Source organism: Polaribacter glomeratus, assembly GCF_002954665.1.
Taxonomy (GTDB): Bacteria; Bacteroidota; Bacteroidia; order Flavobacteriales; family Flavobacteriaceae; genus Polaribacter; species Polaribacter glomeratus.
The window spans coordinates 376,243-433,913 of sequence record NZ_MSCM01000001.1 but is presented as its reverse complement, the minus strand read 5'-3'; the positions used below and the strand labels follow the sequence as shown (position 1 = coordinate 433,913).

Here is a 57,671-nt window from a genome sequence, read left to right as displayed (position 1 = left end):
TCTATTGGTGCTTTTGAAAAGAAACTTATTGCACCATTTTTTGTTAAATATTGTTCTTGCCCATTACTTATTGCTATAAATAAAAAGAAGCAAAAAAGTGTTGTAAAAATTTTCATAATTGATTAATTTTAATCGTTAATAATTTCGCACTTTACAAGAATCACATCCATTAAATAGCCTGTGCAAATTCCTTTTAAAGTAACGGTTTGCCCAACTTTTAATGAGCTTATATCTTTTGTTGCTTCGTCTGATAAATTACTTAAAACACTACCAAAATCATCATTTGTTTTTAGAGTGATAATGCCTTTTTGTCTTTCTACTTTAATGTCAGAAATAACACCAGTAACCTCAATAATTTTTTCTAAATAAATTGCGTTTGCACTTGTTTCATCCGCAGTAAAATCATTTAAGATTTCTGCCGCTGTAATTGTAATATCCGACGAAGTTTCGCTAACATTTACATGAGGTTTATTGTACATATTATAGGCTACAAATGCTACAATAAGTAGTAAAATTAAAACTGCAATACCAATTTTCTTAGTCTTCATGATTTTTAATTTTAATTATTTAATGCACCGCTGTTTACCCAGCATTTAATTGCTGCAATTTCATCGGTTGTTAAAGTACCACCAATTGGCATTCTTCTGCTTTGTACCTCTGACAACACTGAATTTGCTTTTGAACTTAAAGCAGCATATGAATTTAAATTTGGAAATTGACCGCCATTTGTGCTGTGACATTGAATACAGTTTGCATCAATAATGGGTTTTATGGTTAAAGAATAGGAAACAGTTTCGCAAAGATCATTATTAATTGGTTTTTCATCCAACGGTTCTTCTACATTTGTTAAGCATGCTGTAAAAAGGATAGTAACTAAAAGTAGTAAAAAATGATTTCTAAATCTAAAATTGTTTTTCATGGGATAGTGTTTTTATTTAGGATGTAAAATAACAAAAATTAAAGAATTTTCAAACAATCTAAATGTATGAAAAGGAAAAAAACTGTTTGAAAAGGAAATAAAACTGTTAAAGAGAGTTTTCTTTTGTTGGATTATTGTGAGATTACGATTTACATATTTAACCATTGTTTAAATTCGGCTGCTTTATTTTTACTGATAATAATTTCTTCGGATGTTTTAGATTGTAATAAAATTTTAAGTTGACTCTTACCATATTTTATAATTTTATCGATCGCATTTATGCTGATAATAAATTGTCTGTTTGCTCTAAAAAATAAAGCTGCATTTAAATTTGTAAAAAGATCGTCTAAACTCATGTTTGTAGTTGATTTTTTACCATCAAAACAAACCACATAAGTAATGGTGTTTTCTGTATAGATATAAGCAATTTCTTCTATAGAAATAGGTACTAACTCGTTTCTTATATAGGTAAGAATTCTTTTTTTCTCATTTTCGGCAATCTCTTCTGTTGTTGTTATTTCTGGTATTTCTGCAACTTTTTCTTTGTAAGAAACCAAAGCTGTGTTTAATTTAGATAGGTTTACAACTTCGGATGTTAAAGTGGTATTCTTTAATTCTAATTGTTTTTCATACGAGCTACCAATTACTCTAACAGCCAAAAATGAAAGTAAAATAACCAAAATACCCATAATTAAAAATATAAGATAAAAACTGGTTTTTAAAGTATTCATTTGCGCAGAAATACTTTTAATATTCACATTCGCTGCAACAATTAAATCTGAGTTTTTAATAGGTGAAATATGTATTATTTCCGATACAGATTGATTGTTTTTATGCAGTAACAAATCAAATAAATCATCCGAAGTATTTTTTTCTTTTAGAGAAGACACTAATGCTTCATTAGAATTTACTTGTTGACCAACTTTGGTTTTATCTGGATGAGAAATCTCTTTTCCGCCCCAATTAAAAACACTGATAAACCAACTATCGGTATTTGAATTCTCTATAATTGTTTGAAAACTTGAAATAACATCTTCCTTTGCTATTCCAGATGAAAGTTGAAATTCTATTAGTTTTGAAACCTCATTTGCTTCTCTTTTGCTAGATTCTACTTGAACTTCTATTAATTGATTTGCACTTACTTTTATAAAATAATGTGAGGCAATTACTGCCAAAAATAAAAATATGACTGCAATTGATAAAAAAGTTAAAAAATAAAGTTTGTCTTTTTTCATGGTTTTTTTAAAGAGTTGAAATATACCAAATATTCTTTTCTTTCTAAAAGATAAATTTCCGCTTTAGCACTATTTTTTTCCTTTTCGTGCAGATTTCTATCGGTTAAAAAGATAAAATTCGTTTTCTTTGATAAAGAATCATGAAAAATAAAAAAATTACATTTTTAAGTATTCTCGTTTTACTCCTTTTAATGAGCGGGTACTTTTATAATATTCCACTGTTTAGTTCATCAGAAAAAAACTTGCAAAATGAACTTGCAGAACTCGCTGTTAGTTCTAATGATTTGATAAATGCATATAGCATAAACGAAGAAAAATCTGATCGTTTATATGCAGGCAAAATTATAGAAGTTACGGGTTTTATAAAAGAAATTTCGTTTTTAAACAACAGAAATACTATCATTTTAAATAGCAATACCGAAACTTTTGGAGTAATTTGCGATGTAAACCCAAATCAAGAAGAAAAGATTAAGCTGCTAAAAAAACATCAAAAAATTCGCGTAAAAGGAATTTGTAAAGGTTTTCTAAAAGATGTTATTTTACTTAATTGCTCCATAGATTTAATACCAAATGAATAAATTATTTCCATTATTTTTCCTACTCATTTCTTTTGCAGATTTTGATGTAAAACAAAGTCAATTTATTGCAAGACAGGGTCAAGTTTCCTTTTTTTCTTATACGTCTGTAGAAAATATTGAAGCTAAAAACAATCAAGTTTTAAGTCTTTTAGATATTGATAAAAAAGAAATTGCAATAAGTATGTTAATGCGTGCTTTTGTGTTTAAAAAGGATTTAATGTACGAGCATTTTAACGAAAGTTATATTGAGTCAGACATGTATCCAAAGGCAAATTTTATCGGAAAAATAATTGATTTTGATGCATCAAACAAAGAAACACAAACTAGAATTGTTCGCGGTAAACTTACCATTCACGGAATTACAAAAGAAATAGAGATTAAAACAGCGATTGAAAATACAAAAGGAAACTACAGCATCTCAGGCGATTTTGATATTTCTATAAAAGATTTTCAGATAAAAGTTCCGCCTATTTTATCAAGCAATATTGCCAAAACGATTTCTATAAAATTTACATTTCAATACCAACCTTATGAAGAATAAAAAAATATATCAGCTACTTACAATAGCATTTATGGTTTTCAGTTCTTCTATAAATGCGCAAGATTTATTAGACAAATTGAACGAAGAATTTCCTGACAAACCTGTTTATGAAATCGCCACGTTTAAAACTACCCGAATTGGTTTAGGCCATTCTATAGAAACTAGAAAAAAAGGAGCTTTAGAAATTTCGTTGTATAACCGATATTGGAACATTCCTAATTTTGAAGGACAGCGATTTTTAGCGGATGTTGTAAGTACCCGTTATGGTTTGGATTATTCTTTTTCGGATAATTTCACCTTTGGTTTAGGTTACACAAATCATGATAAAATTACAGACGGATTTGTAAAATACAAACTTTTAAAACAACGCGCAGATTCTAGAAAAGCCTATGTGAGTATTGCATTGCTGCAAACATTTTCTCATAGAAAATTTGAAACTACAGACGGTGGTATTTACGAACCCGTAACTACTTCTTCAAATAATTATGCATTTACAAGTCAGGTTTTAGTGGCTAGAAAAATAAACTCAGAATTATCTTTGCAAATTACGCCTACATTTATCCATAGAAAAGCAAACCCTTTAAACGACGATGCCAACAATCAATTTGCTGTTGGTTTTGGTGGACGACATAAAATTGGCGGCCATGCTTCGATCGTTTCAGAATATTTTTATGTGGCAAATCCTTTAGAATCCGTGGAAACTTATAACGCTTTTATGGTTGGTGTAAATTGGGAACTGAGCCATTTACTGTTACAATTTCAAGTTACCAATGCACGAAATTTTGTAGAAGATACGTTTATCACACAAACAACAAATAACTTTAACGCCAAAGACGGCAATTTTCACTTTGGCTTTAATGCCACTTTTGTACTACACACAAAAAAGAAAAAAATAAAATAAATTTAATTATGATTAAAACAATTCAACTTTTAGGATTTCTATGCTTTATAATTACATTTAGCAATTGTACTTCTGATGATGAACAAATCGATGGAGTTCTTAAATTGGTTACAGATGTTGATGGCAATATATATAACACCCTAAAATTAGGAAATCAAACTTGGATGTTAGAAAACTTAAAAACAACTAAGTACAACGATGGAACAGCGATTACAAAATATACGTTTCAAACATTTGGCAATAATTGGGGAAATTTAGATAACCAAGAAGGACTGTATCAATGGTCTAACACTTCCGATTTAAATAATGTAATTGATCAAGAACTAACTTTTGATTTCTATGGTGCAATGTATAATCATTGGGCAATAGAATCTGGAAAATTAGCGCCCAAAGGATGGAAAATACCTTCGGTTGAAGATTTTAAAGAATTAGAAAGTTATTTAGCCGAAAACGGATATGCAGGTAAAGAAGCCGAAACCTTAAAAACAACTTCTGGCTGGTTACCTTCCTCTGGAAACGGAACAAATGCTGTAGGTTTTAATGCGTTACCAAACGGATATATAAATGCTATTGGAGGCGCAACGTTAGCAGAAGGCATAACCACTTGGGCAACCAGTAGTTTTAATTCGACCAATAAAAAAAGAACCATGATTAACTTATTTAACAAAAAAACGATCTCTTACGAAGAAAACGCTTATCAAATTGGCGCCGGAATTAGATGCATTAAAGAGTAGTTTTTTAAAATGAGTTTTCCTGATGGTGTTTTTGATTAGAAATGTTTAGCCTTGTAGACTCTATATATGAGCTATTATAACGGAGTTTTTATCAATGTTAAGTTCGCTAAAAACTGTTGAAAAAGTTAATCGAAAAGCTATCATTCTTTAAATATTTTTTTTACTTTTAAAGTTAGAAATACAAAAAGAGCAGAAATAAATGGAAAAATTTTAAGTTTTCAAAACCTTAAAAAATCTTCATCCAATAAATAGTTATCGGAATTTAGTAAGTTTATGTATTTTAAAAGACTGAATAAAAGTGGGATTTAATAATAAATAAAACACCCATTTTCTAGCACCTTTTATGGAAAATTGCGGTTTTACCTAAACTAAAGATGTAAACAGAAGTATTCAATAAAAATAGATACGTAAAATGATATGAAAAAAGTAGTATTCTTTGACATGAACGAAACCTTATTAAACCTAAGTTTACTTCAGCAACAGTTTGATAAGCACTTTGATGATGCATATATTCTAAAATATTGGTTCACAAAATTATTACACACTTCAACTATAATGGGAATTATGGACGAATACAGAAATTTTGGAGAATTAGCGGATATGGCTTTAGAAAACCTATTTTTCGAAAATAATAAACCTTTAAGCAGCAAAATAAAAGCTGAAATACTTGGGGAATTTAGAAAGCTACCTGCTTATAAAGATGTTAGACCCGCTCTTAGCATTTTAAGAAATAATAATATGCGTGTTATTGCTGTTTCTAATTCATCTACAGAAATGATAAAAGAACAGCTAACTAATGCAGGAATTATTGACCTTTTTGATTCTTATTACTCTGCAGACAATGTTGAGAAGTACAAACCTTTCAATAACATTTATCATTTTGCAGCAAAACAAGAAGGATTACAACTAGAAAACATTGTAATGGTTGCAGCACATGATTGGGATTTGTTTGGAGCAAAAAAAGCAGGACTTAGCACAGCTTACGTACAACGAAAAGAAGAAATCTACAACCCCTATTATTTACAACCAGATTTTATTGCATCAAATTTATCCGACTTAATCCAACAACTAATTAAAGATAGCCATTAATAGGTTATAAATTGAAGCTCGTAAAGTGATTCCCTAAGATTCTTTATCCATAGAAATTAAAAAAACCAGCATTATAACACAGTTTATAAAAATAATAGTTAGACATTGATAAATTCGAAGATTGTAGTTTTTTAGAACCTTCTGCAACTTAATAAAAAACTGCAAATCATGCCAATACATATTCTTACGCGAACCATTAACTAGAACCTTAAAAAAAAATCTAGATGCCAATAGAAAACATACCTGAAATATACATTAATGACAAAAAAGAAAGTAGCGATTTATTTGTCTATGATTTTAAAATGACCAATGATGTTGTGAAAAGCAAGGTTAATTTAGGCATGAATATGTTTAGCTTTTTACAAGTTGGTAAAAAGCAAGTTCACTTTGCAGGAACATCCGTTGCTGTAAATAAAGATCAATCTCTATTGCTTAAAAAAGGAAATTGGCTTTGGACGGAATTACTTGATACCGAAGCTATTTATTACTGTAAACTCTTCTTCTTTTCTGAAAAGAAACTCACCGATTTTTTAAGTAAGTATACGAACAATATAAAACCATATAAGGAAGATGTGCCCTATTTCGTTATTGAAAATGACGATTATATTGCCTCATTCATAAACTCCTTATCTTCAAACACATTTACAAATCATAATTTTAGCAACGCTTTATTATCTTTAAAATTTGAAGAGATCATGCTGTATATGCTTACTAAATATGATAATAAATTTGAGTTTTATTTGCATTCTTTAATATCAAAAGAGATGTCTCCGTTTAAAAAAGTAGTAGAAAGTAATGTAAATTCCAATTTAAAAGTGGAAGAAATTGCCTTTCTCTGTAATATGAGTCTTTCTACCTTTAAGCGTCATTTTACAAATGAGTACAATGAGCCTCCTGGAAAATGGTTTCAAGACAAGCGCTTACAAAAAGCAAAAGAACTATTGCAAGGAGGTAATTTAAAACCTTCGGATATCTATTTAGATATTGGTTATAACAACCTATCTAACTTTAGCACAGCCTTTAAAAATAAGTTCGGAATAAGTCCAACAGATATTTAAAAATGGGAGCAAAAAACCTAAAATGCTCTTTATTAAGTATTTAATTAATTAAACATAATTTAATTTTTTAAAAAAATAGCACATTGACCTTTTTTCATAAGTTATTGAACTGTATCAGTAAATAAGAAGGTACTAACCCAATATACATTTGCATCATAATTAAACAACGCTTGTTTTGTAAGCGTAATTTAAAAATCAAATTAAAATTTATAATTATGGCAAATGTAACTAAACCTGTATTCAAAGAAAGATACGGAAACTTTATTGGTGGTAAATTCGTAGCTCCTGTAAAAGGTGAGTATTTCGATAACATATCTCCAGTAGACGGTAAAGTATTTACGCAAGCTGCACGCTCAACGCAAGAAGATATCGATCTTGCTTTAGACGCAGCACACGATGCGTTTCCTTCTTGGAGCACAACTTCTGCAACAGAACGTAGTAATACGTTGTTAAAAATTGCACAAGTAATGGAAGATAATCTTGAATACTTAGCAACTTTAGAGACGATCGATAATGGGAAACCAATTCGTGAAGCTCGTGCAGCAGATATCCCTTACTGTGTAGATCACTTCCGTTATTTCGCAGGTGTAATTCGTGCAGACGAAGGAAGTATTTCTGAGCATGACAAAAACACACTAAGCATTGTATTAAACGAACCTATTGGTGTTGTTGGTGAAATTATTCCTTGGAATTTCCCAATGTTAATGTTGGCTTGGAAAATTGCTCCAGCTTTAGCAGCAGGTTGCACAGCGGTTGTAAAACCAGCAGAACAAACGCCTACTAGTGTTATCGCATTAATGGAACTTATTGGCGATATTTTACCAGCAGGTGTATTAAACATTGTAACTGGTTTTGGTGCAGAAGCAGGTGCAGCTTTAGCAACATCTAAACGTATTGCAAAACTTTCATTTACTGGTTCTACGGAAACAGGTCGTAAAGTTTTACACAATGCAGCTGAAAACATTATTCCTGTAACAATGGAGTTAGGTGGGAAATCTCCAAACATTTTTTTCCCTTCGGTAGCAGATCATGACGACGAATTCTTTAGCAAAGCTGTTGAAGGTGCATTAATGTTCGCATTGAATCAAGGGGAAATTTGTACAACTCCATCACGTATTTTAGTTCACGAAGATATTGCTGATCTTTTTATCGAAAGAATGCAAGAACGTTTAAAGTTAGTTGTAAAAGGAAATCCATTAAATCCTGAAACGATGATCGGTTCTCAAGTATCTAAAGCACAATACGACAAAATTTTAGGATATATCAACATCGGGAAAGAAGAAGGAGCTACCGTATTATCTGGTGGAGATGCTGGAAATTACGAAGGCGATATTTCTGAAGGATATTACATCCAACCTACAGTATTGAAAGGAAATAACAAAATGCGTGTATTTCAAGAAGAAATTTTTGGTCCAGTTGCAGCGTTAACAACATTCAGTTCTACTGAAGAAGCTATTGCTATTGCAAACGATACACCTTACGGTTTAGGTGCCGGTGTTTGGTCTCGTGATGCGCACGAATTATACCAAGTACCACGTGCTATTAAAGCGGGTAGAGTTTGGGTAAACCAATACAACACATATCCTGCTCACGCTCCTTTTGGTGGTGTTAAAGAATCAGGATTTGGTCGTGAAAACCATAAAATGGCTTTAGATCATTACCGTGTTGTAAAAAACATGTTAATCTCCTATGACAAGAAACCTGTTGGATTCTTTTAATTCAAAACAATAATTAAATTTCAAGTAAAACCTCAGATTATTCTGGGGTTTTGCTTTTTTAAACTGCTATTATAATACACTACTGTCCGACAAAAGAATCAGGATCGTTTCACTTTTAGAATCAAGAAACAAGACTTGATTCTATCTATTTAAAAAACAGCTGTATTCTAAATAGCAATTGCATTTATTTATCTTTTTAGAAAGAACTCTAAATTCAAGCTAATATTTAAAAACGATGTTAAACTTTACTATTTATTGATATTCCTTAAATTAAAATAGTTCTAACCGCACAACAATGGTTATAATAATAATAATAATAATAACTTTTAACGCTTTATAAGTATAAAAGACATTTCAACTATTTCGATACTTCTGTTGAACTGCCATTATTTGTTCGCTTCTGAATCACTAGCACTTTTGATTGTTGCCGCACTAAACACCTTTAATGCTTTTAAAATTGTTCTTTTCAATTACATTCCAAAAGATAAAGCACATTTGAACAGCGCAAATATAACAACCACGTATCCCATTAAATCGTTGAGAACCTATTTTTACTATAAGTTTATTTACTAGATCTATATATTTAAACATATTACAAACCAAAAAAAAAGCCCTCAATTTCTTGAAGACTTTTATATGATTTAAATTCTTAACACTAATTATTTAGGCATCACAACACTATCAATTGCGTGAATTACTCCGTTAGAAGCTGCTACATCTGCAATTACTACTGTAGACATGTTTCCTTTTTCGTCTTTCAACATTACTTTTCCATCCATTAAAGAGGCTACTAATTTGCCTCCTTGAACTGTAGTAACAGTAAATGCGCCATTGTTTGCTTTTATTGCCACTACAACTGCAGCTGCATCAAATTTTCCTGCAACAACATGGTATGTTAAAATACTTGTTAAGGTTGCTTTATTTTCTGGTTGTAACAAAGTTGCTACTGTACCTTCTGGTAATTTATCAAAAGCAGCGTTTGTTGGTGCAAAAACTGTAAATGGACCAGCTGAACTTAATGTTTCTACTAAACCTGCCGCTTTAACCGCTGCAACTAAAGTTGTAAAATTTTCGTTACTAGCAGCAACACCTACAATATTAGGAGTTTGAACTGTTTCTACAACATCAGCAACCATAGCTACAGTTTCTTCCTTTGCTTCTTCAGTTTTTGATGTTTTACATGACGTAGTTGCAAAAAGTCCGATAATCGCAACAGCCATAAATAAGTTTCTTGTTTTCATTTTTTTTTAAATTTGTGAATTAATATGATACAAAGATAAAAGTAAAGTGTGGTTACTTTTAAAATTATTGTTTAAAGTTTTGTTAAAATTGTTAAACAAAATTACAGTGTTTCAAAAAAGGGTACTTTTTAAAAAGAAAAAACATCCAATTCTAAGTTTAGAATTGGATGTTTATAATATATCAAAATTTGAATTATTACTTATTCAAATACATTTTACGTCTTGCATATAAGTTGTAAAACTCGTCATCTTTTAAACTATCTATAAACAAAATGCTTTCTCCTGTAGATTTCATTTCTGGTCCTAATTTCTTATTTACATTATGAAATTTATTAAAAGAGAAAACTGGCTGCTTAATTGCGTACCCAGATAATTGCGGATTAAAAGTAAAGTCGGTTACTTTATTATGACCCAACATTACCTTCGTTGCGTAATTTACATACGGTTCTTTGTATGCTTTTGCAATAAAAGGAACGGTTCTAGAGGCTCTAGGATTTGCTTCAATAATATATACTAGTTCATCTTTAATTGCAAACTGAACATTTATCAAACCAACAGTTTTTAATTCCCTTGCTATTGTATGTGTATGATCTTTAATTTGTTGCATCACCAAATCACCTAAATTAAACACCGGTAACATAGCGTTAGAATCTCCAGAATGAATTCCGCAAGGTTCTATATGTTCCATAATTCCAATAATATACACATTACCATCCGCATCACAAATTGCATCTGCTTCTGCTTCGATTGCGCCATCTAAATAATGATCTAGCAATAATTTATTACCAGGCATTCTCCCTAATAAATCAACCACATGCTCTACCAATTCTTCTTTGTTGATGACAATTTTCATTCCTTGTCCTCCTAAAACATACGAAGGTCTTACCAAAATTGGGAAATCTAATTCATCTGCTAAAATCAAAGCTTCATCAGCCGTTTCTGCAATTCCGAATTCAGGATAAGGAATATTATTATTCTTTAATAAGGTAGAAAAACTTCCTCTATCTTCGGCTAAATCTAGCGCTTCAAAAGAAGTTCCTATTATTTTAATTCCGTATTTAGTTAACTTCTCTGCTAATTTTAAAGCAGTTTGTCCGCCTAATTGAACAATAACGCCTTCTGGTTTTTCATGACGGATGATGTCATAAATATGTTCCCAAAAAACAGGTTCAAAGTATAATTTATCAGCGGTATCAAAATCCGTAGAAACCGTTTCTGGATTACAGTTAATCATAATCGTTTCGTAACCGCATTCTTTCGCGGCTAAAACTCCATGCACACAACAGTAATCAAACTCAATTCCTTGTCCTATTCTATTTGGTCCAGAACCTAAAACGATAATTTTCTTTTTAGGCGTTACAATACTTTCGTTTGCAATAATAATTTCTCCGTTTGCTGTTTCAATTTCATTCTCGAACGTTGAATAGTAATACGGAGTTTGTGCTTTAAATTCTGCAGCACACGTATCAACTAATTTATAAACTCTTTGAACTCGTAGCTCGTCTCTTTTATTATACACCTGACTTTCTAAACAACCCAACATGTGTGCTATTTGTCTATCGCCATATCCTTTTTGTTTCGCTTCTAGTAATAAATCTCTAGTTATAGTGCCAATTTTATAAGTAGAAATTTCTTTTTGAAGTTGAAATAACTCTTCATATTGTTTTAAATACCACATGTCAATTTTTGTGATATCATGAATCTTGCTCAACGGAATTCCGATTGCAATGGCATCATAAATCGCAAAAACACGGTCCCAACTTGCATTCGTTAATTTTTCTATAATTTGATTGTAATCTGTATATCCTTTGCCATCTGCGCCTAAACCATTTCTCTTAATCTCTAAAGATTGTGTTGCTTTGTGCAGTGCTTCTTGAAAAGAACGCCCAATACCCATTACTTCACCAACCGATTTCATTTGCAATCCTAAAGTTCTGTCTGAACCTTCGAATTTATCGAAATTCCAACGTGGAATTTTCACAATCACATAGTCTAACGTTGGCTCAAATAAAGCCGAAGTAGATTTTGTAATTTGATTCTGTAATTCGTCTAAAGTATAACCAATTGCTAATTTTGTTGCAATTTTTGCAATAGGATACCCAGTTGCTTTACTCGCTAAAGCGGATGAACGCGAAACACGAGGATTAATTTCGATAGCAATAATATCTTCTTTTTCATCCGGTGAAACCGCAAATTGAACGTTACAACCACCTTCAAAATCACCAATAGAACGCATCATATGGATTGCCATATCACGCATTTTCTGGTAGGTTCTGTCCGATAATGTCATTGCCGGGGCAACGGTGATAGAATCTCCCGTATGAATACCCATCGGATCCATATTTTCGATAGAACAGATAATAACAACGTTGTCATTTTTATCTCTAAGCAACTCTAATTCGTATTCTTTCCAGCCCATCATTGCTTTATCAATCATCACCTCATGAATTGGTGATGCTTCTAAACCTCTGCTTAGTAATTCGTCAAAATCGCTTGCTTTATAAACAATTGAAGCTCCTGCTCCTCCTAATGTATAAGAAGATCTAATTACTAATGGAAACCCAAACTCTTGTGCTATTTCTTTTCCTTTTAAGAAAGAGGTTGCTGTTGCTTGTGGCGCCATTGGCACACCAATTTTCAACATTAATTCTCTAAATTGCTCTCTGTCTTCTGTAATATTAATTGCATCGATATCAACACCAATTAACTTTACATTAAAATCTTTCCAAATTCCTTTTGTATCTGCTTCGATACATAAATTTAAAGCTGTTTGACCACCCATTGTTGGTAAAACTGCATCAATTTGAGGATGTTCTTTTAGAATTTGAATGATTGATTTTGTTGTTAAAGGCAACAAATAAATATGATCTGCCATTGAAGGATCAGTCATAATTGTAGCAGGATTCGAATTAATTAAGATGGTTTCTATTCCGTCTTCTCTTAAAGAGCGTAAAGATTGAGAACCCGCATAATCAAATTCACATGCTTGCCCAATAACTATTGGTCCAGATCCGATAATTAGTACAGAATTTAGGTCTTTTCTTTTTGGCATGATAAATAGTTGTGTTTTATTAGTTTGTGAAAATAGTTAGTTATTAGGTACAAAAAAAGGTGTTACTTTAAAAAAGTAACACCTAATATATTAACATTTGTTAATCATTTATTTTTTATGTCTAGTTTCCGAAGAAACAGAAATTTTCTTTCTTCCTTTTGCTCTTCTACGAGCTAATACTTTTCTACCATTAGCAGAAGCCATTCTTTCCATGAAACCATGTTTGTTTCTTCTCTTTCTCTTTGATGGTTGGTACGTTCTTTTTGGCATTATCTGTATTTTTAAATATCTTCTTTATTAATTTTATCGCTTAACTTTTCACGTCGTTAAAAGCGTTTGCAAATATACAACTGTTTTTATTTTAGACAAACAGTATTTGAAAAAAAATTAAATTATTTTTTCTTATCACAAAACTACGATTTTTTTAAATGTTTTCCTCTTTTTAATTTGTGATAAAAGCGATAGTTAGTACTTTTGCGCAAACCTAAAATAACCATGCACAACACTAAATATGTTTTTGTAACAGGAGGCGTAACATCATCCTTAGGAAAAGGAATTATTGCAGCTTCTTTAGCTAAACTACTACAAGAGAGAGGTTTTTCTGTAACTATTCAGAAATTAGATCCTTATATTAATATCGATCCAGGTACTTTAAACCCTTATGAACATGGGGAATGTTATGTTACAGATGATGGTGCAGAAACCGATTTAGACTTAGGTCATTATGAGCGTTTTTTAAACATTCCAACAAGTCAAGCAAACAATGTTACTACAGGTAGAATTTATCAATCTGTAATAAATAAGGAACGAAAAGGGGAATTTTTAGGAAAAACCGTGCAAGTTATTCCGCATATTACCGATGAAATTAAGCATAGAATTCAGATTTTAGGTGAAACTGGCGATTATGATATTGTAATTACAGAAATTGGAGGAACTGTTGGTGATATAGAATCGTTGCCTTATGTAGAGTCTGTAAGACAATTACTTTGGGAAAAAGGGCATGAAAATGCTATAGTAATTCACTTAACCTTAATACCTTATTTAGCTGCTGCTGGTGAGTTAAAAACAAAACCTACACAACATTCTGTTAAAATGTTAATGCAAAGTGGGGTAAGTCCAGATATTTTAGTGTGTAGAACAGAACATCAGATTTCTGAGGATATCAAAAGAAAATTAGCCTTGTTTTGTAACGTAAAACAAGAAGATGTAATTCAATCTATTGATGCAGAAACGATTTATGACGTTCCTAATTTAATGTTGGATGAAGGTTTGGATACCGTTGTTTTAAAGAAATTTAACTTAGTATCTAAACAAGAACCTAAATTAACAGTTTGGAATGAATTTTTAAGAAAACATAAAAATCCAAAACATGAAGTAGAAATTGCTTTGATTGGTAAATATATTGAGTTACAAGATTCTTATAAATCTATTACAGAAGCTTTTATTCATGCAGGTTCATCGCACGAAACAAAAGTAAATGTTAGATGGATTCACTCTGAAAGTTTAACCCCAGAAAATTTTGAAGAATTATTAAAAGGCGTAAACGGCGTTTTAGTTGCCCCAGGTTTTGGTGATCGAGGAATTGATGGTAAAATTAAAGCAGTACAATATGCAAGAGAAAATAAAATTCCTTTTTTCGGAATTTGTTTAGGAATGCAAATGGCTGTTATTGAATTTGCTAAAAACGTTTTAGGTTTAGTAGATGCTTTTTCTACAGAAATGAAAAGCGATTGTAAAAACCCTGTTATCAATTTAATGGAAAGTCAAGAAAAGGTAACCGAAAAAGGCGGAACAATGCGTTTGGGTGCTTGGGATTGTACTCTTGTAAAAGGTTCTAGGGCGCATAACGCTTATCAAACAGAAAACATTAGCGAACGTCACAGACATAGATATGAGTTTAATAATGAGTATTTAAATCAAATTGAATTGAAAGGAATGAAAGCAACCGGAACAAACCCTAAAACTGGTTTGGTAGAAGTTGTAGAAATACCAAGTCATCCCTGGTTTGTAGGCGTGCAATACCATCCAGAATATAAAAGTACCGTATTAAAACCGCATCCATTATTTGTGGCTTTTATAAAAGCTGCTTTAAAGCAATCTAACGTTTAAAGTTAAATAGTTGAAGTTTAAAAACGGAACGTAATTTGAACTATTAACTTTATAAACAATAACCGTAGTTAAAACAACTAAAAACAATACTGTTTTGCTACATTTGTCGGTTTTTCATCAAGAATGAAAAACGAAAATGACAAAATGACATTTTAAATTTACACATGGAACAAAAAAAATTCGATTATAATTCTTTTATAGGAATGATTCTTCTTGGAGGAATTATGCTTTGGTATTTTAATACAAATCAGCCAGAAATAGACCCAGAAGAAATTACTACAGAACAAATTATAGATTCTGGTAAAATTGAAACTGAGAAGACAATTACTAAAACGCCTGTTTTAGAAAATGATTCTTTACAGCAAATCGAATATCAAAATAAATTAGGTGCTTTCGCTTTAAGCGCAATGAATGGCGCCGAAGGAACTTCTGTAATTCAAAATAACTTAGTAAAATTAACCATTGATAATAAAGGTGGACAAATTATTGAGACGTTAATTAAGAATTATAAAACGCACGATTCTCTTCCTTTATATATGATAAAAGACAACAACTCGTCTTTTAATATTAATTTCGGAACCACAGATAACAGGATTTTAAACACCAAAGAGTTATTTTTTGAACCTGTTTTAACTAAAAATGGAGAAAATTCTGTATTGTCGATGAAACTAAAAGTTTCTGAATCTCAATATTTAGAGTATAGATATGAAATGAAACCAAAGAAATATATGGTTGATTTTTCTATACGTTCTCAAGGTTTAAGTAATGTTATTAATTCAGCGAATCCAATAAATTTAGATTGGTCATTAAATGGGTATAGACATGAAAAAAGTATTCGTACAGAAAACACGATGTATTCTTACTTTTATTACAAAACCGAAGGCGATGTTGATTACCTAAATGCAGGAAATACAGAGCTTATAAATGATGTAGATTGGGTTGCATATAAGCAGCACTTTTTTACAAGTAATTTATTAACAGATACACCTTTTAACAATGCTACTGTTACTTCTACAGACTTAGTAATAGATGAAAAAATTGACACTGTTTTTACTAAAAAATACGAATTAAAAACACCTTTAGCATTAACTGCGGGTGAATTAAATTATAACATGAAGTGGTTTTACGGCCCAAGTGATTATAATATATTAAAAAAATACGAAGGAACAGATTTAGATGAAACTGCCGATTTAGGTTGGGGAATTTTTGGTTTCTTAAACAGAACAGTTTTTTATCCTGTATTTAATTTCTTACAAGGATATTTATCAAACTTTGGATTAATTATTATTCTAATGACCATTGTTGTTCGATTAATTATGTCTCCTTTAGTTTATAAATCGTACTTATCTAGTGCAAAAATGAAGGTTATTAGACCTGAATTAACAGCGTTAAATGAGAAGTTTCCCGGAAAAGAAAATGCAATGAAGCGTCAGCAAGAAACGATGGCCATTCAGCGTAAAGCCGGTGTAAGTATGATGTCTGGTTGTATACCAGCTTTGTTACAAATGCCAGTATTCTTTGCGTTATTTAAATTCTTTCCAACAAATTTAGCATTACGTCAAGAAAGTTTTTTATGGGCTCCAGATTTATCTTCTTATGATACTATTTTTACATTACCTTTTAGTATTCCTTTTTATGGAGATCACGTAAGTTTATTTCCAATTTTAGCTTCTGTTGCCATTTTCTTTTACATGAAAATGAACCAAAGTCAGCAAGCAAATATGCAAGCACCAACACAAGAAGGAATGCCTGATATGGGTAAAATGATGAAGTACATGATTTACTTCTCTCCTATTATGATGTTGTTTTTCTTTAACAACTATGCAAGTTCTTTAAGTTTATACTACTTTATTTCTAACTTACTTACTATTGCTATTATGTTAGTGATAAAGCATTTTGTAATTGATGAAGAGAAAATTCATGCACAAATAGAAGAAAACAAAAAGCGTCCAGAAAAAGCGAAGAGTAAATTCCGTCAAAGAATTGATTCTGCTATGAAACAAGCGCAAGAGCAACAAGCTCTTCAGAAGAATAAGAAGTAAACAATTAGCAATTAGCTAAAATGAAAATAAAAAAACCAAAACTTAATTGTTTTGGTTTTTTTGTTTTAAAAGAGGCTTTTTCTTGTTGATTTTCTAATTCAAAAAAGTAAATTAGCTAAATGCAATAAAAGAAACTTCTACCTTAGTTAATTCATTATTAAAAGGAACAACATAATAGTTACTAAATTAATTTTACTCTTTAAAAAATGAACATAGAGCTTTTAATTCCTCTTTTAGTAATCTTATTACTTATTATTATTCTCTTGCAGCCGTTTAGATATAAAACAAATTCTAAGACAGAAAGTAAGATTAAGAAAAAGATTGAAAATGAGATTAGAATTAAAATTGTGACTCAAAACATTAAAAACAATCGAGAAATAATACCTAAAATCATATTAAAAAAAGTTACTGAACCGATTGAAAAACCAATAAAAGAAATAGGAAAAAACAAATGGTTACACCCAGAAGATAACTTTGGGAAGATGAAAAAAGGTAAAGTCCATAGTAATTAAAAAAAGAATCACTAGATAGTATGTTTTTAATAGATAAACCATTCGTTTCAGATTTTCTTATTGATACAATAAGGAATAATAATTATAAAATAATTGCAACCAAAGCAGCTAAAGAATTAATAAAAGATGATTCGTTAGCATGGATAGAGGAACAAGAAGCAATCTCCTTATTAAAAAAGGACCTACAAATTACAATTTATAGCAATTCTGAAAATGCCTTGGCTTGGATAGCTCAAAACTTCGGAGAAAGCGAATTATCAGATCAGTTAAAAATATTAAAAAATAAAGTAGCATTTAGAGAACTTATAAAAGAGTTGTTTCCAGGTTTTTATTTCAAACAAGTACATATTGATGAAATTCAAATGTTATCAGATAATGAAATTCGTTTTCCTTTTGTAATTAAACCAGCAATTGGTTTTTTTAGTATTGGAGTTTATATCGTGGAAAATGAAAATGACTGGATAAAAGCCAAAAGTGAGTTACAACCTGAAAAACTTACAAGTATTTTTCCTAAAAATGTATTAAATACAAACAATTTTATTATCGAAGAATTTATTCGGGGAGAAGAATATGCAATCGATTATTATTATGACAATAATGGAAATGCTATTTTGTTAAACGTTTTGCACCATATCTTCTCTTCCGGAAAAGATACAAGTGATAGAGTTTATTCAACATCCAAAGAAATAATTGTTAAGTATAAAGTTGAACTTGAAAGTTTTTTAAGTACAATTGGTAAAAAATTAAATCTTAAAAATTTTCCTGCTCATGCTGAAGTAAGAATCGATGAAAATGGAAAAATACTTCCCATAGAAATAAACCCTTTAAGATTTGGCGGCTTTTGCACAACAGCAGATCTATTAGGAGTTACTTTAGGATTTAATGAATACAAATGCTTCTACGAAAATAAAAAACCAGACTGGGACATTATATTTAAAGGAAAAGAAAATAAAGTATTTAGTGTAATTATTTTGGATAATAACTCGGGCATAATTCCGTCTGATATATTAACATTTAACTACTCAGAACTTGCAAAAGATTTTGAAAACCCTATATTAATTAGAAAATTAGATATCAACAAATATCCTGTATTTGGATTTGTTTTTACAGAAACTTCATCTACTAATAAAAAAGAGTTAAATGATATCCTTATTTCTAATTTGAGAAAATATATAGTATCAAAAGAATAAAAAGCTAATATCGAAAAATGAGTAAAAATTAAATGTTCATTTAAGCTCGCATCATTAAATTTAGATACAAAGTAAAATAGGATTCTGTCTGGTATAAAAGATTCAATCAACTACATATAAGAATTTTTATACTCTTAAAGCATATTAAGAAAGGCTCCTTTTTACTTTAAATCTTCCATAAAACAAAATATATCCATAGCATATAATCGTTAATACAAAAGCAGTTTTAAACCCAAAACCATCAATTAAACTTCCAAACGCAAACGGGATGATTGCGCCACCAACAATTGCCATGCATAACAAACCAGAAGCTTGTGCTTTTAAATCGCCAAGACCTTCTAAACTCAACGTAAAAATTGTTGGAAACATAATGGAGTTGAATAAACCAACTGCTAAAATAGACCACATAGAAAGTAAACCTGTTGTATTTATTGAGATTAAAATCATTGCAATTGCTAAACTTGCAAATATTGCTAGTACTTTTCCTGGAGCAATAATTTTAGTTAAATACGCGCCAACAAATCGGCCTATCATTGCGCCTCCCCAATAAAAGATTACAAAAATACCGAGTAATGATTTGGGATCGGAACCTGAGAATGTTTTATTAAAAGTACTTGCAATTGTGTTTGCAATGTTCATCATCGTTTCATTTTGTGAAACGATAACAGCTAGATTCATATCTTCAAAATAATTGACTAAAAAACTACCAATTGCCACTTCTGCACCAACATAAACGAAGATTCCTAAAGCGCCCATTAACATCAACTTGTTTTTTAATAAGGTAAAATATCCACCTTTCGGACTTTCTTGCATTACTTTTGGTAATTTTATAAATGCAAAAACGAGTGCTAAAATAGCGATTGAAAAAGCAATCAATAAAAATGGAGTTTGTACAGTTGATGCTTCAGCGATATAATAATTTGATTTTTCTATTTCACTTAGAAACGATATTTCTTCGGATGTTTTTACAGAATCACTTAATAAAAATAAAGCGCCAACAACAGGCGCAATTGTAGTTCCTAAAGAATTAAATGCTTGCGATAAATTTAAACGACTACTTGCACCATCTTCACTTCCTAATAAAGCAACATACGGATTTGCAGCTACTTGAAGAACTGTAATTCCGCCTGCAAGTGTAAAATAACCGATTAAGAAAATAGAAAATTCTCTATATGCTGCTGCTGGATAAAATAATAAACAGCCTAAAGCCATGGTTAATAAACCTAAAACAATTCCTTTTTTGTAACCAATTTTTGATAAAAGATATCCTGACGGTAATGAAAAAACAAAGAATGCCACAAAAAAAGCAAACTGTACCAAGACAGTTTTTGCGAATGACATTTCAAAAACATCCTTTAATCTTGGTACTAAACTATCTACCAAAACGGTAATAAATCCCCAAAGAAAAAATAATGTTGTTAAAAATATAAAAGCACTTTTATAAGATTTATTAGTTGCTGTTGTTGACATATTTGTAGTTTATTAAAATAATCTCAATTTATATTCGTTTTTTTATTACAATTTTTATGGTTTAGCTCTTAAACAAAGAAAAAATTCTAGCAATTAATATGGTTAATAAATAAGTTTAGCCCTGATTGAAACAACATCCTTTTTTATTTTTCATAAAAAAGATAGCGTGGAAAGCAGGAAATAGCTTCAAAAATTTATACTTTATTAAAATAATCTGATTTTATATTTTTATTTTCTCCGTCTTTAAAAATAGAATAATTAAACCATTCGTGAATGGAAAAAGCACCTATTTCTCCTTGTTTATTTATTGCAATATAACCTACTTGAAAGTCTTTAAAATCTTTTCCGGGCTTGTTTACAATTCTTCCAATAGCCTCTTCACAAGCTTCTTGCGGACTTTTTCCTTGGCGCATTAACTCTACAATTAAAAAACTACCCACCGTTTTTAAAACTTCTTCTCCTAAACCGGTTGCAGATGCGCCACCGATTTCGTTATCAACAAATAAACCACCACCAATAATTGGAGAATCGCCTATTCTACCAGCCATTTTAAAGGCCAATCCGCTTGTGGTACAAGCGCCAGAAATATCACCATTTTGGTCAATTGCTAACATACCAATAGTATCATGATTTTCAATATTAATAATTGGTTTATATTCGGATTTCACTTTCCAAGCTTCCCAAGCTTTTTTGGCTTTTTCTGTTAGCAAATTTTCTCTTTTGAAACCTTTAGAAACGGCAAATTGCTCTGCACCTTCTGCAACCAACATTGCATGTGGCGTATCTTCCATAACTTTTCTAGCTACAGAAATTACATGCATAATATTTTCAACACCTAAAACAGCACCATAATTTCCTTTCTCATCCATGATGCAAGCATCTAAAGTTACGTTTCCGTCGCTGTCTGGCAAACCGCCTTTACCTACAGATTGCCCGTCTTCATTGGCTTCTTCAACTCTACATCCTTGTTCTACAGCATCTAATGCAGTTCCTCCATTTTGTAAAATTTTTGCAGCAGTTTCAACTGCTAAAAGGGCGTTCCAAGTTGCAATTACGATAGGTTTAGTTAGTTTTAAAATAGGGATTATAGCTGCTTTTTTATCTGCTGGTGTAACATCACAACTTATAAATGTTGATGAAACGGTAAGTATTCCTAAACTTGTAGCAGCTGCGTTTTTAATGAAATTTCTTCTTTTCATTTTATTTATTTTACCTGAATTTCATCAACAAACAACCAACTTCTTCCTTCATCTTTAGCTCCTAAATGCCATTCTGGAAGTTTGCCTACATTTTTTGCAATGATTTTTATGTATCTAAATGTACCATTAATTTTATTGAATTTCACATTCCTAATTTCAACTTTATCAGATTCAATAATAGTATATTTTTTTGATTCTTTTTCTAAATTTACAAATGTTTTTAAGTCTTTAGAAAACAAAAAAAGTACTTCCGTAGGATAAAAAATCCAACTTCTTTGGTCTTGTAAAAATCCAACAGAAACTTCATTTAAACTTTTTAAACTTCCCAAGTCTACAATTGCTTCTAAATCTGTGTCCGAATACCCTTGCCAAGTGCCTGTTCTAAAATCTGCAGACCCAACAATGCCGTCTATAAGTGCATTTTTCCCTCCTGCATTGTACTGATTTGCATATTTAGTTTTTAAACTGATAGTTCTATTTGGATCTATTTTATAAAAATCGGTTGTTATAATGGCACTTTTTGTTTCATTCTTTTGAGAATAAACAGAAAGATGTATTTGCTTATCAATAATAAAAGGTTTTACAAATTTTTTAAACCCTCCATTATACCCTATTCTATAAAAAATAGCAGCCTCTTTATCAGCATTTTCTAAAGTGACTTCTGTACTTTCTCTAAAAGCAATTTCTCCTTTAGCAATAAAAGGCGCTGCAACAATTAAATGTTCCTCAATAGATATTTTAGGAATATTTTTATCTGCAGTTCCCCAATTTGACGGTTTATTTGTCATCTCAAAAACCAAACTTCCTCCGTTTACAATATCTTGATGATTGATAAAAGAATACTCATAATTTTCTCCATTCAATTTTACAGATTCAATGTATTTATTTTCTTGGGATTGATTATTTGCTTGAACAATAAACGATTTACCATTTTCTAAATTGATGGTTGCTTTGTTAAAAAGCGGACTTCCAATAATATATTTATTTGAACCTGGCGTAACGGGATAAAATCCTAAAGAAGAAAAAACATACCAAGCGCTCATTTGCCCGCAATCTTCGTTACCGGATATTCCGTCTGGAGTATTTGTATACAATTCCGTTAAAATCTGACGAATTTTCTCTTGCGTTTTAAATGGTTTATTTACAAAATTATACAAATAGGCTATGTGATGACTTGGCTCGTTGCCATGCGCATATTGCCCAATTAAACCCGTAATATCAACCTGATGACTTCCTGAAGTTTTGTTTGTTGCAGTAAATAATTTATCCAATTGATGTTCTAATTGTTCTTTTCCACCCATCAATTTTATAAAACCCGAAATATCTTGTGGAACGTAAAAACTATACTGCCAAGAATTGGCTTCTGTATAATTAAAATTTACTTCATAAGGATCAAAAGGTGCAAACCATTTGTTTCTAAAACGACCTCTCATAAATTGAGTAGAAGGATCGAAAACATTTTTATAATATTGTGCTCTTTCTGAGTAGGTTTTATAATCATCTTCCTTTCCTAAAGATTTTGCCATTTGTGCTATTGCCCAATCATCATAAGCATATTCTAAGGTTTTAGAAACCGATTCAGACTCATTTTCAACCGGAATAAATTGCATTTTTTTATAGAAGTCTAACCCTAATTTATCTCTAGTTGCCGAGTGTTTCATCGCAATAAAAGCTTTTTCAATATCATACTTTCTGAGGCCTTTTAAATAGGCATCTGCAATTACAGATACAGCATGATACCCAATCATACAACCAGTATAATTTGCCGATAAATCCCAAATTGGCATTATACCGCCTTCATCATATTTTGCTAAAAAAGTATTGATAAAATCGTTGGTTTTCTCTTGTTCAATTATAGTGTATAATGGATGTGCAGCTCTATAAGTATCCCATAATGAAAACACTGTGTAATATTCAAAATCTGTTGTTTCATGAACTTTAAAATCCATTCCTCTATATCTACCATCAACATCTTGATATAAATTTGGTGCATTCATTGTATGATATAATGAGGTATAAAAATTTACTTTATTATCTTTATTTTTATCTTCTAAAACAATTTTATTGAGTTGCTTTTCCCAAGTTTCTTGTGCTTCTTTTTTAGTTTCATCAAAAGATTTAGCACCTATTTCTTGTTCCAAATTTTTCTTTGCACCTTCAATATCAACCGCAGAAATACCGATTTTAATAATAATTGGTTCGTTATTAGGGTTGATAAATTTTAATGCAATTTTTTGACCTCCTGGCATTCCTTCTTTTGGTGCAGATTGTAACACATCTATAAAAGGGTGTGATGTTTTAATACTAAAAAATAAACGTTGGTCTTTTGCCCAAGCTTCAGAAAAACGAAATCCAGCAAGTTCAGTATCCGAAATTCTTTCAATTTTAGCAGCTAAAACTTTATCTCTGTGCACTAAATCTAAAATTACAAATTGATTTTCTGAAAACGGAAAATTGTATCTGTGCATTCCGCTTCTTTTAGAAACCGTCAACTCAACATCAATATTAGTATCGTCTAAATGCACTTTATAAAAACCAGGTTCTGCAACTTCTTTATCATGAGAAAATCTAGATTTATAGCCTTCATTACCATCAGCACCATTATTAAAAACCTGCTTATTTGTTGGCATTAATAAAATATCTCCATAATCAGAAATTCCTGTTCCGCTTAAATGAGTATGCGAAAATCCGTAAATTTCTGCATCAGAATAATGATAACCAGAACAACCATCCCAACCTTCTAAACGTGTATCCGGACTTAATTGCATCATTCCGAATGGCATTGTTGCTCCCGGATACGTATGTCCATGACCACCAGTTCCAATAAACGTATTTACATAAGAAATTAAGCTAGTATCACTTTTTGCGTTTAAAATTTCAGGATGCAAATCACAAGAAATTATTACGAATGCGACAATAAAAAAAGAGAAAAATTGTAGTTTCATTAAAATATCATCTAAAATTCTACTCAAATATAACAGAAAATGAATTTTCAACATTATATAATCAATATTATTATTATTTTTTCTTCGGATGTTTACTAAGAAATTTAAAACCTGTAAAGAAGATAGTCTTCAAAAAACTAGTTTCTTAAAGAAATGAAGAAAATTTTAATCATCGTTCTTAACCTAATTTCAGATTAAAAATTCAGCCATTTTACAAACTAATTTAAATAGCATATTACTAAACACACATCTTTTAAAATCTCAAAAAAAAGTCAAAGAAAATTTTAGAATAAATAACAATTAAAACTCCTTTTTTATTTAAAAAAAAATAATGATTTTTTATTATACTTATGACAGCTTTTAAAATAACAAAATAACCGTTCAACTATGTAAAAAAGAGTTTAACAGAATTTTCTCCTAAGTTTATAATACTTATAAATCTATCGATAATCAAAGTGTAAAAACCTTAATAACATTTTCAAAACGATTATCTTTCGAGATTATTGGCGCTTTTAATTTTGTTTTAAATTCAATGAAAACTTTAAAAAATTTTGATAGAAATTGAAGCAGATAAAATTTTAAGTCATGGCTTACTGAAAAAGCTATAGATTAGTATTAAAATTATAAAAAATGCTTAAAATAAATTGATAAACTTACCAAGAACTGTTCCTAATTATACAAATAAACGGCTGTTTAAAGTAGCACAATTTAAAAAATACTCGTGCTTTAACATCAAAAAAAAACAACTACAAAACCCTGCTTTCTTAAGTATGAATAATCAAATATTTGCTGATGTTTCAAGAATCGAAGAAGTTTTAAATAGAATAAAAATGCGTAAATTTTTAATGCTATTAACCTTGGTTTTAATCTGGAACTGTACCTCGAAAAGAGATCTACCTTTTCATATTCCTGTTGATAAAAATTGGCAATTTAAAGGAAGTGACACCTTAGATTGGCACTCTGCTTCTGTTCCTGGAAATGTAATGACCGATTTATTAGATCATAAAATTATCGAAGATCCTTTCATTAAAATGAATGAAGAAAAAGTACAATGGGTTGCTACTAAAAGTTGGGAATACAAAACTAATTTTTCATTAAATGACAGTGTTTTAAGAAAAGAAAATATCCATTTAAACTTTGAAGGTTTAGACACCTACGCAACCATTTTCTTAAACGACTCTTTACTTGGCACAAGTAATAATGCTTTTAAAACCTTTAATTTTGACATCAAAAAACTTGCAAAAGAACAGAATGAACTTTACATCTTTTTTACAAATACAGATGTAAAGGAAGCTGTTTTAGAAAGCAAGAACCCATATAAATTACCAGAAGGGCGAAGAATTTTTACAAGAAAAGCACAGTTTCAATATGGCTGGGATTGGGGACCAAAACTAAATACATCGGGTATTTGGAAAGATGTTTCGATACAAGCTTGGAGTGACTTTAAATTTGATGATATTTTTATCCGTCAAAAAAAGCTGACTGCTAAAAAAGTAAAACTTGTTGCAGAAATCGTTATTACCTGCGATTTGGTTTTAGAAATAAATGAAACAATACCAGCTGAAGTAAAAGTAACTATTGATGAAAAAGAATTTATCCGAATTATTGACATCAAAAAAGGGACTCATACCTATAAAGTTCCCTTAGAAATTAAAGATCCAAAATTGTGGTGGACGCATAATTTAGGAAATCCGTATTTGTATAATTTTAATTTCCAATTAACTTCTGAAGGTCAATTAAAGGATGAAAAAACGATAAAAAAAGGTATTCGAACGATTAAATTAATCAGCAAAAAAGACAAAATTGGTCAATCTTTTTATTTTGAATTAAACGGAAAACCTGTTTACGCAAAAGGTGCAAATTATATTCCACAAAACAGCTTTCAGAATAAAGTGACAGATGCTCATTATCAAAAATTATTATCTGATGTTGTTGACTCTAACATGAATATGTTACGAGTTTGGGGTGGAGGAATTTATGAAAATGATATTTTTTATGACCTTTGCGATGAAAAAGGAATTTTAGTTTGGCAAGATTTTATGTTTGCTTGCGCCATGTATCCTGGTGATGCTGCTTTTTTAGAGAACATCAAAGGCGAAGCTGAACAACAGGTAAAAAGATTAAGAAACCATACTTCTATAGCTTTGTGGTGCGGAAATAACGAAAATTCTGAAGCTTGGGATCGTTGGGGATGGCAAGCTGGTAGAGGCAAAAAAGAAAAAAAAGAAATCTGGGATGATTATTTAATGGTATTTGATAATATTTTACCCAAAATAGTTTCAAAACTTAGTCAAACCGATTACTGGGAAACTTCACCAAAATATGGAAGAGGAAATCCTTTGTACGAGTTTGAAGGTGACGCACATGATTGGTGGGTTTGGCATGATGAATATCATTTTGAATATTTAGAAAAGAGAGTTCCTCGATTTATGAGCGAGTTTGGTTTTCAAGCATTACCGAGTTTTGAAACTTTGAAATACATCAATCAAAATGATACGATTAACCTAAAAACAGCTGCTGTAATTGCACATCAAAAACACATTAAGGGCTTTAGATTGATTGAAGAATACATGGTTCGTGATTACAAAAAACCATCGAATGACGAAGATTATGTGTATGTAAGTCAGTTATTACAAGCAAAAGGAATTGTAATGGGAATAGAAGCCCACAGAAGAGCTAAACCAAAAAATATGGGAACATTATATTGGCAATTAAACGATTGTTGGCCCGCAATTTCTTGGTCTAGCATTGATTATTTTGGAAACTGGAAAGCCTTAAATTACAAAGCTAAGAAAGCTTTTGAAAACGTTTTAATTTCATCTATAGCAGAAAAAAATGAGGTAAAAACATTTATTATAAATGATACTTTTGATACTATTAAGGGAAATTTAAAAATAAAAATAATTGACTTTTACGGAAAAGAAATTAAAACTGATTCTTTACAAATTGAAGTTTTAGAGGATAGCAGTAAAGAATATTACAATCTTTCTTTAAAAAGTATTGATAAAAAAACAACGGTTTTAGTTACTGAATTTAACAATGCAAGATCGTATTTCTATTTTACAAAACCAAAAGAGCTCATCTTACCAAAAGGAGAAATTGAAAAAGATATAATTAAAACAGCAAATGGTTTTTCAATTACCATTAAAAGCTCGGTTTTACAAAAAGAGGTATTTCTATTTACAGATGAAAAAGGTCATTTTTCTGATAACTTTTTTGATTTATTACCAAATGAAACGAAGACTATTTTCTTTGAGACTATCGCTACTTCTCTAGATGATTTACAATTAAAAACGTTGAATGAGATTTAACAAACTACCTTTTTTTCTAAAAATGCATTTTTTGGAAGGGATAGTAAAAGAAACTTATTAATAAACATCTCGTTTCAATTTCGATAAAAATTCAAAATTACTCGCTGTGACATTGACTAATGGTTATTCATTTTTATTAAAAATCCACGATTCTAAAAAACCCAGTCCATATCCTAAAAATTGGGTAAAGGAAGTTATTATACTTAAAAAAGCAACACGTACATTTTTATTCTGATACAAAGAATCTAAGAAAATTAGTAAGAAATAAAATCCGTAGAAATACAAGAATTCATTGAAACCGATAGCAGCTAAAATAATACTAAATGAAATTCCTAGAATATATAAACTAGGAAACCAATAGGTTATTTTTGCAGATCCGGGATAGCGCTTGTTTAATTTTGGTCTTCCTGCTCCAAATGCAAAAGTCTGTTTAAAAAATTGAGGAATACTACTTCTGCGTTTGTGATATACAAACGCCTTTTCTAGAAGCTGTGTTTCGAATCCGTTTTGCCATAAACGAAACGTTAAATCGATATCTTCTCCTATTTTTAAATCTGAGAAGCCTTTTGTTATCGCAAAAGCTTTTTGCGACAATCCAAAATTAAAACTTCTTGGTTGAAATTTGCCAACAGCTTGCTTTTTACCCCGAATTCCACCTGTTGTTAGCACAGAAGTCATAGCATAATTAATTGCTTTTTGAAGCGCTGTAAAGCTTTTATGCGCAGCGTCTGGACCGCCAAAAGCATCTGTGTAATTCTCTTCTAATACTTTTTTTACTTCGGATAAGTATTGAGTTGGAACCAGCACATCCGAATCTAAAATAATAAAATAATTTCCTGAAGCTTGTTGCATTCCGAAATTACGGGTTGCTCCTGCTCCGCTATTTTCTTTAAAAAAGTATTTTAAAGTAAGTTGATTTTTATATTTCTCAACAATAGTATCGCTCTTTTGAGTTGATCCATCTTCTATAATTAAAACTTCAAAATCAGTAGTAAAATCTTGTTTTGCAAGACTTTCTAACAACTCGTCAATTTCATTTGGACGATTGTAAACTGGAATGATGATAGAGAAGGATAATTTCAATATTTAGGATGTTAAAACAGAAAATAGAATTTCATTTCCGTTGATTTCAAAACGAACTTCATTGTATTTTTCTTCTTTAAAATTTTCGGCTTCTTCAACAGATATGTTATAATCTATTTTAGTTATCGACTTTTGTACGGAATTTGAAAAGTCTGATTCAATTTTATTTTCATCAGATTCTAGTTTTAATTTCTCACTTCCGTTACTAAAAGTAAGTATTGTTCCTTTTTTACTTTTCAAATCGGTAGCACTTACCATAATTGTTTCTAAAATTAGAAACCCTCCTAATTCGTTTACTCTCAAATATAAATCGCCATACTTAGATGCTGCGAATTTATTGATTCCCACATTTTTTATATTCTCTTCAATTTGAATGTCTACCTCTGTTCGCTCCATCAAATTAAACGTTTCTGATGACGTAAATACTTTGTCCATTTTCTTGAAAAAACCCATGTATAAAAATTAAATTAGATAGTAAATATATAAAAATGAATAGGAACAAAAAATGCAAATCAAAATTGATTTGCATTTTTTAAAAGTTGTTAAAAAACTAGTAGCTTTTAACTTTCTAAAAGCTCGTAAATAAACCTAGCCCTGATTGAAACGGCATCCTTTTTATTTTTATAAAAAGATATAGTGAAAAGCAGGAAATAGCTTCAAAAAAAAATTATGTATTATTTTATTCTTCGCCCATAAATTTATCCATTACTGGATCGCTAACGCCCATGTTTGAGAATCCGCCATCATGAAATAAATTTTGCAAAGTTACTTTCTTCGTTAAATCTGAAAACAAAGTCATTGTATAATCTGCACATTCTAAAGCTGTTGCATTTCCTAACGGACTCATTTTTTCTGCATATTCTATAAATCCGCCAAAACCTTTAACGCCACTTCCTGCAGTTGTTGGTGTTGGAGATTGAGAAATTGTATTTACTCTAACTTTGTGGTCTCTACCAAAGAAATACCCAAAACTACGCGCAATACTTTCTAAATACGCTTTATTATCTGCCATGTCGTTGTAATCTGGAAACACTCTTTGTGCAGCCATATATGTTAACGCAACGATAGAACCCCACTCGCTCATGGCATTTTTGTTGTATAAAACATTCATTACTTTATGAAAAGAAACTGCAGAAATATCCCATCCTTTTGTAGTAAAATCGTAGTTAGAATCTGTATAATGTTTCCCTTTTCTAACGTTTACAGACATCCCTATAGAGTGTAAAACGAAATCTATTTTTCCGCCTAAAATTTCCATAGATTTTTCAACTAAGTTGTTTAAATCGTCCATAGAAGTTGCATCTGCTCCAATAATTTGAGAACCTGTTTTTTCTGCTAATGAATTTAATTCTCCCATTCTTAAAGCGATTGGTGCGTTTGATAACACAAAAGTCGCGCCTTCTTCATGCGCTCTTTCTGCTACTTTCCAAGCAATTGATTGCTCGTTTAACGCTCCAAAAATAATTCCTCTTTTACCTTTTAATAAATTATATGACATATCTGTATGTTATTAGTATTTAGTTTTTGGTTGTTTGTATTAATTATTTGTAATATTATATGGCAAATATAAACTTAATTTAATAACTCTTTTGCGTGGGTAAGTGCCGATGCCGAAATGTCTTTTCCGCTTAACATTTCTGCAATTTCAACAATTCGTTCTTCAGTTGATAACTGTTTTAAATTTGTTGTGGTTACGCTATTTATTTCTTCTTTATAAACTTTATAATGATTGATGCCTTTTGCCGCAATTTGTGGTAAATGAGTAATCGCAATTACTTGCATGTGTTTGCCCATTTCTTGCATAATTGCTGCAATTTTATTAGAAACTTCACCAGAAACTCCGGTGTCAATTTCATCAAAAATAATGGTTGGTAATTGTGTGTTTTCTGATAAAACTTTCTTTACCGCTAACATAATTCTTGACAATTCTCCACCAGAAGCTACTTTTTTAAGTTCACCAAAATTACCACCTTTATTAGCCGAAAACAGAAATTCTAGTTCGTCTTTCCCGTTTGAAAAATAATTTTTTGTGTCTATTATTTTGATTGAAAAACGAGCATTTTCCATTCCTAAATCTGATAATAAATTTTCTAATTCATCTTTTAAATTAGGAATTACACTTTTTCTAGCATCCGAAATTTTTAAAGCAATGGCATCTAATTTTTCTGATACTTCTGCTATTTCTTTTTTCTTTTTATCGATAATACTGCTCGCATTTTCTACTTGCCCTACTTTATCTGATAAATCTTCTAGCACCTGTAACAATTCTTTAATAGAATTTACCGCATGTTTTTTTTGTAAATTATAAATTACTTGCAATCGATCATTGATTTCTTCTGCTTCATTTGGATTGAATTCAACGTTTTCATTCGCTGTTTCTAATTCGCCAACGATATCATCAATTTCTATTTTTACGCTTGTTATTCTTTCTGATATTTCTTGATATTCTTTTGAATACGAAGCAATTCTAAACAGCCTATTTTCTAGTGTGTGTAATAAATCTTGAATTCCGATTTGTTCATTTGAAGAAATTTCTAAAGCTTCGGATAAATTGAGTTTTATATCTTCTATATTATTTAATTTCTCTAGTTTTTCTTCATGATCTTCTTGTTCATCAACTTGCAACTTGGCTTGTTCTAACTCATTAAATAAATGCAAGTTATATTCATATTGCAAATTGATTTCTTTTTGAGTTTTCTCAAGACTCTCTAATTCTTTATGAAGCTTATTAAGTTGGTGCACGCCTCGTTTATAAGAACCCACTTTTGCCGTGTTTTTAGCTAAAGCGTCTAAAACCGTAAATTGAAAACTTGTATCTGATAATTGCATCGTTTGATGCTGAGAATGCACATCTATTAACTTAGACTTTAACTCATTTAAAACCGTTAACGTTACAGGAGTGTCATTTACAAAAGCACGAGATTTACCAGAAGGCAAAATTTCACGTCTTAAAATAGTGATATCTTCATAATCTAACGCTACTTCTTCAAAAAATTCTTTTAAATTGTAATTAGAAATAGCAACTTTAGCCTCTACAATACATTTTGTTGAAGTATCTTTTAAAGAAGATAAATCTGCTCTGTTACCTAGAACCAAGCCTAAGGCTCCTAAAAGTATCGATTTACCTGCACCAGTTTCACCAGTAATAATTGATAAACCAGAAGAAAAATCAATAGATAAATGATTGATTAATGCGTAGTTATGTATGGATAATTGTGTGAGCAAGTTGACTAAATTTTAGACCCTAAAATTAGTGAATTATTTTCAAAAAAAATAAAGAAAATACTATTCAATATTTCTCCATTTCGAGTTATTATTAGGAGAAATATTTCTTAACGAAGTTGTTAAACGATCGGCATTTTTTGTTTTTGGTCCATCAGAATAAATACTTACAATTTCATCTGCTTTTGCATCAAAAAACATTCGTATTAAGAAATTACCAACGGTTTTATTGTAAATATTTTCTATTGATAAAACAGCATCTTCAACGGCTTGTTTTCCAAAATCTTTGTTATTTGCAAAATTATCTAATCCTTTTATATGATAATCATACATTGCATTTCTATACGTTTTTAGTTTCGATGACAACAAATTGTCTATCAATAAAAAACGATTTTGTTTGCCAACCACATTTTGCCAAGAAGACAAACCACTTTGCTGTGCTTGTAACATTACGTTTTGCGCTTCTTTTAATTCGGTTTCTCCACCAAATTCAGAAAAGGTATCCGCATCAACGCCTATAATTGTGTACGCATAAAAAACAATCGTAGAAATTAAATTACTCTCAAAAGCATTTTTATTATAGATTAAAGGATCAAATTCATTGTATTTAAACGTAAAATCATTGTCCTTTAAATTTAGCACAGGCGTTCCATAACTAGAACCATAAACAGGTCTTGAAGATTGTACCTGTAAAGTTGCAGTAAACGTATTGTCTTCTCTAGCAGTTACAATAATTGTCATTGCACAATCTATTCTTTCTTCGGTTTTAACGTTTCTACCAGTCCATTTAGTTTGATTTATAAACTCTGTTAATTGCTTTTGTAGCGTTGTAAATACTTGACGATTAGATCCTGCTATTTGATCAAAATTAACAGTTACCAAACAATTTAATTCCTGAGAATTTAAACTGATTGTTGAAACAAGTAATGCAAAAAGAAAAACGAGTTTACGCATCATACTATATATTAGGTTTTAGGTTTTTTTGAATCAAGATTCTAAATTAAAAAAATGTTTTAACGTCTTGTTTCTAAGTATCTTGATTCTTACTTCTCAAAATAATTTCATTAATAATATCTTTAGCAACTGCTGCTTTCGATTTTAATTCGAATGCTTTTTCATTCAAATTTTTATCAATAATAGTAATTTTATTTGTGTTTGTTGCAAAACCAGCACCTTTATCTTGTAAAGAATTTAAAACAATTGCATCTAAATTTTTACGTATAACCTTACTTTTTGCATTTTCAATTTCATTATTGGTTTCTAATGCAAAACCTACCAAAAACTGCTGTTTCTTAATCAATCCTAAAGAAGCCAAGATATCTTTTGTAGGTGTTAATGCTATCGTTAACGAAGAATCTTGCTTTTTTATTTTCTGATGTGCCACTTTTTTTGGTTTATAATCTGCGACTGCCGCAGCTAATATTGCAATATCAACCTCATTAAAATATTGATGAGCGGCATCGTACATTTCATCTGCAGAAACCACATCAACTCTTTTTACGAAAGAATGTTTTATTTGTTGATGACTTGGACCAGAAATTAAAATAACCTCTGCACCTAAATTGGCTGCTTCTTTTGCGATGGCAAATCCCATTTTGCCCGATGAATGATTTCCTATAAAACGAACAGGATCAATAGCTTCGTATGTTGGACCGGCGGTAATCAATACTTTTTTTCCACGAAGTGGTAATTTAGAAAGGATATTATTTTCTATAAAAGAAACGATGTCTTCTGGTTCGGCCATTCTACCTTCACCAACTAAACCGCTAGCTAATTCGCCAGATGTAGCAGGAATTAAAATATTGCCAAAAGATTTTAATTTTGCTAAACTTTCTTTAGTTGATGGATGCTTATACATATCCAAATCCATCGCTGGTGCAAAATACACAGGGCATTTTGCTGACAAATAAGTTGCTAATAACAAGTTATCGCAAGTTCCATTTACCATTTTAGAAAGTGTATTAGCTGTAGCGGGCGCAATTAAAAAATAATCTGCCCAAAGTCCTAAATCTACATGATTATTCCATAATTCGTTTTCATCTTCTTTCTCGTAGAAAGTAGAAAGCACCGGATTTTTAGAAAGGGTAGAAAGTGTTAAAGGTGTTATAAAATCTTTAGACGCAGGCGTCATAATTACTTTGACATCTGCGCCTAATTTTATAAACAATCGAACTAATGAAGCTGTTTTGTAAGCGGCAATTCCAGCTGTAATGCCTAAAAGAATTTTTTTTCCGCTTAAAACAGACATTATTCTGTTTCTGGAGTTCTGTGATATACTTTACCGTTTAACCATTCTTCAACAGCCAAAGCAGTTGGTTTTGGTAAACGTTCGTAAAATTTAGAAACTTCTATTTGTTCTTTATTTTCAAAAACTTCTTCTAAACTATCGTTATAAGTAGCAAATTCATCTAATTTGTCTACCAACTCAGTTTTTAAATCAGAACTTATTTGATTTGCTCTTTTAGCAATAATAGATATTGCTTCATAAATATTATTTGTAGGAGCTTCAATTTTGTTTTTGTCATAAGTAATTGTACTTATAGCAGCTTGTGTATCTTTATAGTCCATAATTTGTTATTTATCTTTTGAATTTTCTTTTTCTAATTGTTCTTCTCTAGCCTTCAACTTTTCCATAACTACCTCTACTCTGGCTTGTTCTGTTTGTAAAGCTGATAGCATTGCTTTAGAATCTTCCATATATTTAGATTCAGGATAATTTCTTTCTAATTTTTCGAAAGCCTCTACTGCATCTTTAATACGCTCTAACCTTCTTCTTTCTGTACTTTTTAAAACGAAATCGTGCGCAGCTTTAAATCGATAATACAACGCTTCTTCTTTAAATTCAGACCCTAAATAATCTGATAATAAATTATCAAAAGCTTGAATTGCTGCCTTATAATTTCTTACATCATAATCTGCAGTTGTATAATATGTTTTTGCAATTTCAAAGTATTTTTTCTGTAATGTGTAACGTATTTCTTTGTAATGCTTATTTGCTTCATCAATTTTATCTGAATCTGGATAGGTACTAATAAACATTTGAAATGCATCTAAAGCCTTATTAGTATCTGTTGGATCTTTACTAAAAACGGGCGATGCTAATTTATAGCTATAGGCAGATAAAAATGCCGCTTCTTCCTTTTTAGAACTTGTAGGATAATTACTTACAAAACGATCAAAATAATAACCCGCAAGACTATAATTTTTTTCATTAAAATTAGACTGAGCAACCATAAATTGTACACGTTCCATTTGAGGTTTTCCTCTATAAGCAGGTGTTACTTTCTCGAACAATCGCAATGCTTTGCCGTAATTTTTACTTTCGTACATTTTTACAGCCAATTTATATTGATCTTCAACAGTACCTTTATTAAGCACTTTTTGATATTCTCCACAAGAAAATAACAAAAGGCTTAAGACCAATAAACACGCTAAATTTTTAATTTTTTGCATCGGGCAAAATTACTAATTAATTATGGATAATAAAAGAATTTATTTATTCGTAAAAAATTCTTCTCTTTTAGTTCTTGAAATACTGAAACTATTTCAGTGTTAACAAGTTAAAGTTATTAATTTTAAAGAAAGATTGAATATTTTATATTCAAAAAGTCTAATATAATTAAAACGTTTTTTTACACGCTAAATTGTGCTGTGCAATATTCAGTAAAAAACACTTAAAAAACACCAAAATGATACTAAAAGTTTGTTAACGTTGCATCATAAAAAAATACAACCTTTTAAAAAAGTTGTATTTTTTTTGGATCATATATCTTATAAAAACTAAAAACTAGCTACGTAATTTGCAATTTTTGCTTGTAGGTCGGCACTCGCTTTTACCAGCGGTAAACGCACATCATTAGTACAAATGCCTAACTCTTGTAAAACTGTTTTAATACCTGCAGGATTGTTTTCTGCAAAAATATAATCAACAATATCCATCATTTTAAAATGGATTTTATACGCCTCTTTATTTTTTCCTTCTAATCCTAATTGAATCATTTTAGAAAATTCTTTTGGATACGCTTGCCCAATAACTGATATAACACCAGATCCGCCTGCCAAAGCAACACCTAGAGCCAAATCGTCATCGCCAGAAATAATTAAAAAATCTACTGGTTTGTCTTTTAATAAAGTATTGTATTGTTGTTGGTTATTTCCTGCTTCTTTAATAGCTACGATATTGCTAAAATCTTTTGCCAAACGTAAAGTTGTTGCCGGCTCCATATTTTTTGCTGTTCTTCCTGGAACGTTGTATAAAATTATTGGTTTTTCTGTTGCTGCTGCAATTGCTTTGTAATGCTGATAAAATCCTTCTTGCGTTGGCTTACTATAATAAGGTGCAACAGAAAGAATACCATCTATTTTAGATAGATCTCTTGTTTGTAATTCTTCTACAACCTCTAAGGTATTATTACCACCAATTCCCAAAACCAACGGCAAGCGTTTGTTATTTGTTTTTACAACAATATCAATAATTTGCTCTTTTTCTTCTTTAGAAATCGTAGCACTTTCTCCTGTTGTGCCATTAATTACTAAGTAATTTGTACCATTTTCTATATTAAAGTTCACTAATTTAATTAGCGCATCAACATCAACAGTTAAATCTTTTTTAAACGGAGTAACCAAAGCAACACCTAAACCAATAAATTTTTGCATTATTTTTAATTTTTACGAGCGTAAAATTACAATTTTCAAATAGATTAAAAAGTGAAATATTGATTTCTTATAAAGAATACACAACTTCTTATTTGAAGTTTAATTTTTTAGTTTTCTTAAAATAGTTAAGTATTTTTTTAGCTCGAAGAAAAAACGTTCTGTTTTAATTGGTGTTTCTGCAATTTCGATATCGTATAATTCTTGATTCACATCAGAAATACCTACTTTAAACAAAGCGTTAGATTCTAAAACAGCACTTTCTAAATATAAATTATTCTTGTTAAAATAACCGATTAACAAATCGAAAGGCTCATCTATAAAACTCTTAAAACTTGGTTTAAAAATATTTCCCTGCCAATTAAAATCTTTTTCAGAAAAATGTTTAAACGAAATGTTATGATAGTTTTGATGGGTTCTAAAACTATAAATTTTTACATTTCTAAGATTCAGTATTTTTTCTACCTCCTCTTTTACATTTACCCAGTTAGAAATTTCGTCTGTAGTAATAATACCAACTGTTTTTATTACTTTTTGACTTACAGTTCTATGAACCTCATTTTCAACCAGCTTCTTTTGAAACTGTTTTCGTAAAAAATATTTTTTAAATGGTATCATATTAGTAAAGGTTGGGGTTGTTTGGTTTTATAAAAATACTATTAATTAGCTTGCAATTCTAATAAAATAAATTGATTTAATTGTTTACCATATACTTGAAAATTATCGTCGGCAATTAAAAGTAACGATTTATTACCATTTGGTAATTCTGGTCCAAAAGTAATTCCTTCAATATTATCAATAATTTTATCTGTTAATTGGTTTTTTATGTCTTCAAAATTAAAAAGCAATCTTTTTTTAAGCGGAATAAATTCTGATGTCTTTAACGCATTAACTTCTAAAATATTTGTTGAACTTTCATCAATTGTTGCATCAAAAATTCTAACAATATTGCCATAACTTCCGTACCCACTTTGATAGGTTCTTTCCACAATCAAAAAGTGATTTTCCTGATACTCCAAAATCGCAGTAACACCATTTAAATTGATGTTTCCTTTTGCCGGTTTTGTAATGTTTTCTAGCTGATATGCAAATTGTTTTGTTGCCTTTTTTAATGTTTTATCAAAATACGTAATTCTAATTGGTGATGACGTTTTGGTAAAAGTTGGTTCTTCACCATCCATAGTTAAAGGCGCTTCCATCGCTACCCAAAACCCTTTCTTGTCAATACTTTTTGAAGATGCTTCAAAAGCGCCATTGTGTTTTATCGACTTTATATTTGACAGATTTTTTGGAAGTTGAAATTCTTCTAAAAACCGTCCGTTTTTATCAGATTTAAAAATTGTGGGCAGTTTATTAGTATGTATCGATCCTTCGCTTACTAAATAAAATTCATGTGTTATTTCATCCACAAAAACCGATTCTAAATCCAATGCATTTTGCTGATAAAAATTAGTAGTTGTATCCGCTAAAAAAATAACATCCTTAAATTTAACTGCTTGTATTTTGTTATCTGAGATAGTAATATTTGCTGATAAAATTCTAGGGTTTTCTGCATCATCAACTACAAAATAATAGTGATTATTTGCAAAATCAACACCTGACAAACCACCAATAATCGTGTTTTTAAATTGAATAGAATCCGCTAAAACATACTCGTCTAAGAAGACCAATTTGGTTTGCGTTGTCTCTTTGCAAGACAAAAATAGAAATGCAAAAAGTACCAGAAAATAAATTTTTTTCATCATCAAAATAGTTAACTAAAAAAAGGTCTTTTTATTGTTTTTAAAAGCTAATTTAAATACAATAATTAACCTTAAAATCAATCAAGGAAAAAAACTTACTTACTTTTCATCCGAAGTTTTAGCAATTATTGCTTTACAAATTAAATATTGCGCAATAATATAGGTAAGCATAATACAAATTTGATAGATTTCATTTGGATTGATAAATTTATGAACTGCAATTAAGCCATCAGAAATTATAAAAATAATAGTTCCTAAAAACAACCATAAATTTACTGTAGATTTTTCTTGACTATAATTAAGTAAAGAAATTACGCCAAAAGAGCAAATTACGATCCCGTAAATAATTACAGGGATGGTCATTTCACCTAAATTATCTTTTAAAAGATATAAAAATGAAAATAGAAAAACTACAAATGGCAAGCAAACTACAAACACCTTTTGCAGACTAATTTTCTTTATAAATTCTGCTACAATTTTGATATACAAAATATGAGCCAACAAAAAAGAAGCTAACCCGAATAAAAAAAACTGGTCTTTAAAGAGTAATAAAACATCACCCCAAAAAGAAAAAAACAAGGCCGAAACATACCAGAAATTTGGCTTTTTTACAGAAACCAAATAAATAATTACCAATGTTGTAATTATAAATGGTTTGCTAATAAAGGCTAAAAAGTCATTGGTTAAAACCCCTAAAATATGCAAAACAACAACAGCTAAAAAAATACTAGAAGCAATTGTTGTTTTTGTTTGTTTTGTCATGATTTAAAACTTTCTTCTGTTATCGTCAGATTTTGTGTCAATCAATTTATTGTAAGGATCCACCCCAACTTCTGTTGGTTTTTTATCGACAATAATGGTAATTTTATTATGGATTTGGGTAATTTTATGCTTCTTTAAATAGAGCTCAACTTCTTTCTTTTTACCATCAGTTTCTACTTCCGTAAAAATACCAATATCGATATAATCTTTTAACGGAACCGATAAAATTGGCTTCGAAGATTCTTTTGATGTATACGTTAAAGTATCACCTACTTTTTCTCCATAAACCGTTTTTCCTTTTTCATTATTTCTATATTTAGAAACTTCAAACTCGATATCAACTTGATATTTTCCGTTTTTTAATTTGGTTGTTTTTGCATCTACAATTCTGTTTTTATACAGCGTAATCGTTTCGAACATATCTTTAATAACGTATTGCAAAGAATCTGGCGTAACTTTTCTAATATAGCTTAACATTTCTACAGAAGTTGTGTACGGTGGTTCTTGAAATTTCACCTTTTCAACATATTTTTTTAAAGCTCCGTTTAATTTTTCTTCGCCAATATAATCGCTTAACGCATAGAAAACCATCGAACCTTTTTGATAATGAATATATCCTTGCCCGTCATTATACATCAACGGTTTTTCACGCTTGCTTTCAAAAGTTCTTTGCATTAAATAACCATCTAAAGCTTCTTTTAAAAATGTACGCATTTTGGCTTTTCCGTGTTGATGTTCTAATACTTTTAAAGAAACATATTCAGACATGCTTTCTGATAACATCGTTGCGCCTAAAACATCTGCGCCAATTACTTGATGCGCCCACCATTGATGTGCAACTTCATGAACCGTTACCGCAAAAGGATAATCTACACCATCTTCATTTTCTTCGTCTACATTTGCAATAAAACCAAAGCCTTCAGAAAACGGAATTGTATTTGCAAATGATTGTGCGAACGTTCCTTGCGTTCTTGGAAACTCTATAATTCTTGCTTGTTTATGTTGATACGGACTAAAGTTCTTCGCATTATATTCTAAAGACGCTTTCATTCCTTTCATCATTCTATCTAAATTATAAGCATGAGGTTTGTGATAGTAAATCTCTAAACTAATGCCTTTCCACATTTCTTTTTTAACTTCATATCTACCTGAATTAAAAGCATAAAAATTTAAAATTTTACTATCCATTTTATAATGGAAATAGCTACGATCGCCTTCTGTCCATTTTTTTTGTAAATATCCTGGTGCAATTGCAATTTGATCTTTGGATGTAGAAACGGTTGCTTCAAAATCGATCCAATCTGAATCTTTAGAGATATACGTATTTCCTAAAGCAGTTGAATCTGTTGGCACCGGACGTAAATTATTTTTTGGTAGCTTATATTTTTCACGCGTTTTATCGTCTCTTAACTCACCTCCTGCTGCATATCCTAAAGAAGGAAACATCGAAGAGTTATTAATAAACGTTCCGTTTTCTACAATTGGAGATTTTAATTGAAACATCGTGTTTTCATTACTTTTTACATGAATTGTAAGTTGTAAAGTGTCACCAGGTTGTATTTTTTTATCAAACCTGTAAATATCAAAATTAAAGATTGTGTCTTCTAAAACTAATTTATTGGGTTTATTAAACACAAAGGTGCTTTCTAATGAATTATGATTCAAGAAAATACTATCAATTGCTTGGTTTGTTTTATTAACCAAAGTGTAAATTGCACTCGCTTTGTAGGTTTTTTTCTTCGGATAAATGTGCATTTCTGCATTTACAGCTACAATTCTTGGCTGTTTGTAATTTTCGTATTTTTTATACGTTTTCTCCCATTTCACGGCATTTAATTCCGCTTGTTTTGATGACGAGTTCTCGTCATCCGATTTTGTTTCTAGATAAATTGTAATTCCTAATGTTAAAAAAGAGGCTAAAACAACTGCGAAACCAATTTTATGTGGTGATTTAAAACGCTCTTTTGCAATGTAAACTCTTTCTGCCATAGAAGTTGGTAAACCTCTAACCCACATTATTAAACTTACAATTAAAAGCAACGTTCCGCCTAAAACCCAATACAATTTATACCATAAATATCTTGATAGTGCAGAACCGTATCCATTCATATCCGAATAACTAAAACCGGGTCCTTCATTGTATTTAAATACTGATAATTCTATCCCTATTAAAGATAAAAAAGGAATGCCGATGGCCAATATCAACAAAATAAAAAAGCCTAAATATTGATTCTTAACCAAAGTTTGAATAAAAATTGCCAAGAATGCCCAAATTACATAGTTCAAGAATTTTAAACCGTACAATTCTTTAATATAATGACCTATTTCAAAATCATAATAGCCTTTATAGACTTGAAATAACATACCAGAAACCATAATTACAGCCAATAAAACCAATTGCATTTTTAACAAAGCAATTAATTTAGAAAATAACAACGTCCAATTCGGAATTGGTGTGCTGTCTACTAAATGACTTATTTTAGCTGTATTTGCTCTTTCTACAAGAATTCCTGCATATAAAAAAGTACATAAATTAATAATTAGAGAGCTAAAAATAGTACCTCCGCTTAACATTTGCCAAGTTACGGGCAATGTATTTGTGCCAAATATTTCGCCTGAACTAAACAAAGTACCTACCAACATTAAAACACCAACCGCTAGGATACAAATAAATGGCAAACTTGTAAAAATGTATTTAAAATCGAGGTTCGATAATTTCCAAGTTGTTTTTAAATTCTGAACAAAAGAATAATCGTGTGATACTTTTGGTAACGTAATTCTTGTAATTCCGCTAAAATTCTTTTTGGTAACTCTTTCTGATTTTACTTTTCTAAACGAAATAGAAATTGCATTCTGACTGAATTTAAAGTATCTGTAAACCAATCCGAAGATTAAAGATGAAATTGCCAACCACAACAAACGGTTGTAAATAATTAGTTCTTTAATTGGTATTTGCAATTCATTTTGTTCAGAAACGGTCCAATATCTTGTGTAATAATCTGCAGCAGCAGAACCAAAAGGGTCTAAAATAGCCAGTAAACTTGCTTGTTCTGGATCAGAAAAAATGCTTCCTATTGCTCCTTGTGCAAAAAACAAGATAATAACCGTAATAAAACCTGAAGCTATATTTCTAGAAAAAGTAACAATTGCAAAAACTACAGCACCAAAAAATAAGATGTTTGGCAAAATATAAATCAAGTACGTTTGCAAATACGTCATAATATTAAAATCGCCCACAATTTCTGAATTCGTCCCTGGAAATCTAAAACCAATGCTCATTCCGAATGCAATCACCAAAACAATTGCAGAAACGACTACTATTCCGCTAAAAAATTTCGCAAATAAATAATTGGCTTTTGTAAACGGATACGAATACAAAATAGTGTGCATTTCACTCTTAAAATCTCTATAAATAGAAACACCAATAATTGACGGAAATAAGAAGAAAATTAAAATAGTTAACGCATTAAATAATCCTGTAACACCAATTGGCGAGTTTACAATTCTAGAAGAACCCGTTGTGCCTGTAATTGCGTCCCAAATACCCGCAGTTGTTGCAGATAAAAGTAAAGAGATTAAGAAAAATATTGAAATATAAATATAAAAAATAGGCTTGTGAAACCAGTATTTTAATTCTTGTTTAAAAATAGTTGAAAACATAAAATAATATTAAATATTAAAAGTAAAAAATATTAGTAGTTAAGAATTTTATTTAAAACGAAACCCGAAACCTCGAACTATAAATCTCGAATCTTACACAAGTGCTGGTTCATCTTGTTTTAAGGCGATAAAATATACATCGTCTAATTGCGGAGTTGCCGCTATAAAATCATCCGAAGGTTTTTCTACAGAATGCACTCTAATATTTAAAGTATTGTCTTGATTGTAGTTTGATGATAAAATATCAAACATTTTTTCATTTGCTTCTAAATCATCTCTGCTGATGGTTTTCTTCCAAATAGCGCCTTCAATTTTCTTGGTCGCTTCTTGTGGAGTTGTGTGATTTAAAATTTTACCGCCATTTAAAATTGCCATTTCGTTGCACAATTCCTTTACATCTTCTACAATATGCGTAGAAAAAATAACGGTACAATTGGTACCAACTTCACGCAAAACATTTAAAAAACGATGTCTTTCTGCAGGATCTAAACCAGCAGTTGGTTCATCAACAATAATTAATTTTGGATTGTTTAAAAGTAATTGCGCAATTCCGAAACGTTGTTTCATTCCGCCAGAATAACCAGCAACATGTTTGCGTCTAACTTCATATAAATTAGTAATTTCTAAAACTTCTTTTACAATTGCTTTTCTTTCTGATGAGTTACTTATTCCTTTTAAAGTTGCAAAATAATCTAACAAATCTTCCGCAGACATTTTAGGATACACACCAAAAGATTGAGGTAAATAACCCAACACTTTTCGCAAAGACATATTATCATTTAAAACATCAATATCACCAAACATAATAGAACCAGAATCCGGACTTTGTAAAGTCGCAATCGTTCTCATTAAAGACGATTTTCCGGCGCCATTAGGCCCTAATAAACCAAACATTCCTGTGCCAATTTCGATACTTAAATCGTCAATTGCTTTTACGCCGTTTTTATAGGTCTTTGTTAAGTTTTTAATAACTAATTTCATTTTGCTTGGTTTTAGGATTTACTTTCTAATAAGTACAAAAGTAAGCCCTTTTGTTACATTTTTTTGTGCTTTTTTTAATAGAAATGATAAAAAAACGTTTTATTTTTACAGAAAATTGCACAAAACCTAATGCTCACATAAATTTACAAAATGGCAAAAAAATCAATTTTAAATAAAAAATCGTTAACGTTTTTAGAAAAATACTTAAACAATGCAGCGCCAACGGGCTATGAATGGGAAGGCCAGAAAATCTGGATGGAATATCTAAAACCTTATGTAGATACTTTTATTACAGATACGTATGGAACTGCGGTTGGAATCATTAATCCAGATGCAAAATATAGAGTAGTTATAGAAGGTCATGCAGATGAAATTTCTTGGTATGTAAATTATATTACAGATAATGGCTTAATTTATGTTGTTAGAAACGGTGGATCAGATCATCAAATTGCACCAAGTAAAATTGTAAATATTCACACAAAAAACGGCATTGTAAAAGGTGTTTTTGGTTGGCCAGCAATTCATACAAGAGATAAATCTAAAGAAGAAGCGCCAAAACCAGATAATATTTTTATTGATACAGGTTGTGCAACAAAAAAAGAAGTTGAAGAATTAGGAATTCATGTTGGATGTGTAATTACCTATCCAGATGAATTTCACATTTTAAATGGCGACAAATTTGTTTGTAGAGCTTTAGACAATAGAATGGGTGGTTTTATGATTGCTGAAGTTGCGCGTTTGCTAAAAGAAAACAACAAAACACTTCCTTTTGGTTTGTACATTACAAACTCTGTTCAAGAAGAAATTGGTTTACGTGGCGCAGAAATGATTACACATACTATTAAACCAAATGTGGCTATTGTTACAGATGTTACGCACGATACTACAACACCAATGATTGATAAAAAAGCTGCTGGTCATCAAGAAATGGGTAAAGGTCCTGTTATTGCGTATGCGCCTGCAGTTCAACAAAAATTACGTGATTTAATTACAGAAACTGCCGAAGCAAATAAGATTCCTTTTCAGCGTTCTGCACTTTCTAGAGCAACGGGTACAGACACAGATGCTTTTGCATATAGCAATGGTGGCGTTGCTTCTGCATTGATTTCTTTACCTTTAAGATACATGCATACCACGGTAGAAATGGTGCATAGAGAAGATGTAGAAAACGTAATTAAAATGATTTATGAAACGTTGTTAAAAATTAAAGACGGAGATACTTTCTCTTATTTTGAATAAATAATAGCATGTCATTGCGAGGTACAAAGTAACCTTTTGTGTAAATCAAGAGAGTACTTTGTATTTCGTAATGACTATTTTTTTATGGATGAACTCATAGATATTTTAACACCAGAAGGAAAACGTACAGGAAAAATAGCCTTAAAATCTGAAGCGCATAAAAATGGGTGGTTTCATGCAACAGTTCATATTTGGTTATTTACTTCGGATGAAAAAATTCTGCTTCAAAAAAGAGCGCTCACAAAGAAAGTATTTCCTGGAATTTGGGATATTTCTGTGGCAGGACACGTTGGCGCAGGTGAGGCTATTTTAGAAGCTGCTAAAAGAGAAATTTTTGAAGAAATTGGTCTAAAATTAGAAGAAAAAGACCTCATCAAAATCGGAACAAGAATTCATCAAGTTACCCATAAAAACGGAATTCAAGATAACGAACACCATCATGTTTTTATAGCAGAATTAAAAGTCTCTATTGAAACATTAACAATGCAGAAAGAAGAAGTTGATGGGTTAGAGTTGTGGGATTTGAAAGTTTTAAAGCAAACAAAAAACCTTGAAAACGTATTGCTCTCAAGGTTTCACGAATATTATGTTTCTGTTTATGATAAAATTATTTTACATTTAAAATAAGGTTAGCATTCTGTAAACTACTGCTATGAACTGCTTACTGAACATTGGGTTTAGTAAAAAAAGAAGTTCCTAATTTACCTTCACTTACTAATGGCAACGTAAAAACTGTTGCAGGTCCTTGTGGTTTTGTTGGCATTCCTTTTTTATCCATTTTATACCAAGTAATTTCATTTGGTAAAACCAAACCATCTACATTTTCCCATTTATTATATTTTATAATATGGTACTCATTATTAGGCTCTTTAGCTTTAAATGTAACCGTGTATGCTAACCATTCCATTTGATAGGTTTCTGAGTTGAAATACACTTTGTAATTGTCATCCGAAGAAGTACCAACATTTGCTTTAAAAGAAATTTTATACCCAGGATAGTTTGTTCCGTCAAAAGAAATTGAATCTACTTTTTCATAAATAATTCCGTCATCAGCTAAGACAAAAGGCATTGCATAAAAGTAAAAATATAGATTGTAATAAAAATCTTTATTCCCTTTAAAAGCAGTTGAATCTGCTTGATCTAACCAAATTTCTTTTCCGTCAAAACCTAAAGAATATTTTGGTGAATTAATCACAATTTTACGAGATTGTAAATCTGACGTATGTGCTTCCTCTCCTTTATTAAAAGACAGCGTTTTTGCTTTTCTCCAAGTAGCTATTCCTCCGTGCTTTTCAAAAACCTTTGCAAGTTCATCAGGAAAACTTTCTTTTTTGATTTCTTCTTTTTGAGTTGCAGGTTTTGCATCATTTTTACAGGATACTATAGTTGCAATTACTATTAATAGAATTATTTTTTTCATTAGGCGTCTCAAAATTTATTAATTTATTAATTTATTTTGACAAAGATAAACAATCAAAAAAAAATGACTCCAAATAAATTTGGAGTCACTAACTAAAAAACTACCCCTTACTAAGAAACACGAAAAAAAACTTTTTTATTTAAAAGGTTACACTCTTGAAAGTGTAATCGATATGCCTTTTTTATTTTAGTGTAAGTGTCTCTATAAAACGAATCACACTCTAAATCAATACATTCAATAAAATTATGAGTTGCTCTCTTATAATTTACAATATCATTTAAAATAGTTTCATTATTTTTAAAAGTGTTTAAAAGCTGATTTTTTAATTCTTCTTTATTTGCACTATTGGATGCTTTTGTTACCAAATTAGTATACTCATCAGAAAAACTATTTAGAAAAGAAATCCAAAGATCTAATTCTTCTAAATTTATTTTTTCTGTAATCTGAGTATCAGAAGCACTTTTATTTATATTATTTGAGTTGTTCATACTTATTTATTTTAATACTTTCTGTAGTTGCTTTACATCAATTACTTTAAGTTCTTTTAATCCGCTTGGAAATTCCCATAAAATATCATCTCCTTTCGCATAACCTAAAACAGCGGTTCCCATAGGCAATAACAAAGATATTTTATTGTCTGACACATTGCTTTGATGTGGTAAAACGAGTTCAAAAGTTTTTACCCATAAATTATCTTTAGAACTTATTTTCACCTTCGAATTTAACCTTATTACATCTTCTGGCATTTTACTTTCTGGTAAAATAAGTGCACGCTTTAACTCATCCAATAACTTTAAAATATAAATTTTAGCAGTTTTTGAATATTCTTCTTTTTTGAGGTTAAATAAATTTTCTAAAATTAAAAATTCCTTTTCCTCTATAATAATTTGACCATATTTCATAATTCTATCTTTATGTATGGAAAAACACCTCTTTAAAAATACGTTAGCGCTATTATTTTCAATTGCTAAGTTATAGGCAGCAGTTCGCGTATCTACTTGTTTCTTTTTAGACATCTTTAAAACCTTAATAAAACCTTCTTTAATTTCATTAGTTAGGCAACACTGTCAAAACTAAATTATCTCATTTTACAAAAGACATTAATTGGGCACTTTTTCGCTTCTCTTCTTTACTTAAAATTGTAATATTTTAATTAAATGATTTTCAACTCTTTGCAAAACTAAAAATTGGTATTAAAATAGGTTTTAAATTGCTGTTTTGCATGATTTCTTCATCATATTCGCTACAAGACCAAATAAATTTTTTATTGGCAGTTAAACAGCAAACAAAAACATGCACACAGGTACTACATAAACTTTTTTCGTTGATTTTCATATTCATACTTTAATCAAACTAATAAGCAATGGCTGTACCAAAATTTAAATATATTTTGATAAAATTATAAAGTGATTAAAATCAACTACTTATACTAATTTTAAGAAGTTTTAAAATAATTAGATAAGGTAAAAAAGCCCCAACTGATACTTTTTTACCCAATTTTATGAAGGAAAATATTTGTAATTCTGAAAAATATTTTTAGCTAAATAGTTAGAAATTAAAAATAGTATCGTTTCTAAATTATTAGTATGTGATTAAAAATATTTTTAGCTTTATAAGCCCTATTAAATAAAAGATTTTACTTTTTTTTTCAAAAACGACAACTTACTTTTAGTCCTATTTTTATCGAAATAAAGCTGACGATTGAAATTTAAGTTTTATCAATTTATCAGCTATTTAGAATCAAATCCTTTTTTTATTCTAAAACATTATTATTTATTTATCAAACACTAATATTTATTATTAATTTTTATTGATATCATTTTAAGTAAAATTCTAATCAATATTTAAAAATGAAAGAACCTTAATTACTAAATTTTTGATTGATACGTATATAAATCAAAATACCTACCTTTTGCTTCAATTAACTCGTCATGCGTGCCTCTTTCTGCAATACTACCCGCTTCAATTACTAGAATTTGATCTGCTTGTTTTATAGTACTTAATCTGTGCGCAATTACAATGGTAGTTCTATCTTTTACTAATTCTGATAAACTTTTCTGAATTAAAGATTCGCTTTCTGTATCTAAACTAGACGTTGCCTCATCTAAAATAATAATTTTTGGATCTGCTAAAATAGCTCTTGCAATTGCCAATCGCTGACGCTGACCACCAGAAAGTTTTACACCTCTTTCGCCAATTAAAGTATCTAATCCGTCTTCAAAACGATCTGTAAATTCATTTACATAGGCAGCTTTTACGGCATTTTGTAATTCTTGTTCTGTTGCATTTGGTCTTGGAAATAAAATATTTTCTTTGATTGTTCCTTCAAATAAAAATTCATCCTGTAAAACAACACCTAAATGTTTTCGATAACTTGATAATTTTACTTTCGTAATATCTTGGTTATCAATAGTAATTTTACCCGATTGCGGATTTAAAAATGTAGCTGACAAACCTGCGATTGTAGATTTCCCCGATCCAGAACTACCAACCAACGCTGTTACAGAACCAGAAGGAACCTGAAAACTGATATTATTAATTACTTCTTTGCCTTCATTATATGAAAAAGATACATCTTCAAAAACAATTTCTCCCTTAATATTTTCTAAAACAATTGTTCTTTCTTCATCATCATCTTCAGCAGCTTTATTCATAAGTTCTTCCGTTCTATCTAAACCAGCTAATGCTTCTGTTAATTGACTACCAATATTACTCATTTGTACAATTGGCGCAATCATAAAACCGAGCAATAACGTAAAAGAAAGAAAATCTCCCACTGTTAATTCGCCTGTCATAATTTTATAACCTCCAATTCCCATAATTCCTGTGGATGCAATTCCTAATAAAAAAGTAGAAGAACTTGTCATTAAAGCGGTGGCCGTTAAACTCTTTTTAACATTCTGAAATAATTTATCTACACCTTTTTCAAAAACTTCATTTTCTTGTGCTTCGGCATTAAAAGCTTTTATGACTCTAACGCCAGATAAAGTTTCTACCAATCTACCATTTACCTCTGCATTAATAACGCCTCTATTTCTAAAAATAGGACGTATATATTTAAAGGCTTTTAAAGCGACAACACCAAAAACGGCTACAGGAAGTAGCACAAAAAAGGTCATCGACGGACTAATTTGTATCAGCAAGACCATAGAAATTACAGCGGTAATCGTTCCGCCTACTAATTGAACTAAACCAGTTCCTATTAAGTTTCTAACGCCTTCAACATCATTCATAATTCTAGAAACTAAAGCTCCCGACTTTGTATTATCAAAAAAACTGATTGGCAATGACAATACTTTTTTCTGTACTTGAGCTCTTAATTCTGATATTAAAAACTGTGCTTGCACACTTAAAATTCGGGTTAATAAAAAAGAAGTTATTGACTGTATTAAAATTGCAATTCCTACAATAAATAGTAAACTGTATAATTGGTCGTAATCTTTATTCGGAATCACGTCATCCAGCAATGCTTTACTTTTCCAAGGTAAAACTAAACTTGATAATCTACTTATAACAATTAAAATTAAACCAATAAAAACTAATTTTCGCTTTGGCCAAATAATTGTTTTAAACGCTTTTAATATAGAAATAGTAGGCTTACTTTTATCTTGTTTTGAATCTTTAAGATGCTGCATAAATTAATTTAAGAATGTAATTTCTCTACTAATATCAATTTATATGCCATTCAAATGAACATGACATTATTACAAAATTTGACATATACTGTTGTTACTTTCTATGCATTTAAAGACTAACAAAAGTACATTGGCAACATTAACAGAAATCAATTCGAAAAAAACCTATAGAATACTTATATTTACGAAACATCCTTAAAACACTAAAAAGTGAAGAATCCCTACCAAGTTAAAGTAAACAATACTTTCGATTTTGAGATTGATGCAAAAGCTGTTTCAAACCTAGATTCCTTTGAAGTTTCGGATTCAAAATTGCATGTTTTACAAAATAATATTTCTTACAAAACAGAAATTATTGAAGCTAATTTTAATCAGAAATCCTATTCGGTTAAAGTAAACAACAATACGTATAATGTAACCATTTTCGATGAGCTAGATACGCTAATTAGAGAAATGGGATTTGAAATTGGTGCTACAAAAAAAGTAAACGAAATTAAGGCTCCAATGCCTGGTTTAATACTATCGGTTGATGTAAAAGTTGGTCAAGAAGTAAAAGAAGATGATGCGCTTTTAATTTTAGAAGCCATGAAAATGGAAAACGTTTTAACATCACCAAGAGATGGAGTTATAAAATCTATTTCGATCACAAAAGGCGAAACTGTAAATAAAAACCAACTTTTAATAGAATTTGAATAGACACAAAATGCAGCTTTTTTATATCAATCTATATAAAATTAGCACACTTTTGATTCTTTAAAACATCCATATGAAAAAAATTTTAATAGCAAATAGAGGTGAAATTGCCATTCGTGTAATGCGAACTGCAAAAAAAATGGGCATAAAAACAGTTGCAGTATATTCAACTGCGGATAGAAATGCGCCTCATGTTCGATTTGCTGATGAAGCGGTTTTAATTGGCGAAGCACCCTCCAATAAATCGTATTTATTAGGCGATAAAATTATTGAAGTTGCTAAAAAATTAGGCGTAGACGCGATTCATCCTGGATATGGCTTTTTGTCTGAAAATGCAAATTTTGCGGAAGCTTGTGAACATAATAACATCATTTTTATTGGTCCGAAATCAAAGGCCATTAAAATTATGGGAAGTAAATTGGCTGCAAAAGAAGCCGTAAAAGCATATCATATTCCGATGGTTCCTGGAACAGATAAAGCGATAACTGATATTTCTGAAGCAAAACAAATAGCGCGCGAAATTGGTTTTCCTATTCTTATTAAAGCCTCTGCAGGTGGTGGTGGAAAAGGAATGCGTATCGTAGAAAAAGAATCAGAATTTGAATCGCAAATGAACCGAGCAATTAGCGAAGCTACTTCTGCTTTTGGTGATGGATCGGTTTTTATAGAAAAATATGTAACCTCACCGCGACATATCGAAATTCAAATTATGGCAGACTCGCATGGCAATGTCGTGCATCTTTTTGAACGCGAATGTAGCATACAACGTCGTCATCAAAAAGTAATTGAAGAAGCTCCTTCATCCGTTTTAACTCCAGAATTACGCGCAAAAATGGGCGAAGCGGCAATTAAAGTAGCAAAATCTTGCGAATATGTAGGTGCAGGAACGGTAGAATTTCTGTTAGACGACGCTCATAATTTCTATTTTTTAGAAATGAATACACGCTTACAGGTAGAACATCCTGTTACTGAATGGATTACTGGTACAGATTTAGTCGAATTGCAAATTCGTGTTGCGCGTGGCGAAGTTTTACCCATCAATCAAGAAAACTTAAAAATTAATGGACACGCTTTAGAATTGCGCGTTTATGCAGAAGATCCTTTAAATGATTTTTTACCAAGTGTTGGTAATTTAGAAGTTTACCAATTGCCCGAAGGGAAAAATATTCGTGTAGATAATGGTTTTGAACAGGGTATGGATATTCCTATTTATTACGACCCAATGTTGTCTAAATTGATAACTTATGGGGAAACTCGAGAAGAAGCTATCGAGTTAATGATTACTGCAATAGAGAAGTATCAAATTAAAGGTATTCAAACTACGTTACCTTTCGGAACTTTTGTGTGCGAACATGACGCTTTCCGTTCTGGTAATTTTGATACGCATTTTGTTAAAAAATACTATTCTCCTGAAGCTTTAAAAAGTAAACAGAAAGAAGAAGCTAAAATTGCTGCACTTGTTGCTGTAAAACAATATCTGATAGATCAGAAATTAGTGAGATTGCCTTTGTAAGAAGTTAGCAGTAGCAGTAGCAGTAGCAGTAGCAGTAGCAAAATTAAAAAATATACTTAAGAATAGTGTTATATAAAAAAGCATTATCAAACTAAACAGAAAAATCACATTCAGCTTTGTGCCCTAGCGCCTTTGCGAGAAAAAAGCATATAAAATGGAATCCAAAATAAAAGACCTTAACGAAAAACTTGCACTAGCCTATTTAGGCGGCGGACAAGCGAGAATAGAAAAGCAACATCAGAAGAAAAAATTAACCGCAAGAGAACGAGTTTTATACTTATTAGATGAGGGTTCCTTTGAAGAAATTGGCGCTTTGGTTATCCACAGAACGAAAGAGTTCGGGATGGAAAAAGAAGTTTTTTACGGAGATGGTGTAGTAACTGGTTACGGAACCATAAATGGTAGATTAACCTATGTTTTTGCACAAGATTTTACCGTTTTTGGTGGTTCTTTATCAGAAACGCACGCAGAAAAAATCTGTAAAGTAATGGATTTAGCGCTTAAAGTTGGAGCACCCATAATTGGTTTAAATGATTCTGGTGGCGCTAGAATTCAAGAAGGTGTTAGATCTCTTGGTGGTTATGCTGATATTTTTTACAAAAACGTGCAATCTTCTGGGGTAATTCCGCAACTATCAGCAATCATGGGTCCTTGTGCTGGCGGAGCAGTTTATTCGCCTGCAATGACCGATTTTACAATTATGGTAGAAAATACAAGTTATATGTTTGTAACTGGGCCAAATGTTGTTAAAACCGTAACGAACGAAGAAGTGACTAGTGAAGAACTAGGTGGCGCAAGCACGCATGCTACTAAATCTGGAGTGGCGCATAAAACATCTGCAAATGATATTGAATGTTTAGAAGATGTAAAAAAACTTTTAAGTTATTTACCTCAAAATAATACAGAAACATCTGCGCTTTTGCCCTTTAAACTAGAGGCTGAAATAAGAGAAAGCTTATCAACCATCATTCCTGATAATGCTAATAAACCCTATGATATGCATGCTGTAATATCAGGAATTATAGATGAAGATTCCTTTTATGAAATTCATAAAGACTATGCCGAAAATATTATTGTAGGTTTTGCACGATTAGGAGGAAGAAGTATTGGTATTGTGGCAAATCAACCACTATTTTTAGCGGGTGTTTTGGATGTGAATAGCTCAAAAAAAGCAGCACGTTTTGTCCGTTTTTGCGATGCATTTAACATTCCGCTTTTAGTTTTAGAAGATGTTCCGGGGTTTTTACCAGGAACAGATCAAGAATGGAATGGTATTATTGTAAATGGCGCAAAGTTATTATACGCTTTTAGTGAAGCAACTGTGCCAAGAGTTACTGTAATTACTCGAAAAGCGTATGGTGGTGCTTATGATGTAATGAACTCGAAACATATTGGAGCAGATATGAATTTTGCTTGGCCAAGCGCAGAAATTGCGGTTATGGGAGCAAAAGGAGCGGCTGAAATTATTTTTAAAAGAGAAATTAAATCCGCAGAAAACCCGGAAGAAAAATGGAGAGAAAAAGAAGCCGAATATGCTGCACTTTTTGCAAATCCATATAGTGCAGCGCAACGAGGATTTATCGATGAAGTAATTTTACCTAAAGATACCAGACGTAAATTAATAAAAGCCTTTGCGATGCTAGAAAATAAGGAAGTAGTAAGACCAAAAAGAAAGCATGGAAATATTCCTCTATAGCTCATCAATCTAAATTTATTTTTATAAAAAAAGCGCCTTATTAAAAAGGCGCTTTTTATTTTTATAGTTTAAAACTACAATCGATTATCAATACTATTTTGCACAACTTCAGGATTTAAAAGGATGCTTGTAGCTCCTAAATTATCCATTTCATTACACGCAATTTTACGTAATCTAATCTACCCGTAATTTGTAATAACCAACCTCATCTCTTAAAGCGCTATCACCTATAAAGTACCTATTTTTATAGGCTGATAGATAGGTTTCTTTATAATGCTGGTGATTTACCAAGATTATTTAATCTACTTTTAAAAGAAGATTAAAACCCTTCACCAGGAGCAGCTGGACTTTGGGCTTGCGCCTTCTGCGGACTTAAAATCATATACGTACCTAATGCTGTTAAAGCGGCATATTTACCATAAGATCCTATTTTTTTAATTGCTTCTTTTCTTGAAATATCTTGAGTGTTTTTTATATTTTTTTTCATGATGTCTTGTGTTTTAAATTTAGGTTATTATTCTAAAATAATTTTCTTATTCAACTTTCCTTTTACTGTTTCTAATTGAACAATGTAGACACCAGTAGCTAGTTTTGGTAAAGAAATATCTTTAACCTCTGCTGCATTGAAAGAACTCGTCATCACTTTTTTACCTAAGATACTAAATAAAGAAACTGTTGCTTTACCATCTGTTAAACCTGCTATTCTAACAGTACTAGCATCTGTTTTATAAATACTAACCCCTTGTAAAGCAAGATCTGCAACACTTAACGCAGCTTGTGTTGTAGTATGAATGTAAAATCTACCAACACCATTTAAAGCAGTAGTTGCAGTAACTGCATAAACAGCATTTGCTTCATCTAAACGTGTAAACGTGTTAGTTTCTCTGTCTTCTAAAAACACATTAATACCTGCTGGTAAGTTTAATGCTTCTGCAGAAAAGCTTAATTCTTTTCCAGTAGCTGCTTTTACACCTAAAGGAACTACCATGGTTTCTAGAGCTGTGTCAGGTAATGTTTGTACTTGAAAATTTCTACCAGTATTACCTTCTAGCACATGTGTATAAATTTGAAAACTGTTTGGAATTCCTCCAAAAACTTCTCCTTCATACCCACTTTCAAAACCTTTAAAAGCATTTGCTGTGTAATAAATTTTTGCTTCTCTGTAGGTTTCAGCATCTGCTATTTTTAAGCTAACTTCTGTTTTACCTCCTTTTTGAAAAGTATCTGTTGCGCCATTGTGCGCTTGGTTTGACTGTGCAAAAGTAACAGAACCAGTAGCACCATCATTTACTTGTACAAAAAATCCTTGTCCTGGTGCAATCATAAAGTTTGCAGTAGAAATTCTAGGAGTGTAAGAATTTGTTGCGTTACTCCACGTCCAAATAGTTTTGTTAGCCGATAAAATTGGGTTGTTATCTAACAACGTTTCACTGCTAATATAACTTGTGTAGGGATTTCCTATTAAATTAAAACCAGTTGTTGCACCAGTTGCTGCTCTAGATATTGGCGCTAGTACATCTGCACTATTTACCGTTCCTGTAAAAGAAACCGCATCATTTGCGTCTACTTTTACTGAATATCCTTGCCCAGCATTAAAAGTACCACTGCCTCCCGAGGCCATATATGCCCAAGTATTATCAGTTTCTGTGTAGGTAGCTATTCCTCTATTAGTTGATGTAGCCACAGCAATTGAATTCGCTGTTACATAAGTTTCATTATAATCTTGCCCAGCAACCGGAGAAGATACTAAATACCATCCGTTTGTGTTGCCTGCAGTATTTACTAAACTTCTAGTATGTGTTACTGGACCTGTAATAGCTGCATTTGCTATTAAACTAGCACCATTATCTAAAGTAATTGCTTTTACTGATGTTGGCGTTGCTATTGTTGGGTAAGATGCTAAACCAGAAGGAATAATGTTGTTTGTTGAAGGGTTCGGCAGACCTCCAGTCCAGTTAGTTACATCTGTCCAGTCGTTAGCTGTACCAGAACCATTCCAAGTAGTTTCTTTGTAATCTATTGCTTCTGCCCAAGTTGTTGCAATTCTAAGCTCGTCCATTATAAATGCTGGTGTATTTTCAGAATTAGCTAATTGAAATATGGAAAAATAATTCATAGACCCACTACGATCAACTGCAACTTCTATTGATGGTGTAGCTGGTTCGGTTGCACCCAAAGTAGGATTAATAAATACACTAGTAAACCTTGCTGGTGTCGTAGGAGTAGCATCGTTTACTCTTTTAATAACTACAAATAATTCAGTCTCATTATTTGCGTTGTATATTTTCGAAAAAGTATCGCTATCACTAGGACTAGCTCCACCACTACCTTGTGATAACAGCAATTGAAAATTACCTGCAACATACCCCGGAGCAGTAGTTGCTTGTTTTACTACCATTAATACACCAACAAATCCACCAATGTCTCTACCCAACAAGATAAACCTGTTATTACCATCTTGACAAGCTGTTATGTCAGTAATTTTCATTAAAAAAGACATATATACGTCATCGTTACTTGGAGCAATTTCAATCCTTGAAGTTGATCCTGCTGCATTAGGAATAGACAATGCAATACCTGTTGGTGCCGTGATGCCTTTAGTAGTCCAAATCGGTGATGCAACTGTAGCATGATTAACAGGAGATCCCGATCGAACCCATTCACCTAAAGAAGGATCACCAGTAGTACTTGTCAACTGAACTCCTGTGGCGTAATCAAAACCTTCATAAAAAGGTAACGTTGCCTACCCGTAAGACAGGGCAAACATAAATAAAAATGAAATTTGTACAATTTTCTTCATAATCTTGGTTTAAGTTAAATTAAAAATAATTGTTTGTTAATTTCTTGCTAAACTATATATTTAGTTAACTTTAAAAGTCCGAAAAAGGGTTTGTATTTGTCTTTTAAACGTCAATAACACAAGAAAACTCTCAAAAAACTGCTTACCTAACACTTTAATGACCAATTATTTATCGATACCTTAAATATATTGACACATGGCAGTGCTAGTTATTTTTTGAATTTGGCTAGAATTGAAATAAGTTATTTTAGCTGTCTTTTTAGATCAAGGACTTGATACAAATTTTATTATTCACTGCAGAAAGTTTATCTCTCCCTAAGTTTCGGGAGATGCTAATTTCTGAATGACTTAGGTTTATTTAAATTATTCATTTCGAGTAAATTGCTTGCGATAAGCAATAAATTACGAAACAATCTGTAGCTTTAATAGCCGTGATTTAAATTAAAAGATTGCTTCAGTCGTTCCTCTTTCGCAATGACTGAAAATGGCAGGAAATGACGATGCAATCTGTTATTAATAATTACTGATAGTTTCAAATAAACTACAAACGATTCTCAATAATACTTTGTACAACTTCAGGATTTAAAAGGGTGCTTGTATCGCCTAAATTATCCATTTCATTGCACGCAATTTTACGTAAAATTCGACGCATAATTTTTCCTGATCTCGTTTTTGGCAATCCTTCCGAAAACTGAATTTTATCTAATTTTGCAATCGGACCAATATGC

The 57,671-nt window shown here is 30.9% G+C and carries 48 protein-coding genes and 1 pseudogene (1 of these 49 running past the window's edge); 17 read left to right on the top strand and 32 right to left on the bottom strand.

The window, feature by feature from the left end:
* From BTO16_RS01820 to BTO16_RS01805, 4 genes are all read right to left on the bottom strand, one after another.
* Window positions 1-116, bottom strand: partial view of a YceI family protein gene (locus tag BTO16_RS01820; RefSeq protein WP_105019965.1) — the start only. The gene continues 430 nt to the left of window position 1, outside the view; 116 of the gene's 546 nt are visible here — the first part of the coding sequence; the start codon lies at window positions 114-116; the stop codon falls past the left edge of the window.
* A 12-nt stretch (window positions 117-128) separates the two neighbouring features.
* Window positions 129-548, bottom strand: a complete 420-nt coding sequence (locus BTO16_RS01815) for an OB-fold protein (RefSeq protein WP_105019964.1) — start codon at window positions 546-548, stop codon at window positions 129-131.
* Window positions 549-559: 11 nt separating this feature from the next.
* Window positions 560-919 carry a c-type cytochrome gene (locus tag BTO16_RS01810; protein ID WP_105019963.1) on the bottom strand — a complete coding sequence of 120 codons (360 nt, stop codon included), beginning with the start codon at window positions 917-919 and terminating at the stop codon, window positions 560-562.
* 149 nt (window positions 920-1,068) lie between these two features.
* Window positions 1,069-2,154 (bottom strand): LytR/AlgR family response regulator transcription factor, encoded by a 1,086-nt coding sequence (locus BTO16_RS01805; protein ID WP_105019962.1) that lies wholly within the window; start codon window positions 2,152-2,154, stop codon window positions 1,069-1,071.
* Between the two features lie 140 nt (window positions 2,155-2,294).
* Between BTO16_RS01805 and BTO16_RS01800 the strand changes: the two genes are divergently transcribed.
* From BTO16_RS01800 to BTO16_RS01770, 7 genes are all read left to right on the top strand, one after another.
* On the top strand, window positions 2,295-2,732 hold the full coding sequence (locus BTO16_RS01800) for an OB-fold protein (protein ID WP_105019961.1): 438 nt from the start codon (window positions 2,295-2,297) through the stop codon (window positions 2,730-2,732).
* Window positions 2,725-3,273 (top strand): YceI family protein, encoded by a 549-nt coding sequence (locus tag BTO16_RS01795; RefSeq protein WP_105019960.1) that lies wholly within the window; start codon window positions 2,725-2,727, stop codon window positions 3,271-3,273. Before BTO16_RS01800 ends, BTO16_RS01795 begins: the two co-directional genes overlap by 8 nt.
* The gene (locus BTO16_RS01790; protein WP_105019959.1) at window positions 3,263-4,174 is read left to right on the top strand and encodes a DUF5777 family beta-barrel protein; all 912 of its coding nucleotides are present in this window, start codon (window positions 3,263-3,265) and stop codon (window positions 4,172-4,174) included. Before BTO16_RS01795 ends, BTO16_RS01790 begins: the two co-directional genes overlap by 11 nt.
* Before the next feature lie 8 nt (window positions 4,175-4,182).
* Window positions 4,183-4,908: a fibrobacter succinogenes major paralogous domain-containing protein gene (locus BTO16_RS01785; protein WP_105019958.1), complete on the top strand. Its 726-nt coding sequence runs from the start codon at window positions 4,183-4,185 to the stop codon at window positions 4,906-4,908.
* Between the two features lie 417 nt (window positions 4,909-5,325).
* Window positions 5,326-5,997 carry a haloacid dehalogenase type II gene (locus tag BTO16_RS01780; protein ID WP_105019957.1) on the top strand — a complete coding sequence of 224 codons (672 nt, stop codon included), beginning with the start codon at window positions 5,326-5,328 and terminating at the stop codon, window positions 5,995-5,997.
* Between the two features lie 224 nt (window positions 5,998-6,221).
* Window positions 6,222-7,055 (top strand): helix-turn-helix domain-containing protein, encoded by an 834-nt coding sequence (locus tag BTO16_RS01775; RefSeq protein ID WP_105019956.1) that lies wholly within the window; start codon window positions 6,222-6,224, stop codon window positions 7,053-7,055.
* Between the two features lie 215 nt (window positions 7,056-7,270).
* The gene (locus tag BTO16_RS01770) at window positions 7,271-8,773 is read left to right on the top strand and encodes an aldehyde dehydrogenase family protein (RefSeq protein WP_105021471.1); all 1,503 of its coding nucleotides are present in this window, start codon (window positions 7,271-7,273) and stop codon (window positions 8,771-8,773) included.
* 659 nt (window positions 8,774-9,432) lie between these two features.
* Here BTO16_RS01770 and BTO16_RS01765 read toward each other — a convergent pair.
* The 3 genes from BTO16_RS01765 to rpmH all read right to left on the bottom strand — a co-directional run bounded on the left by BTO16_RS01765 (window position 9,433) and on the right by rpmH (window position 13,336).
* The gene (locus BTO16_RS01765) at window positions 9,433-10,014 is read right to left on the bottom strand and encodes a fasciclin domain-containing protein (protein WP_105019955.1); all 582 of its coding nucleotides are present in this window, start codon (window positions 10,012-10,014) and stop codon (window positions 9,433-9,435) included.
* 196 nt (window positions 10,015-10,210) lie between these two features.
* Complete coding sequence (gene carB / locus BTO16_RS01760) at window positions 10,211-13,066, bottom strand: carbamoyl-phosphate synthase large subunit (protein WP_105019954.1); 2,856 nt, start codon at window positions 13,064-13,066, stop codon at window positions 10,211-10,213.
* A 108-nt stretch (window positions 13,067-13,174) separates the two neighbouring features.
* Window positions 13,175-13,336 carry a 50S ribosomal protein L34 gene (gene rpmH / locus BTO16_RS01755; protein WP_026775082.1) on the bottom strand — a complete coding sequence of 54 codons (162 nt, stop codon included), beginning with the start codon at window positions 13,334-13,336 and terminating at the stop codon, window positions 13,175-13,177.
* 225 nt (window positions 13,337-13,561) lie between these two features.
* On the opposite strand from rpmH, the gene BTO16_RS01750 reads away from it, so the two are divergent.
* The 4 genes from BTO16_RS01750 (at window position 13,562) to BTO16_RS01735 (ending at window position 18,919) form a co-directional block, all read left to right on the top strand.
* Window positions 13,562-15,175: a CTP synthase gene (locus BTO16_RS01750; RefSeq protein ID WP_105019953.1), complete on the top strand. Its 1,614-nt coding sequence runs from the start codon at window positions 13,562-13,564 to the stop codon at window positions 15,173-15,175.
* A 164-nt stretch (window positions 15,176-15,339) separates the two neighbouring features.
* Window positions 15,340-17,217, top strand: a complete 1,878-nt coding sequence (yidC, locus tag BTO16_RS01745) for a membrane protein insertase YidC (protein WP_105019952.1) — start codon at window positions 15,340-15,342, stop codon at window positions 17,215-17,217.
* Window positions 17,218-17,423: 206 nt separating this feature from the next.
* Window positions 17,424-17,729 carry a hypothetical protein gene (locus BTO16_RS01740; RefSeq protein WP_105019951.1) on the top strand — a complete coding sequence of 102 codons (306 nt, stop codon included), beginning with the start codon at window positions 17,424-17,426 and terminating at the stop codon, window positions 17,727-17,729.
* A gap of 20 nt (window positions 17,730-17,749) precedes the next feature.
* Complete coding sequence (locus BTO16_RS01735; RefSeq protein ID WP_105019950.1) at window positions 17,750-18,919, top strand: ATP-grasp domain-containing protein; 1,170 nt, start codon at window positions 17,750-17,752, stop codon at window positions 18,917-18,919.
* A gap of 144 nt (window positions 18,920-19,063) precedes the next feature.
* Here BTO16_RS01735 and BTO16_RS01730 read toward each other — a convergent pair whose 3' ends face one another.
* The 3 genes from BTO16_RS01730 to BTO16_RS01720 all read right to left on the bottom strand — a co-directional run bounded on the left by BTO16_RS01730 (window position 19,064) and on the right by BTO16_RS01720 (window position 24,533).
* Window positions 19,064-20,389 carry a sugar MFS transporter gene (locus BTO16_RS01730; protein WP_105019949.1) on the bottom strand — a complete coding sequence of 442 codons (1,326 nt, stop codon included), beginning with the start codon at window positions 20,387-20,389 and terminating at the stop codon, window positions 19,064-19,066.
* A 194-nt stretch (window positions 20,390-20,583) separates the two neighbouring features.
* The gene (locus BTO16_RS01725; RefSeq protein ID WP_105019948.1) at window positions 20,584-21,588 is read right to left on the bottom strand and encodes an isoaspartyl peptidase/L-asparaginase family protein; all 1,005 of its coding nucleotides are present in this window, start codon (window positions 21,586-21,588) and stop codon (window positions 20,584-20,586) included.
* A gap of 5 nt (window positions 21,589-21,593) precedes the next feature.
* The gene (locus BTO16_RS01720; protein WP_105019947.1) at window positions 21,594-24,533 is read right to left on the bottom strand and encodes a GH92 family glycosyl hydrolase; all 2,940 of its coding nucleotides are present in this window, start codon (window positions 24,531-24,533) and stop codon (window positions 21,594-21,596) included.
* A 770-nt stretch (window positions 24,534-25,303) separates the two neighbouring features.
* Here BTO16_RS01720 and BTO16_RS01715 point away from each other — a divergent pair.
* Window positions 25,304-27,844 carry a beta-mannosidase gene (locus BTO16_RS01715; protein WP_245891931.1) on the top strand — a complete coding sequence of 847 codons (2,541 nt, stop codon included), beginning with the start codon at window positions 25,304-25,306 and terminating at the stop codon, window positions 27,842-27,844.
* A 123-nt stretch (window positions 27,845-27,967) separates the two neighbouring features.
* Here the strand turns inward: BTO16_RS01715 and BTO16_RS01710 are convergent, their stop codons facing one another.
* The 14 genes from BTO16_RS01710 to BTO16_RS01645 form a co-directional block, all read right to left on the bottom strand.
* Window positions 27,968-28,927, bottom strand: coding sequence for a glycosyltransferase (locus BTO16_RS01710; protein WP_105019946.1), 960 nt, complete (start codon window positions 28,925-28,927; stop codon window positions 27,968-27,970).
* A gap of 3 nt (window positions 28,928-28,930) precedes the next feature.
* A complete protein-coding gene (locus BTO16_RS01705; RefSeq protein ID WP_245891929.1) occupies window positions 28,931-29,362 on the bottom strand; it encodes a hypothetical protein in 432 nt (143 codons plus the stop codon).
* A 244-nt stretch (window positions 29,363-29,606) separates the two neighbouring features.
* Complete coding sequence (locus BTO16_RS01700) at window positions 29,607-30,425, bottom strand: enoyl-ACP reductase FabI (protein ID WP_105019944.1); 819 nt, start codon at window positions 30,423-30,425, stop codon at window positions 29,607-29,609.
* A gap of 74 nt (window positions 30,426-30,499) precedes the next feature.
* Window positions 30,500-32,152 (bottom strand): DNA repair protein RecN, encoded by a 1,653-nt coding sequence (gene recN / locus BTO16_RS01695; RefSeq protein WP_105019943.1) that lies wholly within the window; start codon window positions 32,150-32,152, stop codon window positions 30,500-30,502.
* Window positions 32,153-32,212: 60 nt separating this feature from the next.
* Window positions 32,213-33,106 carry a type IX secretion system protein PorD gene (gene porD, locus BTO16_RS01690; protein WP_245891927.1) on the bottom strand — a complete coding sequence of 298 codons (894 nt, stop codon included), beginning with the start codon at window positions 33,104-33,106 and terminating at the stop codon, window positions 32,213-32,215.
* A 70-nt stretch (window positions 33,107-33,176) separates the two neighbouring features.
* A complete protein-coding gene (coaBC, locus tag BTO16_RS01685) occupies window positions 33,177-34,397 on the bottom strand; it encodes a bifunctional phosphopantothenoylcysteine decarboxylase/phosphopantothenate--cysteine ligase CoaBC (protein WP_105019942.1) in 1,221 nt (406 codons plus the stop codon).
* Window positions 34,397-34,717 carry a DNA-directed RNA polymerase subunit omega gene (locus BTO16_RS01680; protein ID WP_105019941.1) on the bottom strand — a complete coding sequence of 107 codons (321 nt, stop codon included), beginning with the start codon at window positions 34,715-34,717 and terminating at the stop codon, window positions 34,397-34,399. The genes coaBC and BTO16_RS01680 overlap by 1 nt, the downstream gene beginning before the upstream one ends.
* A gap of 6 nt (window positions 34,718-34,723) precedes the next feature.
* Entirely contained in the window at window positions 34,724-35,602 is an 879-nt protein-coding gene (locus BTO16_RS01675) for an outer membrane protein assembly factor BamD (protein ID WP_105019940.1), read from the bottom strand.
* 327 nt (window positions 35,603-35,929) lie between these two features.
* Complete coding sequence (gene dapA / locus BTO16_RS01670; protein ID WP_105019939.1) at window positions 35,930-36,805, bottom strand: 4-hydroxy-tetrahydrodipicolinate synthase; 876 nt, start codon at window positions 36,803-36,805, stop codon at window positions 35,930-35,932.
* A 99-nt stretch (window positions 36,806-36,904) separates the two neighbouring features.
* Complete coding sequence (locus BTO16_RS01665) at window positions 36,905-37,420, bottom strand: DUF6913 domain-containing protein (protein ID WP_245891925.1); 516 nt, start codon at window positions 37,418-37,420, stop codon at window positions 36,905-36,907.
* Between the two features lie 41 nt (window positions 37,421-37,461).
* Window positions 37,462-38,544, bottom strand: a complete 1,083-nt coding sequence (locus BTO16_RS01660) for an esterase-like activity of phytase family protein (RefSeq protein ID WP_170064398.1) — start codon at window positions 38,542-38,544, stop codon at window positions 37,462-37,464.
* A gap of 99 nt (window positions 38,545-38,643) precedes the next feature.
* Window positions 38,644-39,306 (bottom strand): lysoplasmalogenase, encoded by a 663-nt coding sequence (locus BTO16_RS01655; RefSeq protein ID WP_105019937.1) that lies wholly within the window; start codon window positions 39,304-39,306, stop codon window positions 38,644-38,646.
* Window positions 39,307-39,309: 3 nt separating this feature from the next.
* Complete coding sequence (locus BTO16_RS01650) at window positions 39,310-42,966, bottom strand: ABC transporter permease/M1 family aminopeptidase (RefSeq protein ID WP_105019936.1); 3,657 nt, start codon at window positions 42,964-42,966, stop codon at window positions 39,310-39,312.
* Between the two features lie 93 nt (window positions 42,967-43,059).
* Window positions 43,060-43,947: an ABC transporter ATP-binding protein gene (locus tag BTO16_RS01645; protein WP_105019935.1), complete on the bottom strand. Its 888-nt coding sequence runs from the start codon at window positions 43,945-43,947 to the stop codon at window positions 43,060-43,062.
* Between the two features lie 150 nt (window positions 43,948-44,097).
* Between BTO16_RS01645 and BTO16_RS01640 the strand changes: the two genes are divergently transcribed.
* On the top strand, window positions 44,098-45,186 hold the full coding sequence (locus BTO16_RS01640; protein ID WP_105019934.1) for a M42 family metallopeptidase: 1,089 nt from the start codon (window positions 44,098-44,100) through the stop codon (window positions 45,184-45,186).
* Window positions 45,187-45,270: 84 nt separating this feature from the next.
* Entirely contained in the window at window positions 45,271-45,813 is a 543-nt protein-coding gene (locus BTO16_RS01635; RefSeq protein ID WP_105019933.1) for an NUDIX hydrolase, read from the top strand.
* A gap of 34 nt (window positions 45,814-45,847) precedes the next feature.
* Here the strand turns inward: BTO16_RS01635 and BTO16_RS01630 are convergent, their stop codons facing one another.
* The 4 genes from BTO16_RS01630 to BTO16_RS01615 form a co-directional block, all read right to left on the bottom strand.
* Window positions 45,848-46,606: a DUF6503 family protein gene (locus tag BTO16_RS01630; protein ID WP_105019932.1), complete on the bottom strand. Its 759-nt coding sequence runs from the start codon at window positions 46,604-46,606 to the stop codon at window positions 45,848-45,850.
* Between the two features lie 110 nt (window positions 46,607-46,716).
* Window positions 46,717-47,094 (bottom strand): hypothetical protein, encoded by a 378-nt coding sequence (locus tag BTO16_RS01625; RefSeq protein ID WP_105019931.1) that lies wholly within the window; start codon window positions 47,092-47,094, stop codon window positions 46,717-46,719.
* Window positions 47,095-47,100: 6 nt separating this feature from the next.
* Entirely contained in the window at window positions 47,101-47,622 is a 522-nt protein-coding gene (locus BTO16_RS01620) for a GreA/GreB family elongation factor (RefSeq protein WP_245891922.1), read from the bottom strand.
* An 852-nt stretch (window positions 47,623-48,474) separates the two neighbouring features.
* Complete coding sequence (locus BTO16_RS01615) at window positions 48,475-50,241, bottom strand: ABC transporter ATP-binding protein (protein ID WP_105019930.1); 1,767 nt, start codon at window positions 50,239-50,241, stop codon at window positions 48,475-48,477.
* A 210-nt stretch (window positions 50,242-50,451) separates the two neighbouring features.
* On the opposite strand from BTO16_RS01615, the gene BTO16_RS01610 reads away from it, so the two are divergent.
* From BTO16_RS01610 to BTO16_RS01600, 3 genes are all read left to right on the top strand, one after another.
* On the top strand, window positions 50,452-50,937 hold the full coding sequence (locus BTO16_RS01610; RefSeq protein WP_105019929.1) for an acetyl-CoA carboxylase biotin carboxyl carrier protein subunit: 486 nt from the start codon (window positions 50,452-50,454) through the stop codon (window positions 50,935-50,937).
* Window positions 50,938-51,007: 70 nt separating this feature from the next.
* Window positions 51,008-52,447 carry an acetyl-CoA carboxylase biotin carboxylase subunit gene (gene accC, locus BTO16_RS01605; RefSeq protein WP_105019928.1) on the top strand — a complete coding sequence of 480 codons (1,440 nt, stop codon included), beginning with the start codon at window positions 51,008-51,010 and terminating at the stop codon, window positions 52,445-52,447.
* A gap of 154 nt (window positions 52,448-52,601) precedes the next feature.
* Complete coding sequence (locus tag BTO16_RS01600; protein WP_105019927.1) at window positions 52,602-54,143, top strand: acyl-CoA carboxylase subunit beta; 1,542 nt, start codon at window positions 52,602-52,604, stop codon at window positions 54,141-54,143.
* A gap of 74 nt (window positions 54,144-54,217) precedes the next feature.
* On the opposite strand, the pseudogene BTO16_RS17765 reads toward BTO16_RS01600, so the two are convergent.
* The 4 genes and pseudogenes from BTO16_RS17765 to BTO16_RS01585 form a co-directional block, all read right to left on the bottom strand.
* Window positions 54,218-54,428: pseudogene (locus BTO16_RS17765) on the bottom strand (acetate--CoA ligase); the annotation flags it as partial.
* Window positions 54,429-54,462: 34 nt separating this feature from the next.
* Window positions 54,463-54,630 carry a hypothetical protein gene (locus tag BTO16_RS17535; RefSeq protein WP_170064397.1) on the bottom strand — a complete coding sequence of 56 codons (168 nt, stop codon included), beginning with the start codon at window positions 54,628-54,630 and terminating at the stop codon, window positions 54,463-54,465.
* A gap of 27 nt (window positions 54,631-54,657) precedes the next feature.
* Window positions 54,658-56,838 (bottom strand): T9SS type A sorting domain-containing protein, encoded by a 2,181-nt coding sequence (locus BTO16_RS01590; protein WP_105019926.1) that lies wholly within the window; start codon window positions 56,836-56,838, stop codon window positions 54,658-54,660.
* A gap of 646 nt (window positions 56,839-57,484) precedes the next feature.
* A partial coding sequence (locus BTO16_RS01585; protein ID WP_146105377.1) for a hypothetical protein occupies window positions 57,485-57,671 on the bottom strand: 187 nt, incomplete at its 5' end.

Coding starts and splice junctions, on each gene's coding strand:
- BTO16_RS01815 (WP_105019964.1), bottom strand. CDS start 548: ATGAAGACTAAGAAAATTGGTATTGCAGTTTTAATTTTACTACTTATT.
- BTO16_RS01810 (WP_105019963.1), bottom strand. CDS start 919: ATGAAAAACAATTTTAGATTTAGAAATCATTTTTTACTACTTTTAGTT.
- BTO16_RS01805 (WP_105019962.1), bottom strand. CDS start 2,154: ATGAAAAAAGACAAACTTTATTTTTTAACTTTTTTATCAATTGCAGTC.
- BTO16_RS01800 (WP_105019961.1), top strand. CDS start 2,295: ATGAAAAATAAAAAAATTACATTTTTAAGTATTCTCGTTTTACTCCTT.
- BTO16_RS01795 (WP_105019960.1), top strand. CDS start 2,725: ATGAATAAATTATTTCCATTATTTTTCCTACTCATTTCTTTTGCAGAT.
- BTO16_RS01790 (WP_105019959.1), top strand. CDS start 3,263: ATGAAGAATAAAAAAATATATCAGCTACTTACAATAGCATTTATGGTT.
- BTO16_RS01785 (WP_105019958.1), top strand. CDS start 4,183: ATGATTAAAACAATTCAACTTTTAGGATTTCTATGCTTTATAATTACA.
- BTO16_RS01780 (WP_105019957.1), top strand. CDS start 5,326: ATGAAAAAAGTAGTATTCTTTGACATGAACGAAACCTTATTAAACCTA.
- BTO16_RS01775 (WP_105019956.1), top strand. CDS start 6,222: ATGCCAATAGAAAACATACCTGAAATATACATTAATGACAAAAAAGAA.
- BTO16_RS01770 (WP_105021471.1), top strand. CDS start 7,271: ATGGCAAATGTAACTAAACCTGTATTCAAAGAAAGATACGGAAACTTT.
- BTO16_RS01765 (WP_105019955.1), bottom strand. CDS start 10,014: ATGAAAACAAGAAACTTATTTATGGCTGTTGCGATTATCGGACTTTTT.
- carB (WP_105019954.1), bottom strand. CDS start 13,066: ATGCCAAAAAGAAAAGACCTAAATTCTGTACTAATTATCGGATCTGGA.
- rpmH (WP_026775082.1), bottom strand. CDS start 13,336: ATGCCAAAAAGAACGTACCAACCATCAAAGAGAAAGAGAAGAAACAAA.
- BTO16_RS01750 (WP_105019953.1), top strand. CDS start 13,562: ATGCACAACACTAAATATGTTTTTGTAACAGGAGGCGTAACATCATCC.
- yidC (WP_105019952.1), top strand. CDS start 15,340: ATGGAACAAAAAAAATTCGATTATAATTCTTTTATAGGAATGATTCTT.
- BTO16_RS01740 (WP_105019951.1), top strand. CDS start 17,424: ATGAACATAGAGCTTTTAATTCCTCTTTTAGTAATCTTATTACTTATT.
- BTO16_RS01735 (WP_105019950.1), top strand. CDS start 17,750: ATGTTTTTAATAGATAAACCATTCGTTTCAGATTTTCTTATTGATACA.
- BTO16_RS01730 (WP_105019949.1), bottom strand. CDS start 20,389: ATGTCAACAACAGCAACTAATAAATCTTATAAAAGTGCTTTTATATTT.
- BTO16_RS01725 (WP_105019948.1), bottom strand. CDS start 21,588: ATGAAAAGAAGAAATTTCATTAAAAACGCAGCTGCTACAAGTTTAGGA.
- BTO16_RS01720 (WP_105019947.1), bottom strand. CDS start 24,533: ATGAAACTACAATTTTTCTCTTTTTTTATTGTCGCATTCGTAATAATT.
- BTO16_RS01715 (WP_245891931.1), top strand. CDS start 25,304: ATGAATAATCAAATATTTGCTGATGTTTCAAGAATCGAAGAAGTTTTA.
- BTO16_RS01705 (WP_245891929.1), bottom strand. CDS start 29,362: ATGGACAAAGTATTTACGTCATCAGAAACGTTTAATTTGATGGAGCGA.
- BTO16_RS01700 (WP_105019944.1), bottom strand. CDS start 30,425: ATGTCATATAATTTATTAAAAGGTAAAAGAGGAATTATTTTTGGAGCG.
- porD (WP_245891927.1), bottom strand. CDS start 33,106: ATGATGCGTAAACTCGTTTTTCTTTTTGCATTACTTGTTTCAACAATC.
- coaBC (WP_105019942.1), bottom strand. CDS start 34,397: ATGTCTGTTTTAAGCGGAAAAAAAATTCTTTTAGGCATTACAGCTGGA.
- BTO16_RS01680 (WP_105019941.1), bottom strand. CDS start 34,717: ATGGACTATAAAGATACACAAGCTGCTATAAGTACAATTACTTATGAC.
- BTO16_RS01675 (WP_105019940.1), bottom strand. CDS start 35,602: ATGCAAAAAATTAAAAATTTAGCGTGTTTATTGGTCTTAAGCCTTTTG.
- dapA (WP_105019939.1), bottom strand. CDS start 36,805: ATGCAAAAATTTATTGGTTTAGGTGTTGCTTTGGTTACTCCGTTTAAA.
- BTO16_RS01665 (WP_245891925.1), bottom strand. CDS start 37,420: ATGATACCATTTAAAAAATATTTTTTACGAAAACAGTTTCAAAAGAAG.
- BTO16_RS01660 (WP_170064398.1), bottom strand. CDS start 38,544: ATGAAAAAAATTTATTTTCTGGTACTTTTTGCATTTCTATTTTTGTCT.
- BTO16_RS01655 (WP_105019937.1), bottom strand. CDS start 39,306: ATGACAAAACAAACAAAAACAACAATTGCTTCTAGTATTTTTTTAGCT.
- BTO16_RS01650 (WP_105019936.1), bottom strand. CDS start 42,966: ATGTTTTCAACTATTTTTAAACAAGAATTAAAATACTGGTTTCACAAG.
- BTO16_RS01645 (WP_105019935.1), bottom strand. CDS start 43,947: ATGAAATTAGTTATTAAAAACTTAACAAAGACCTATAAAAACGGCGTA.
- BTO16_RS01640 (WP_105019934.1), top strand. CDS start 44,098: ATGGCAAAAAAATCAATTTTAAATAAAAAATCGTTAACGTTTTTAGAA.
- BTO16_RS01635 (WP_105019933.1), top strand. CDS start 45,271: ATGGATGAACTCATAGATATTTTAACACCAGAAGGAAAACGTACAGGA.
- BTO16_RS01630 (WP_105019932.1), bottom strand. CDS start 46,606: ATGAAAAAAATAATTCTATTAATAGTAATTGCAACTATAGTATCCTGT.
- BTO16_RS01625 (WP_105019931.1), bottom strand. CDS start 47,094: ATGAACAACTCAAATAATATAAATAAAAGTGCTTCTGATACTCAGATT.
- BTO16_RS01620 (WP_245891922.1), bottom strand. CDS start 47,622: ATGTCTAAAAAGAAACAAGTAGATACGCGAACTGCTGCCTATAACTTA.
- BTO16_RS01615 (WP_105019930.1), bottom strand. CDS start 50,241: ATGCAGCATCTTAAAGATTCAAAACAAGATAAAAGTAAGCCTACTATT.
- accC (WP_105019928.1), top strand. CDS start 51,008: ATGAAAAAAATTTTAATAGCAAATAGAGGTGAAATTGCCATTCGTGTA.
- BTO16_RS01600 (WP_105019927.1), top strand. CDS start 52,602: ATGGAATCCAAAATAAAAGACCTTAACGAAAAACTTGCACTAGCCTAT.
- BTO16_RS17535 (WP_170064397.1), bottom strand. CDS start 54,630: ATGAAAAAAAATATAAAAAACACTCAAGATATTTCAAGAAAAGAAGCA.